Source organism: Paenibacillus sp. FSL R7-0128 (genome assembly GCF_038002245.1).
Lineage (GTDB): Bacteria > Bacillota > Bacilli > Paenibacillales > Paenibacillaceae > Paenibacillus_AQ > Paenibacillus_AQ silagei.
Map to the genome: position 1 here is coordinate 115344 of NZ_JBBOCD010000001.1, position 57671 is coordinate 173014.

General features: G+C 53.1%; 46 protein-coding genes and 1 tRNA gene (2 of these 47 cut by a window edge). 20 read left to right on the forward strand and 27 right to left on the reverse strand.

Annotated features, from left to right (window positions below; genetic code table 11):
* Positions 1 to 493, forward strand: partial view of a glycoside hydrolase family 18 protein gene (locus tag NST26_RS00535; RefSeq protein WP_036726365.1) — the 3' end only. 794 nt of this gene lie to the left of the window's left edge; the window shows 493 of its 1287 coding nt (coding positions 795-1287); its start codon lies beyond the left edge, outside the window; its stop codon occupies positions 491 to 493.
* 102 nt (positions 494 to 595) lie between these two features.
* Here NST26_RS00535 and NST26_RS00540 read toward each other — a convergent pair whose 3' ends face one another.
* On the reverse strand, positions 596 to 991 hold the full coding sequence (locus NST26_RS00540; protein ID WP_036726335.1) for a hypothetical protein: 396 nt from the start codon (positions 989 to 991) through the stop codon (positions 596 to 598).
* Between the two features lie 291 nt (positions 992 to 1282).
* Between NST26_RS00540 and NST26_RS00545 the strand changes: the two genes are divergently transcribed.
* Together NST26_RS00545 and NST26_RS00550 are read left to right on the forward strand one after the other, a co-directional pair.
* On the forward strand, positions 1283 to 4345 hold the full coding sequence (locus NST26_RS00545) for an S-layer homology domain-containing protein (protein WP_155991487.1): 3063 nt from the start codon (positions 1283 to 1285) through the stop codon (positions 4343 to 4345).
* Between the two features lie 135 nt (positions 4346 to 4480).
* On the forward strand, positions 4481 to 5386 hold the full coding sequence (locus NST26_RS00550; RefSeq protein WP_036726336.1) for an AraC family transcriptional regulator: 906 nt from the start codon (positions 4481 to 4483) through the stop codon (positions 5384 to 5386).
* A gap of 118 nt (positions 5387 to 5504) precedes the next feature.
* On the opposite strand, the gene NST26_RS00555 is transcribed toward NST26_RS00550, so the two are convergent.
* Together NST26_RS00555 and NST26_RS00560 are read right to left on the reverse strand one after the other, a co-directional pair.
* Complete coding sequence (locus tag NST26_RS00555) at positions 5505 to 6491, reverse strand: hypothetical protein (RefSeq protein WP_340956759.1); 987 nt, start codon at positions 6489 to 6491, stop codon at positions 5505 to 5507.
* On the reverse strand, positions 6488 to 6862 hold the full coding sequence (locus NST26_RS00560) for a helix-turn-helix domain-containing protein (RefSeq protein ID WP_051478092.1): 375 nt from the start codon (positions 6860 to 6862) through the stop codon (positions 6488 to 6490). Before NST26_RS00560 ends, NST26_RS00555 begins: the two co-directional genes overlap by 4 nt.
* A 254-nt stretch (positions 6863 to 7116) precedes the next feature.
* Between NST26_RS00560 and NST26_RS00565 the strand changes: the two genes are divergently transcribed.
* A tRNA-Leu gene (locus tag NST26_RS00565) sits at positions 7117 to 7200 on the forward strand.
* Between the two features lie 256 nt (positions 7201 to 7456).
* Here the strand turns inward: NST26_RS00565 and NST26_RS00570 are convergent.
* On the reverse strand, positions 7457 to 8743 hold the full coding sequence (locus NST26_RS00570) for a Gfo/Idh/MocA family protein (protein WP_340956756.1): 1287 nt from the start codon (positions 8741 to 8743) through the stop codon (positions 7457 to 7459).
* Positions 8744 to 8870: 127 nt separating this feature from the next.
* Here NST26_RS00570 and NST26_RS00575 point away from each other — a divergent pair, with 127 nt between their 5' ends.
* Together NST26_RS00575 and NST26_RS00580 are read left to right on the forward strand one after the other, a co-directional pair.
* Positions 8871 to 9686 (forward strand): AraC family transcriptional regulator, encoded by an 816-nt coding sequence (locus NST26_RS00575; protein ID WP_340956755.1) that lies wholly within the window; start codon positions 8871 to 8873, stop codon positions 9684 to 9686.
* A gap of 126 nt (positions 9687 to 9812) precedes the next feature.
* The gene (locus NST26_RS00580; protein WP_340956753.1) at positions 9813 to 10532 is read left to right on the forward strand and encodes a bZIP transcription factor; all 720 of its coding nucleotides are present in this window, start codon (positions 9813 to 9815) and stop codon (positions 10530 to 10532) included.
* A gap of 66 nt (positions 10533 to 10598) precedes the next feature.
* Here the strand turns inward: NST26_RS00580 and NST26_RS00585 are convergent, their stop codons facing one another.
* The 7 genes from NST26_RS00585 to udk all read right to left on the reverse strand — a co-directional run bounded on the left by NST26_RS00585 (position 10599) and on the right by udk (position 18441).
* Positions 10599 to 11912 (reverse strand): 6-phospho-beta-glucosidase, encoded by a 1314-nt coding sequence (locus NST26_RS00585; protein WP_340956751.1) that lies wholly within the window; start codon positions 11910 to 11912, stop codon positions 10599 to 10601.
* A 6-nt stretch (positions 11913 to 11918) separates the two neighbouring features.
* Positions 11919 to 12914, reverse strand: a complete 996-nt coding sequence (locus NST26_RS00590) for an N-acetylglucosamine kinase (RefSeq protein ID WP_340956749.1) — start codon at positions 12912 to 12914, stop codon at positions 11919 to 11921.
* A 12-nt stretch (positions 12915 to 12926) separates the two neighbouring features.
* On the reverse strand, positions 12927 to 13919 hold the full coding sequence (locus tag NST26_RS00595) for a LacI family DNA-binding transcriptional regulator (RefSeq protein ID WP_340956748.1): 993 nt from the start codon (positions 13917 to 13919) through the stop codon (positions 12927 to 12929).
* Positions 13920 to 14117: 198 nt separating this feature from the next.
* Positions 14118 to 15506, reverse strand: coding sequence for an ABC transporter substrate-binding protein (locus tag NST26_RS00600; RefSeq protein ID WP_340978233.1), 1389 nt, complete (start codon positions 15504 to 15506; stop codon positions 14118 to 14120).
* A gap of 56 nt (positions 15507 to 15562) precedes the next feature.
* The gene (locus NST26_RS00605) at positions 15563 to 16441 is read right to left on the reverse strand and encodes a carbohydrate ABC transporter permease (protein ID WP_036726374.1); all 879 of its coding nucleotides are present in this window, start codon (positions 16439 to 16441) and stop codon (positions 15563 to 15565) included.
* A complete protein-coding gene (locus tag NST26_RS00610; RefSeq protein ID WP_340827743.1) occupies positions 16438 to 17331 on the reverse strand; it encodes a carbohydrate ABC transporter permease in 894 nt (297 codons plus the stop codon). The genes NST26_RS00605 and NST26_RS00610 overlap by 4 nt, the downstream gene beginning before the upstream one ends.
* A gap of 480 nt (positions 17332 to 17811) precedes the next feature.
* A complete protein-coding gene (gene udk / locus NST26_RS00615; RefSeq protein WP_036726376.1) occupies positions 17812 to 18441 on the reverse strand; it encodes a uridine kinase in 630 nt (209 codons plus the stop codon).
* 194 nt (positions 18442 to 18635) lie between these two features.
* On the opposite strand from udk, the gene NST26_RS00620 reads away from it, so the two are divergent.
* Positions 18636 to 19727, forward strand: coding sequence for a threonine aldolase family protein (locus tag NST26_RS00620; protein WP_340978235.1), 1092 nt, complete (start codon positions 18636 to 18638; stop codon positions 19725 to 19727).
* 128 nt (positions 19728 to 19855) lie between these two features.
* Here the strand turns inward: NST26_RS00620 and NST26_RS00625 are convergent, their stop codons facing one another.
* From NST26_RS00625 to NST26_RS00640, 4 genes are all read right to left on the reverse strand, one after another.
* On the reverse strand, positions 19856 to 21370 hold the full coding sequence (locus NST26_RS00625; protein WP_340978236.1) for an oligosaccharide flippase family protein: 1515 nt from the start codon (positions 21368 to 21370) through the stop codon (positions 19856 to 19858).
* Positions 21371 to 21414: 44 nt separating this feature from the next.
* Positions 21415 to 22521 carry a polysaccharide pyruvyl transferase family protein gene (locus tag NST26_RS00630; RefSeq protein ID WP_051478096.1) on the reverse strand — a complete coding sequence of 369 codons (1107 nt, stop codon included), beginning with the start codon at positions 22519 to 22521 and terminating at the stop codon, positions 21415 to 21417.
* Positions 22518 to 23507 (reverse strand): glycosyltransferase family 2 protein, encoded by a 990-nt coding sequence (locus NST26_RS00635; RefSeq protein WP_209879324.1) that lies wholly within the window; start codon positions 23505 to 23507, stop codon positions 22518 to 22520. The genes NST26_RS00630 and NST26_RS00635 overlap by 4 nt, the downstream gene beginning before the upstream one ends.
* A 210-nt stretch (positions 23508 to 23717) precedes the next feature.
* Positions 23718 to 24593, reverse strand: a complete 876-nt coding sequence (locus NST26_RS00640; protein ID WP_340978237.1) for an aldose 1-epimerase family protein — start codon at positions 24591 to 24593, stop codon at positions 23718 to 23720.
* 195 nt (positions 24594 to 24788) lie between these two features.
* On the opposite strand from NST26_RS00640, the gene NST26_RS00645 reads away from it, so the two are divergent.
* Entirely contained in the window at positions 24789 to 26018 is a 1230-nt protein-coding gene (locus NST26_RS00645) for a Zn-dependent hydrolase (protein ID WP_340978239.1), read from the forward strand.
* A 362-nt stretch (positions 26019 to 26380) separates the two neighbouring features.
* Positions 26381 to 27112 (forward strand): class I SAM-dependent methyltransferase, encoded by a 732-nt coding sequence (locus NST26_RS00650; protein ID WP_340956730.1) that lies wholly within the window; start codon positions 26381 to 26383, stop codon positions 27110 to 27112.
* 581 nt (positions 27113 to 27693) lie between these two features.
* On the opposite strand, the gene NST26_RS00655 is transcribed toward NST26_RS00650, so the two are convergent.
* From NST26_RS00655 to NST26_RS00675, 5 genes are all read right to left on the reverse strand, one after another.
* Positions 27694 to 28521, reverse strand: a complete 828-nt coding sequence (locus NST26_RS00655) for a carbohydrate ABC transporter permease (RefSeq protein ID WP_209876112.1) — start codon at positions 28519 to 28521, stop codon at positions 27694 to 27696.
* Positions 28522 to 28533: 12 nt separating this feature from the next.
* Complete coding sequence (locus tag NST26_RS00660) at positions 28534 to 29415, reverse strand: carbohydrate ABC transporter permease (RefSeq protein ID WP_340978240.1); 882 nt, start codon at positions 29413 to 29415, stop codon at positions 28534 to 28536.
* A gap of 234 nt (positions 29416 to 29649) precedes the next feature.
* Complete coding sequence (locus tag NST26_RS00665) at positions 29650 to 30441, reverse strand: response regulator (protein WP_340978241.1); 792 nt, start codon at positions 30439 to 30441, stop codon at positions 29650 to 29652.
* Between the two features lie 27 nt (positions 30442 to 30468).
* A complete protein-coding gene (locus tag NST26_RS00670) occupies positions 30469 to 32241 on the reverse strand; it encodes a sensor histidine kinase (RefSeq protein WP_340978242.1) in 1773 nt (590 codons plus the stop codon).
* Positions 32242 to 33075: 834 nt separating this feature from the next.
* Positions 33076 to 34395, reverse strand: coding sequence for an ABC transporter substrate-binding protein (locus tag NST26_RS00675; RefSeq protein WP_340956720.1), 1320 nt, complete (start codon positions 34393 to 34395; stop codon positions 33076 to 33078).
* A 312-nt stretch (positions 34396 to 34707) separates the two neighbouring features.
* Here NST26_RS00675 and ald point away from each other — a divergent pair, with 312 nt between their 5' ends.
* Both ald and NST26_RS00685 read left to right on the forward strand, forming a co-directional pair.
* Entirely contained in the window at positions 34708 to 35841 is a 1134-nt protein-coding gene (gene ald / locus NST26_RS00680; RefSeq protein ID WP_340956718.1) for an alanine dehydrogenase, read from the forward strand.
* A gap of 519 nt (positions 35842 to 36360) precedes the next feature.
* The gene (locus NST26_RS00685) at positions 36361 to 37629 is read left to right on the forward strand and encodes a PucR family transcriptional regulator (protein WP_340956715.1); all 1269 of its coding nucleotides are present in this window, start codon (positions 36361 to 36363) and stop codon (positions 37627 to 37629) included.
* On the opposite strand, the gene NST26_RS00690 is transcribed toward NST26_RS00685, so the two are convergent.
* Positions 37630 to 37938 (reverse strand): GNAT family N-acetyltransferase, encoded by a 309-nt coding sequence (locus NST26_RS00690; protein ID WP_081751072.1) that lies wholly within the window; start codon positions 37936 to 37938, stop codon positions 37630 to 37632.
* Positions 37939 to 38085: 147 nt separating this feature from the next.
* Between NST26_RS00690 and NST26_RS00695 the strand changes: the two genes are divergently transcribed.
* Both NST26_RS00695 and NST26_RS00700 read left to right on the forward strand, forming a co-directional pair.
* Positions 38086 to 39789: a DUF4127 family protein gene (locus tag NST26_RS00695; protein ID WP_340978244.1), complete on the forward strand. Its 1704-nt coding sequence runs from the start codon at positions 38086 to 38088 to the stop codon at positions 39787 to 39789.
* Between the two features lie 332 nt (positions 39790 to 40121).
* Entirely contained in the window at positions 40122 to 40862 is a 741-nt protein-coding gene (locus NST26_RS00700; protein ID WP_340978245.1) for a hypothetical protein, read from the forward strand.
* A gap of 43 nt (positions 40863 to 40905) precedes the next feature.
* On the opposite strand, the gene NST26_RS00705 is transcribed toward NST26_RS00700, so the two are convergent.
* The 4 genes from NST26_RS00705 to NST26_RS00720 all read right to left on the reverse strand — a co-directional run bounded on the left by NST26_RS00705 (position 40906) and on the right by NST26_RS00720 (position 42245).
* Positions 40906 to 41397: a cell wall hydrolase gene (locus NST26_RS00705; protein ID WP_209876125.1), complete on the reverse strand. Its 492-nt coding sequence runs from the start codon at positions 41395 to 41397 to the stop codon at positions 40906 to 40908.
* A gap of 94 nt (positions 41398 to 41491) precedes the next feature.
* Complete coding sequence (locus NST26_RS00710; RefSeq protein ID WP_340978246.1) at positions 41492 to 41689, reverse strand: hypothetical protein; 198 nt, start codon at positions 41687 to 41689, stop codon at positions 41492 to 41494.
* Positions 41690 to 41693: 4 nt separating this feature from the next.
* Positions 41694 to 41852: a YvrJ family protein gene (locus NST26_RS00715; RefSeq protein ID WP_445323306.1), complete on the reverse strand. Its 159-nt coding sequence runs from the start codon at positions 41850 to 41852 to the stop codon at positions 41694 to 41696.
* Positions 41853 to 42245: a sigma-70 family RNA polymerase sigma factor gene (locus tag NST26_RS00720; RefSeq protein WP_340978247.1), complete on the reverse strand. Its 393-nt coding sequence runs from the start codon at positions 42243 to 42245 to the stop codon at positions 41853 to 41855.
* A 379-nt stretch (positions 42246 to 42624) separates the two neighbouring features.
* On the opposite strand from NST26_RS00720, the gene NST26_RS00725 reads away from it, so the two are divergent.
* Positions 42625 to 43353, forward strand: coding sequence for a protein-glutamine gamma-glutamyltransferase (locus tag NST26_RS00725; RefSeq protein WP_340978248.1), 729 nt, complete (start codon positions 42625 to 42627; stop codon positions 43351 to 43353).
* A 12-nt stretch (positions 43354 to 43365) separates the two neighbouring features.
* Here NST26_RS00725 and NST26_RS00730 read toward each other — a convergent pair whose 3' ends face one another.
* Both NST26_RS00730 and NST26_RS00735 read right to left on the reverse strand, forming a co-directional pair.
* Entirely contained in the window at positions 43366 to 44982 is a 1617-nt protein-coding gene (locus tag NST26_RS00730; RefSeq protein ID WP_340978250.1) for a response regulator, read from the reverse strand.
* Positions 44957 to 46849 (reverse strand): cache domain-containing sensor histidine kinase, encoded by a 1893-nt coding sequence (locus NST26_RS00735; protein WP_340978251.1) that lies wholly within the window; start codon positions 46847 to 46849, stop codon positions 44957 to 44959. The genes NST26_RS00730 and NST26_RS00735 overlap by 26 nt, the downstream gene beginning before the upstream one ends.
* 81 nt (positions 46850 to 46930) lie before the next feature.
* Between NST26_RS00735 and NST26_RS00740 the strand changes: the two genes are divergently transcribed.
* The 6 genes from NST26_RS00740 to NST26_RS00765 form a co-directional block, all read left to right on the forward strand.
* Entirely contained in the window at positions 46931 to 48406 is a 1476-nt protein-coding gene (locus NST26_RS00740; protein WP_340978253.1) for an ABC transporter substrate-binding protein, read from the forward strand.
* 250 nt (positions 48407 to 48656) lie between these two features.
* Positions 48657 to 50549 (forward strand): collagen-like triple helix repeat-containing protein, encoded by a 1893-nt coding sequence (locus tag NST26_RS00745; RefSeq protein ID WP_340978254.1) that lies wholly within the window; start codon positions 48657 to 48659, stop codon positions 50547 to 50549.
* A gap of 446 nt (positions 50550 to 50995) precedes the next feature.
* A complete protein-coding gene (locus NST26_RS00750) occupies positions 50996 to 51931 on the forward strand; it encodes an ABC transporter permease (protein ID WP_445323307.1) in 936 nt (311 codons plus the stop codon).
* 46 nt (positions 51932 to 51977) lie between these two features.
* Positions 51978 to 52871 (forward strand): carbohydrate ABC transporter permease, encoded by an 894-nt coding sequence (locus NST26_RS00755; RefSeq protein WP_340978255.1) that lies wholly within the window; start codon positions 51978 to 51980, stop codon positions 52869 to 52871.
* A 54-nt stretch (positions 52872 to 52925) separates the two neighbouring features.
* Positions 52926 to 54479 (forward strand): ABC transporter substrate-binding protein, encoded by a 1554-nt coding sequence (locus tag NST26_RS00760; protein ID WP_051477893.1) that lies wholly within the window; start codon positions 52926 to 52928, stop codon positions 54477 to 54479.
* A 133-nt stretch (positions 54480 to 54612) separates the two neighbouring features.
* A protein-coding gene (locus NST26_RS00765; RefSeq protein WP_340978256.1) for a carbohydrate-binding domain-containing protein crosses the window boundary here: on the forward strand, positions 54613 to 57671 show its 5' portion. The gene runs 472 nt beyond the window's last position; the window shows 3059 of its 3531 coding nt (coding positions 1-3059); the start codon lies at positions 54613 to 54615; its stop codon lies off the right edge, out of view.

Consider the following 57671-nt stretch of genomic DNA (forward strand, 5'->3'; position numbering starts at 1 on the left):
TGACTATAAGGTCCACGGAGAGGTGGCTGACTTCGTCATTATTATGACGTATGAATGGGGCTATAGCGGGGGGCCGGCGATGCCTGTCTCGCCCATCGGGCCTGTCCGTCAGGTGCTGACCTATGCAGCAAGCGAGATGCCTGCCGGTAAAATCATGATGGGCCAGAATCTGTACGGTTATGATTGGACGTTACCTTACGTAGCGGGCGGACAATATGCCAAAGCGCTCAGTCCGCAGGCGGCTATTGATCTGGCAAGGAACAGGAATGCAGCCATTCAATATGACTATAGAGCCCAGGCGCCGCATTTCAATTACACCGATGACGAGGGGCGGCAGCATAAGGTATGGTTTGAGGATGCCCGCTCGATTCAGGCCAAGTTCGATTTGATCAAGGAGCTCAGGCTGCGGGGCATCAGCTACTGGAAGCTGGGCCTGCCTTTTCCGCAGAATTGGCTGCTGCTTACGGATAACTTCAAGGTGGTCAAAAAATAGACCGGAGACCGTGCTGCCAGCGGCGGCGTAAGAAGCTCCACACCAAAACGGATGTGCCCCTGGGAAATGGCGGCACATCCGTTTTTTTTGAAAATATTAGTGTTAGCCCATTAAGCCCTTGAGCCCGCCCAGAAAAGGCCGGATTGACTTGATCATATTGTAGCCCATCTTCATCACCGGCATGGCCTTCTGCACCATTCCGAACATGCCCATGAACCGTCCGAGACCCCCGCCGACGATACCGGCTGCCCCGCCTCCCCCGCCCATCAGCGAGCCGAGTAGAGGCATGAAACCGGATACCTCTGCTTTCCGCGCAGCTGAAGAGGATTTCCGTTTCGGGGATGACCCCTTACGTGTGCCGGGTCTGGACAGAATCACCGCCTCCTGGTTCAGGTCTGTAATCCACCCTACATAGGAACGCCCATTATGCAAAGTGATGCAGACCGGCTGGCCCTTCAGCTGCTGTGCCCGCTTGCGGAGCTTTGTTGAATTTGCCATTCGTCATTCACCTCACTGTTCTATTTACTCTATTTTACTCAGAACCTGAGGGGCGGCTTGTGCGGGTATGGAGTTCTGCGGATTATTTTTGAACAACCCGGGGCTGTCTTTGGGGGCGGGATGATCTAAAAATATACAAATTGTGAATTCAGGTTAATTGTAGTGAAATATTTTACAGTGAAAAAAAGGGAAACGGATATGCTTGTAGAATTACCCAGAAGTACTGGGTTTGGAGTGAGAAAGCATGACTTTAGTCCCGGTTCTAATTCTATTGGGGAGTGACCTAATCTCTTGGCTATCCATCGTTCATTCAGAAATACTTGCTTCATCGTCTTATTATTTATTCTTCTACCATTTGCACGGAGTTACGCCGATGCCGGACAAATGGCAGACATCAAAGGACACTGGGCGGAATCCGATATTCAGCAGTGGCTGGATCAAGGACTTATTACCGGCTATCCCGATCATACCTTCCGGCCGGGGGCTGAAGTATCCAGAGGTGAGTTTGTAGCGCTAGTGAACAGAGCGTATAAGTATTCGGATACGAAGGCTATCAGCTTCAAGGATCTGAAGCCGGAGAATTTTGCGTACATAGAAGTGCAGAAAGCGACCGCTCAAGGATATATCAGCGGATTCAGCGACAATACCTTCCGTCCTGACAAGCCAATCACAAGACAGGAAACTGCAGTTATCCTATCCAGAATATTAGGCTTTGATAGTAAAGGAGCAACGGCCTCCATCTCTGCACAGGACGCGAATCTTATCCCTGCCTGGAGCAGACCCGCCGCTCAGTATCTTCTGGATCAGGGGATCATGAGCAAGAATGCGGCTGGAGCCTTCCAACCGCAGCGCAATATGACCCGTGCCGAGACTGTAGTGGTCATTAAGAAGGCGCTGGCGCTGAGCACAGTGGTCTATGATAAGGCGGGTACTTTTGGCGAGGCTGCAGTTAGCACAGTACAGCATAATGTAAGAATTATAGCTTCCAATGTCACGCTCCGCAATATGCATATCCGGGGTGACCTCGTCATTGCTAAAGAGGTGGCAGATGGGGATGCTTACCTTGAACAGGTTCAAGTAGACGGTGTAACACGTATTGAAGGCGGAGGCAGCAACAGTATTCATATCCGGAACAGCAAACTAAACACAGTATCTGTGAATAGGCTGAATCATGCGGTGAGAGTTGTAGCCGAGGGTACAAGTGTTGTGCAGGACGTACAGATTCTATCCAGCGCGGTTATTGAAGAGAAGGATCTTACCGGCGATGGTTTTGTGAATGTAACCGTGCTTCCTCCTGCCCAGACATCTTCATCAGAGCGCACAGTGGTGCTTGCCGGAGTCTTTAAGAAGGTTTCTGTAGGCGGCAGCCTCAAAGAGTTCAATGTTCGCTCAGGCAGCATAGCTAATTTGCTTATCCAAGAAAACCTGGTAATCCCTACTCTGAATTTCAGCAAGAATGTTGTCATTGATCAGCTGGAAATGAAGAGTAAGCTGAAGATTTCCGGCGAAGGCCAAGTCAAAAGTGTTGTATTGTCGGAAGGTGTACCGGACCCTAAGCTGCCAAAAGAACAACAACCTGCTGCACCTGTAACTGGCAGCGGGGGTGGAGGCTCCTCTAACCCTGGCCCAGGCGGCGGTAGTGGCGGTGGTTCTCCTGATCCGGGTACTGGTGGTGGGAACGGGTCAACTCCTGTACCGGCGCTATCTGTAACCGGAATTACCGCGGCCAATGGTATGGTTGAAGTTCAATTCAACCGGAACCTGGACAGCATACCAGATGCTGCTGATTTCGCAGTTCTCGAACAGGTCAATCATGGCGAGTTTCATAAGGTAGAGGTTACTCTGGTTACGCTGCTTGATAATAAAGCAACAGTACAACTTACAATCCCTTCGATAGCAATTAGCGAGGCTGAGCAATTGGCGGTATACTCCTTGTCATATAAGGGTGGAAGCCCTGTACTATCTGGAGCGATTACTGTGCCTAAGGCTAATGTAAGTGTAACAGGGCGCGTATTTATTCAGCCTTATACAGGGACCAAGCCGTTTCCTGCCTTCAACAAACATTTCTACTTAAGGGGAGCTAAGGATACAAAGGGAACTTATTCGGCTACCACTGTAAAGGACGGAGAGTTTTCTTTTGACAACGTGGTACCGGGAACTTACTTTGTATATATCCCTTTCTCTCCATACAACTATTATTCAGAGGAATTTACAGTGGAAGCAGGGAAGGACTTAGTTCTGCCTGATATCATCATCGTTCAGAAAACACCTGAACCAAAGGTTGAACCAGTCGTGTACACAGATGTTTCTTATCTGAGCGGTAGCATTATGTATCTAGCGCAGCCTTTTAAAGTTAAGGTTGAGCTTGAGGATGGGAAAGAACTGAATATTCACTCTGGAGAATTTTACTCTTTCTTCAGCTTCAGGCTATATGACTATAATCCTAACCTGCTTTTGAAGGACAAAGACAAATTATTTGTGACTCTTTATGATGACAACGGATGGACCTCTGAGCGTTTTGAGGTTACTGCAGTTGAGCGGCCACTGACGAAGATGCCTGTTGTGACTAGCGTGGTATATAATGATACCAGAATCATCAGAGGTACAACGGAAGATTCGTCGAGTGAAATTACGATAACCCGCGAAGATGGCAAACTTGTTCATAATTCCAGCAGTTATGGAGGCGTTTATCAATTATACCTATGGGGCGACACGCCATTTACTGTTGGTGAGAAGCTAATGGTCTATGCGCAAACTTTAGGAAAAAGAAAAAGTGAGCCTACCATTATCACTGTCGTAGCTGCTACTGCTGTAACGGCACGACCGGTTGTAACGGAAACAGTATACGAGGACGATTGGGCAATCTTCGGCACGGCTGAGGGAGAATCTATCGTTGTTGTCAAACGTGCGGACGGAACCATCGTTGGAGAGGAAAAGAGCAGCGGTCAGGAATACGGCGGGAAATATTCGGTTCCATTAAATCCGCGTCCTATTGTAGGGGAGACTCTATATGTAACCGCCAAGGGATACGAAAAACTCCCTAGCAAGCCTGTTGAGGTTGTAGTAGCCAGCAAACCAGTTACTCCGACACCTACGGTGGTTGGTGTGGTTTATAGTGATAGTGCGGTGATAGTAGCCTATGTTCCTCGTATTTCCGGCATCTCAGGTTTCTATCTTAAGACTAAGGATGGTGTTGTAATTGAAGAAGCTTTTACGCTCGGTGAGCAAGGTCACTTCTTGAATGTCAAGCTTGCTCCAAATACACAATATCAAGTGACAGCAGTCGGCCCATTAATGAAAGAGAGTGAACCTTTCTTCTTCACAGTGATAGACCGAGCCAAAGAGACCGAATAATGAAGCGAATATAGTAAAATATCAAAAGGACACCTGCGGGTGTCCTTTTTGATCGACCTTTAATACTGTGCAACTCAAGTCATATCTACACACTAGGCCTCTGCTAAAATCAGCAGTGAAAGGAGGAGGACATCAATGTACGAATGGAATGAGATGGTCCAGCGCATGATTGACTGGGTGGAGGAGGATCTGGCGGTTTCGCCTACGCTGCTGGAGATGTCGAGACATTTAGGCTATTCGCCGTATTACTGCACCCGGCAATTTCATGCGCTGACTGGAATAACGCTGCGGGATTATGTCTGGCAACGCCGGATTGGCCGGGCGGCACTGGAGCTTAGGGACACGGATGCACGCATTCTGGATATTGCCGTGAAGTTCGGCTTTTCCTCTCAGGAGGCGTTCACGCGGGCCTTTCTCAGAGCCTTCAAGCTCACTCCCCATGCTTACCGCAAGGCTCCACAGCCGATTCCGCTGGCCATTCGTGCCGAGGTGTTCTCTCCTTATCATTATCTGATCAGGGAGCGGGATAGAATGAGACAGGTGCATTTACAGGAAGCGGAGATTAAGCTTGAGTTCTTACCGGCGCATAAGTTTATCGGCATCCGCGATATCGGATCTAACAATTACGGAGGATTCTGGAAGAATGGGCATGACTGCGATGAGGTCTCTGGAACCCTGGAGAGTATGTCGCACCATACGCTGCCCGGGCAGCTCGGCCAGACGGCAGGCTGGTTCTATCAGGAGGGGCGCAAAGGCTATCTGTATGGTATCCTTGTCGCGGCTGACTACGACGGGGCGGTTCCGGAGGGCATGGAATGCCGGGATATCCCGGAATCGGAGTACCTGGTCTTTTTTCATCCGCCATTTGATTACTTGCAGGATAATGGGCAGGTGATGCGTATTGTTGAGGAAGTTGCTTGGAACTATGATCCTGCGGTTATGGGCTATGTGTGGGACGAAGAGGAAAAACAGGATTATCAGCGGCATTTCCCCGAGGGTTACGGGTATGCGGTGCTGCGGCCGGTCCGTAAATTAGACTAACTTCAGACAGCAGCTTAAGCAAAAGCATCCGGCGCTTCTGCTTAAGCTGCTGTCTGTTGCACAAAAATTCTACGTCAGGCCAAACCTGGCACTAGAGCCGTTATACATCAATACACTATTAAGTTAGGCCCAGCACCACTTCAGCCAGAGTATCTCCCTGATGCTCCAGCGAAGCAACCTTCGCCAGCAGCTCTGCCTGCTGCTCACGCTGCCGGCCCGTCCAACTGGCTCTGGGGGCAGCGCCGGCTGTTCGAAGTATGGCCGGGTCGGACATCTCCTTATAGTATTTATCCAGCAGGGCAGCCAATTCCCCATAGATTTCCGTCATCGCCGCCAAGGCAGCCTGTTGTTGCGGGTCATGCACCAGCGGCAGAGAGTCGCGTAAGTAGGCGGCGGCGCAGCGGTGGGCATCTGCCAGGGCCATCATGCAGAAGTGATTGACGGATAACCTGCGGCTGAAGGCTTCTTCGTCCGCTGCGGCATACCAAGGGTGATCCTGCAGTCCCTCTCTCCATAGCTCCAGCGCCTTGTATCCTATAGCATAAGAGCTGCTGTTGGACAGGCTCTCAGCCTGCATAGACTCCAGCTTAACGCGCAGCGATGCATATAGATTCTCAAGTGCAGACGGGGCCTCCATCTGATCTCCCAGCCTGATAATCCGGTAAGGCCATTGATCCACATGGAGATACCCTTGGCTTATCCTCGTATGAGCCTGGAACTTAGGATCAGCTTCAAGCTCACTGAAGGTCTCATCGTCAAAATAACTGCGGCACAGCAGCACATCCCCCTCGGCCAGATATCCTGTAATGACTCCCCACTCCGGCGCTACCCTGAGGTTAATCGCAAGTGGCAGTCTGCCTTGGCGGATATCTTCCAGAATCGCCAGCTTCTCGGCTGTGCGCTGCTGCGGCTCCAACCGGTTGGCCCGGCGGGCACTTAGTCCATAAGCCTTGCAGGCGGGAATGGAGTAGTCATAGACGACAAGGGCATCCGCAGCACTGTAGTCCCATACCGGTTCAAAAGCCATTCTCCAGCAGGCTCCCGAATAGCCCATCACCTGCTCGTAGGTGGTCTCTACGCCTCTGGCGGTAAGAGCGAGCGTCATGGCTCCTGCCCAGGAGCAATCCCGACCCCATCCCATGAGTGGGGAAAGAGGTGCTCCCCGGGGATTAAGCTTAAGCGGTCTGAAGCTACGAACTGGTTCACAAGCTGGGTAACATCCAGCTCCTGCTGTCCATCTGTATAGATTGCAGAGAGCACCACAAGCTCCTGGGGCAGCAGAATGCTGTCAATCGAGTGGTTCAATGCGGCGGATAGCAGGGGAAGGGTGGCTGTCTCCGGCAGAGACTTGCCAGTCTCCCATTTGGATACCGCCTGTGCACTGACATGGAGCAGTTCCGCTAATTGTTCCTGGGATAAGCCTTTTATTTTGCGGAGGGTAGCAATTCGTTTGCCAACTTTGTCACTTACGATCATACTCAGTACAACTCCTATAATGGATTCCGACGTCGTAAGTCTATTATAATCTCCGTTCTCGAAATAACCCATATACTGGAGTAGGGCACGCGGTATAACGTAATCAACTGTAAGTTGAGGCTAGCTATGACGCACCAGCTAGACCCCTTCTCAAAGTGGCTGTGTCCCGCTTTAACCATGATTAATAAAAAAGACTTGTTCTTTTGAAGAATTCATGATATATTACTTCTTGCGTTGCATTGAATGTTTTCTTTGCGGTCATGGCGGAATTGGCAGACGCGCTGGCTTCAGGTGCCAGTGGTAGCAATATCGTGGAGGTTCGAGTCCTCTTGACCGCATAATGGTTTTAACCGTGATGCAAGCGAAGGCCCTTCTTAAATGAAGGGTCTTTTTTTTGTTGAGAAATGAATGTAGGTGAAAAACCGAACACAATGTGCCGGTGCGTGGTGAGTGGGCGAAATGTAGGTGAAAAACCGAATACAATGGCGCCGAGTAGAGAGCTAGACAGCCCCCTTTCACCACGTACCCGTGATCAAAGGGGGGGCTTCTGCATTATCGTGCGAGTTCATCGCTGCTGCGACGCCACGCGCCAGATCACGCCTTCCAGATGTCGTCTATTCTCACCGGCTGGCCGGTCTTCATGGAGCGGTTGGCGGCAATGCCGGTCATAATGGACATCGCGCCGTCCTTGTGCGAAGCTGCGCGGTTGAAGCGGTCTTCCTGCTTTTTGTCAAAAATATCGCTCAACAGCACCGGATCACCGCCGCCGTGTCCGCCGCTGCTGCTCTCGAACTCTACGCGGTAAGGCTCCTTGAAGTGCGGATAGATCATAATGCTGACGCCTTCCAGCGCGCCTTCGTTTTCTTTTTTGCCGCCGGAATTGACGTAGGACTGCTCGGTAATCCGCACCTCCATCCGCCCCTGAGTCCCGTTGAACACGATGATGAAGCCCTCCCACGGCATATATGCGTTAAGCGAATAGTTCATGACGGTCTTGTTCTTGTATTTGACCATAACATTCATGGTGTCCTCGATGCTGATATTATCCCCGAAGACGCTCTGGTCGCGCTGGTACCCGTCCTCGTGTTCGGCGTCCAGGTACATGCTCTTCAGGTGTTCGTTACGGTCCAGGTGTAGCGCAAACGGGTCGTTCTCGGCAGCCTTGCTGCCGTAGGCACGCTGATAGAACTCGGTGATGCCCCGTTTCTCGGCATTCTCTCTCCCGTAAAAGCGCAGATCGCCCATGGCGAAAACCGTGTCCGGCTGCGACCCCAGCCAGAAGTTCATCAGGTCGAAGTGATGCGTCGATTTATGCACCAGCAGGCCGCCGCTGTTCCGCTTGTCGCGGTGCCATCTGCGGAAATAGTCTGCTCCATGCTGGGTATTGAGCAGCCATTCGAAGTTCACGGACAGGATTTCGCCCAGTACGCCGTCCATAATGACCTCACGGATCTTCGTGTTATGCGGCGCATAGCGGTAGTTGAAGGTGACCCGCAGATTCTTGCCGGTGCGCTCAATCGCATCGAAGATCTCCCGGCATTTCTCCTCGTCAATCGTCATCGGCTTCTCGGAAATGACATCACAGCCCAACTCCATCGCGCGGATAATATACTTGTGATGCGTCCGGTCAATCGTAGTCACCAGCACGAAGTCGGGCCGGGTCTCGGTGATCATCCGGTCGAAGTCTTCGGCCTTGTACGTAGGAACCTCATGGTAATCGTATTTATCCGTAAGCATATGATTGGCGAAATTCATCCGCGTCTGATTGACATCGCAGAAGGCCACAAGCTCGGAGGTTTCGTTGTAAGCGGTAACAAGAGCGCCATAGAAAAATTCAGCCCGGCCGCCAGTGCCGACAAGTGCATATTTCTTTTTGGACAAGGGGATCACTCCATTTACTTGGATTTGATTCTATTTTATAGTATAGAAAATGCAGAAAGTGAACGGTATTTAGTCATTTTTGCTCAAAAGTGTGCTTATCTTATCCTTTCAGGGGGCTTGGTGCAGGGTGGAATCTATTTTTCAGATTGAGCAGCTGAGGCGCATCGGGCATTTCAATATGGACACCGACCATTTCCATGATTTCTACGAAATATATTATCTGCTATCCGGGGAGCGGCACTATTATATCCGTAACGGAAGGTATGCGCTGGAAGCCGGAGACCTTGTGTTTATTAACAAAAATCACCTGCACCGCACAACCGGCGGAAGTCATCTTCCGCATGAGCGGGTGCTGATCAGCTTTGACGATGCCTATCTGGAGCCGGTGGCACCCGGGGCAGACTGGATGAATGTGTTCGAAGGGGAGAGCTTCCTGCTGCGGCCTACGGCGCATGAACAGGGACTCATCACAGACCTGCTCCAGGCGATGCAGGAGGAACAGAAGGAGGGGCTGCGCTGGAGCACTGAATATACAAGGATGCTGCTGCTGCAACTGCTGATTACGCTGGAGCGGATAAGGAGGGCGAAGCCCGCCCTGGTCTCACCGGAGCAGAGCGAGGGGCAACGCCGGGTATACAGCATCATCGAATACCTGGACAACCATTACAGCGAGCGGCTGAGCCTTGGGGGGATTGCCGAGCGGTTCTTCATCAGCGCTACGTATCTGTGCCGGATTTTCAAGCAGACGACAGGCTTCACCATCACTGAGTACCTGAACTATGTCCGCATCCGTGAGGCGAAGGTACTGCTCACGCAGACGAAGTGGCCGGTCACCCGGGTGGCGGCGGAGACGGGATTTGAGAGCATTGCGCATTTCGGGCGGGTGTTCAAGGCCATTACAGGACGTTCACCCTTGCAGTACCGCAAGCAACACCGGGGGTGACGATTACGGCTCGCATCGGCTGTTTCTTTCGGCAACCGCTGCGAAAATGTTACATATTTTTCTATCTTTTGACACAGGGTTGGTCTTATAATGGTGAAGAATTAAATACAAGTATTGGGGTGTGTTATGAAAATGAAATCAGGGGGCCTTTGGCTTGCTGCTGCTATGCTGGCGGTAACCGTAACCGGGTGTTCCTCGGACAATGCAGGCGCTGGCAGAGAGAGCATGGAGAAGCTGAAGACAGAGATTAGTGAGCTGCAAAAGGAGAACAAATTCCTAAAAGAACAGAATGATAGGTTAAAGGAGAGCCTGGTAAAGCCCGTGACAGCGGAAGAAGAGGGCGGTACGGCTGAACTTCTAAATAACGGGGGCAGCCCGGCAGCAGCTGAACCCGGGGAGGACCACAAGCTGATCGTAAAAGGCACGCCGCTTGTTATCGACGGGACGGGTGAGTATACCATCACCAAGACCTCTTATAGCAAGAAGGTTACTCCGTCCAATCCCGGATCATTCTATACCTACTATGAAGCCAAGGAACCGGGCACAACCTATCTGGCGATCACGCTGAAAGTGAAGAACCTGGCAGGTGAGGCTATGGAGGCAGACGAAGTAGCGGATGTGGAGGTCAAATACGACAATAAATACGAGTATAGTACCTTCGATACCATGGAAAAGAACGGCGGGGAAGATTTCACCTATACCAATATCTCGAGGATTGAACCGCTGAAGAACGGCACGCTGGTGTTCCTGGCCGAGGTCCCCGACGAAGTGAAGTCCAGCGGCAAGCCGCTGTATGCCGACTTCAAGATCGAGGGAGAGACCTACCGCTATACCATTGTGAAATAAAAGAAGAGCCTGTGCGGCCGCAGAGTGATCTGTGGTTAGCATAGGCTCTTTGTTGGTGTTAAGGGATTAGTCCTGACCGAAAAAGGACGGCAGATACTCCCTGTTCGCTTCCAGCATCTCATCCAGCATCGCGATAGCAACCTCCACTGAAGGGACAAGGGGGTGATGCGCTAGGGCTTGAATCGCCAGGCTGCGGTCTCCAGTGACGGCGGCGTCGATGGCTAGCTGCTCATAGGTCTTCACAGCATGAATCAGTCCCTTGGCCATCGGCGGAATCTGGGTCAGCGGCAGCGGGAGGGGGCCGGTCTTCGTGACGACACAGTTGACCTCGATGCTGGCATCGTCCGGGAGGAAGTCTAAGATGCCCCGGTTCGCCACATTCAGTGTCTGGATGTCATTGGTGCCGCTATAGAGCGAGCGCATCAGGTTCACGGCCGCTTCGGAATAAAAGGCTCCGCCGCGCTGCTCCAGCTGCTTCGGCTTCTCATTCAGCGCAAGGTCGCTGTAGATGGCGAACAGCTCCTCCTCCACGCGCTTGACGACTTCAGCACGGTTCCCGCCTTGTGCGGCGGCTTCCTGCTGCTCCGCGAGCATCGCATCGGTCATGTAGAAGTACTTCAGATAATACGAAGGTAAGGCATGCAGCGATTGCAGGAACTCGGGGTTCCATTCGCGTGCCGGAACATTCTTTGCACTGTAGCCTGCAGTATCCTCCAGCATCTCCTGCAGCTTGTCTTCACCCTCCACGTCAATACGGGTAATCCAGTGCAGGTGGTTCAGGCCGACGAACTCGGCGTAGATCCGGTCCGGGGCAGTGTCATATTTGGCCGATACCTGCTTGATCAGGCCGATCGGGGCATTACAGAGACCGATGCTCTTCACCTTGGAGTACCGCAGGACCGCCTCGGTGACCATACCTGCGGGATTGGTGAAGTTGAGCAGCCAGGCGTCCGGTGCCAGCTCCTCGATATCCCGGCAGATGCCGAGAATGACCGGGATCGTGCGCAGCGCCTTCAGCATGCCGCCGGGGCCGGTCGTCTCTTGGCCGATCACGCCGTATTTCAGCGGAATCGCCTCGTCACGGGCACGGGCATCCAGCATACCGACACGGATCTGCGTGCTGACGAAGTCCGCACCGGCAATGGCCTCGCGGCGGTCGGTGGTGAGATGGACCTCGATCGGCAGACCGGACTTCTCCACCATACGCTTCGCCAGAGCGCCCACGATGTTCAGCTTATGCAGGCCAGCCTCAATGTCTACAAGCCACAGCTCCCGGACCGGAAGCTCCTTATGATGCAGGATGAAGCCTTCTACCAGTTCGGGGGTATAGGAAGACCCTCCGCCGATGACGGCAATCTTAAGACCTTGGTTCGCTGTCACAATGAATCACTCCTGTCTGGTGGTAGTGGGAATAAGCTCGAACTCCCTGTAAGCACGCATCGTCTCATACATACCCTGGCTGACGGTGATCCCGTCGCTCTCCAGCGCCGACCAGAGAGCGCCGACCACAGGCTCGGTGGAGAGGGTGACCACTGCCGCGCCTGGTGCCGCTTCATGCACAGCCTGCTCAATCGGCCCGCGAATCCAGCCCCGGTCGCCTCGGGTCAGCACGCTTCCGGCCAGGACCACATCAAATTCATCGTTCTCCATACCGAGCCGATGAATGACGGCCGCCGCAGCCTTGCCCAGTTCCACGCCTTGGCGGTTCAGGATCGCCAGAGCGGCGGCATCGCCCTCAGCCGTTGCCGGGAAAAGCAGGCGTGCCGCATCCAGCGGCACCTGCTTCCCGTGATCCAGGAAGTCATCGTACATGTCTTCGACCCGTTCATAGCCGAGCAGCTTCAGGAGCGGCTCCGTCAGCAGCGTGGGCGCTTCGCGACCGTCCCAGGCCCGGATCACTGTGCGGAACACCTCGATATTCAGCGCGCCGCCGCCGCCGAAATCGCCGTACATATAATCGAACCCGCCGCACTGGAAATGGCGGCCCTGCGGATTACGGCCTGCCGCATTGGTGCCGGTGCCGCAGATCAGGGCTACGCCGTAGGGGCGGTCCGTCCCCGCCCGCAGGCCGATCATCGTATCGCCGCTGATCGTATAATTCGTGAAGCCGATCCGGCGGATCATCGGATGCAGAATGTTATAATCCGTCTGGCGGTCAGCACCGGCAAGCCCCAGATAGGCTTGCCGAAGCTGATCCAGCCGGAGCCCGGCTTCCGCCAGCGCCATGGAAGCCGCTTCGCGGATGTTATTCTCCGCCTGCGTCACGCTGGTCTGGTGATTGCCGTTGCCGCTCCGGCCTTTGCCTAGAATACGGCCCTGTTCATCGCTGATGAGGGCGTAGGTCTTGCTGCCTCCCCCATCGATCCCCAAGTAGTAAGCCAATGTTTGTACCTCCTAAAGTGTAATCTTCGTCGATTCCCGCACAATCAGCTCCGGATCGATCTTAATATTGGAGCCGCGCTTCATCTCCCCGCTGATCCGGCGCAGCAGCATGTCGGCGGCGGCGACTCCGATCTTATCCGCCGGCTGGCGCATAGTGGTCAGATGCGGGTGGAGCTGGGAGGCGATATAGTGGTCGTCGTAGCCGACTACAGCAACCTCCTCCGGCACCTTTACGCCTGCCTCCATCAGGGCATTGATCACCCCGAGGGCGATATTGTCATCTCCGGCGAATACCGCCCCCGGCAGCTTACCCTCTGCGAGCCAGCGCTGCGCCGTGTCGTAGCCCATGGTGATCTCAAATTCACCGTGTACGATCTCGAACGGGGCGAGGCCCTGCTCCTGCAGCGCTTGCAGGAAGCCCGCGCGCCGCTCCCGCGTACTGCGGAACATCTCCTGCCCGCAGAGATGGGCGATGGAGGTATGCCCCAGCTCCAGCAGGTGGCTGGCTGCGGCATACCCGCCTTTGAAGTTGTCGATGGTGATCGAGTAGCTGTCATTCTCCGGCAGCTGGTTGTCGATCAGCACATAGGGAATGCCCCGCCGCTTCAGCTCGACAATATAATTGTCCTCTTTGATCGGGGAGAGCAGGATAAGTCCGTCCACCCGGTCTTCCTGGATCAGGTAGTGGCTCTCGCCGGAGCCAATGCCGTCATACACGGAGATGGCCAGATAATATCCGTGCAGGGCCAGCGTCTCATTCAGCTCCTTGACTACGGCATCGAAGAAGGAATCCTGCAGAGTCGTTACGATCAGGCCGATGATGCCGGTCTTGCCGCTGGCCAGACTGCGGGCTGCCGCATTCGGGCGGTAATCCAGCTCCTTGATCGCGTCGAGCACCTTCTGGCGGTTGTTCTCCCGCACAGACGTTGCTCCGTTTAATACCCGCGATACGGTGACCACGGACAGCCCTGATTTTTTGGCTACATCAAAAATACTTACTTTCATTTCAAGCGCTCCTTGCGGCAGATTGTCCGGTGCTTTTAAAATATAGAATTTATATGTTTCACACGATAAATTATCCTTCTATTTCTCGCTGAAACGGTACCGTCCTTTAAAAGGACGGCAAAGCCGTTTCCACTTATTCTATCTCCAGTATACAGGCCGCACCGGGGTTTCGCTAAACATATAACCATCGCCGGGCCGCTACCTCTTGATGATCTCCGTAACCTTCTTCTGAATCACCGGCATAACCTCTTCCAGGGTCTTGTGACCCGTCTCGACCGGCTGCAGCTCATTGATGAACATGTCGTTGATCTGCGAGTAGTTGGTGATCAGATGGTTGTAGGATTCATAACCGTATTTGACTGCGCCTTCGTAGACCTTCTTCACATCCTCCGGATCAATGCCGTCAAAATGCTTGTAATACACCTCAGCCGCTTCCGTATTGACTGGCGGATTGCCGCCGCTCAGCTCGATGGACTTCTCCTGGATTTCAGTGGTCATCAGGTATTTGATCCATTCAAAAGCCTCCTTCGGATGCTTCGAGTCCTTCAGAATCAGCAGCGGATCAACGAACAGCGTGCTGCGCACCTTGTCGTTGCCTCCCCATGGCACAGCAGCTACGCCAATTTTGAACGGGAAGTCGTTAGCTCCGGCGAGGTTCCAGGAGCCGCCGATCGACATGCCAATCTTGCCTGCGACGAACGGGTCGCCGTTTTGTCCGGCTACGCTTTTACTCCACTCGGAAGTCGGGGACACCTTCTCCTTGAACACAAGGTCGAACAGCTTCTGGTAAGCGGCAATGACCTCGGGTGAATCGAAATGCGCCTCGGAAGGAACGCCGCCGTTGGTCCAGGTATCTTCAGAGTAAGGCTCTGCCCCGAAGTATAGCGGCCGCATATCCCGCTCCGCCCAGGTGAAATCTACACCGTATTGTGTTTTGGCGATATCGTCCGATACGAGCGTCATCTTCTTGGCATCCTCCACCATGCGGTCAAACGTCCAGCTCTTATCCTCATAATCACTTGGCGGGTAGGAGACGCCCGCAGCATTGAACATATCCTTGTTGTAGAGCATCAGGGTGACGTACATATTGACCGGTATGCCGTAGGTATGACCGTTTACAGTGTATATTTTCATCAGATTCTCTGGGATGTTGTAGTCCTCCGCCTTGAAGCCGTCTTCCTTAATAAGATCCGTCAGATCCAGCAGCATATCCTTATTGTAATATTCGGCAAAACCGCCGTAGCCGTAGTGGCTCGTCACATCCGGGGAATTACCGCCGGCAATCAGTGTCTGCAGCTTGCTGTCGAACTGCTCATACGGTGCCTTCTCCACCTTGACCTTGATGTTCGGATGCGCCTTCTCGAAATCCGGGATCAGCTTCTCGATAAAAGTCCGGTCCTCGGAATCAATGGTATAGTGGGATATCGTCACTTGCTCCCCCGAACCGCCGGTATTCCCGGCTCCGCTGCCTCCAGCCGCCACATTGCCTGCCGATTTGCCGCCGCTGCAGCCCGCCAGGACTGTGGATACTGTCAGGGCTGATGCTAGCAGCAGCGCATATCTCTTGCTCTTCATTTTATTCTTCATTGTCCAATCCCTCCTGAATTTTTCAAGTATTGTAAACCAGGGATAGCTTTGCTGCCTTACTTGATGCCCGTCAGTACGATGCCTTCGACGAACTGCTTCTGGGCGATGGCAAACAGGGTGACGATTGGAACCATAGCCAGGACGGAGGCGACCATCAGCAGATGCCACGGCGGAATGCGGAAGCGCGATGAGGTGAGGGAGGCCATCCCCACGGGAAGCGTGAATTTGTCCGACGAGCTTAGATAGAGCACAGGGGTCAAGAGATCATTCCAGCTGTAGATAAAAGCAAAGATCGCAACCGTCGCCAGCGCCGGCGCAGACAGCGGCAGCGCGATGGTCCGCCACATCCTCAGCTCGCCGCATCCGTCAATGCGTCCGGCATCGAACAATTCCTCAGGCAGCGTGGAGAAGAATTGCCGCAGCAGGAAGATGTTATACGCCGAGCCGAAGAAGGCAGGCACAATCAGCGGGAGGAAGGTGTCGATCCACTGCATTTTGGAGAACAATACGAACTGCGGAATCATAATGGCCGGATAAGGCAGCATCATCGTGCTCAGCAGCAGGATGAACCAGAAGTTGTTGCCGCGCCCCCGGTACCTGGCGAACCCGTAAGCAACCAGCGCCGAAGAGAGCAGGGTGCCGAATACGGAGAAGCCGGCGATAATCAGGCTGTTCTTGTACAATGTGCCAAACTGGAGAGTCTCAAAAATATCGACATAATTGCGTAAGGCCCAGCTCTCCGGCAGAAACGTCGGCGGGAACTTCAGCATCTCCCGTTTGGACTTCAGCGAGGTGGAGACCATGAAGAACAGCGGCAGCAGCATGAGAAACGTTGTGACTAGGAGCGCGGTGAAGCTGGCAATCTTAACGGGCTTGATTCTCCGGCGGAGCCGGGGGGACGGGTCAAGCGGGCGGGTGGCCTTAACGGTGCTCATCGGCTGCTGCCTCCTTCATAATGGACATAACGGCGCGACAGCCTCATAATGACCGCCGTGAACAGCATGACGACAATCAGCAGGACCCAGGCAAGCGCGGAGGAGTATCCGGCGCGGTATTCCTTGAAGGCACTGGTATACAGATTGTAGACGTAGAACCAGGTAGAGTAATTGGGTCCGCCCTGCGTCATGACGAAGGCTTGCGTGAACACCTGGAAGGAGTCGATCAGCCCCATAATCAGTTGGAACAGCAGGACAGGCGAGATCATCGGCAGCGTAATATTCAGGAAAATGCGGAAGCGCCCTGCCCCATCCAGATTGGCAGCTTCGATCAGGCTGGCTGGGACTCCTTGCAGACCAGCGAGGAAGAGGATCATGCCAGAGCCCGCTGTCCAAAGGGACATGATAATTAGGGCATACAGCGCTGTATCGGGATTCATCAGCCAGGCCGGGCCGTGAATGCCGAACCAGGAGAGCATATAATTGAAGAGGCCGATCTGAGGATTGAAGATCCAGTACCAGAGGAGCGACATGGCCACACCGGAGACCATACTCGGGAAATACATCGCTGTGCGGAAGAAGCCGCGCCAGGGGATGGTCTGATGCAGCAGCAGGGCGAACCCCAGGCCCAGCAGCAATTGTACCGGCACGCTGATGAAGGTATATCTTAGGGTGACCTTCACGGAACGCCAGAACAGTTCATTGTGGAACATCTCCGTGTAGTTGGCGAGGCCGATGAATCTGGGCGGATGAATGATGTCATAGTCGGTGAAGCTGTAATACAGCGATGACAGGATCGGGTACAGGGCGAAGATCAGGAAGCCGACCAGCCACGGGGAAATGAACAGATACATGTAGAACGTCTGCCGCCGGCTCTCACTCTTAATCACGGACACACCAGCCTTTCATTGTTAAAAGTATAAGCGCTTTAACTTTAATGGTAAATAAAAATTTAGTTTGCCAATTTTATTATAGTGGACAAATTATAAGTTAAATCGCTTTAACTTTAATGCCGTCCGTTGACCTAATCATAGTGGATGATCACCAAATAATCAACCCTTTATTTCGGTAATAAAGCGTTACCAGTCAATAAATATAACAAATAAATGGATGATAATGCTGAAAACGGTGAAAATTCCGGTGTGAACAGGGGTTTTATGTAAGATAACCTGACTTTTGAGGCGTGATTTCATGAAAAGCTCACCTGCGGGCGACCGGTTGTTTGCCGGTTTTCGCCTACAATGGGCCCTGCTGCCTTCGAGCCGAGAAATGTGTTCGGTTTTTCGCATATGTTATATCTCCCGGAACAGAAAAAATCCGTCCGGCATTGCCGGACGGTCCTTGCACCCTATCAGCCGGTGCGGCTTAATTCAGTTCCATTGGTGATCGCCGGACAGATACTTCTCGGTCAGTACCGACAGCAGTTCGATTCCGACTTGATTCTGTCCGCCTTCCGGGATGATCAGGTCCGCGTATTTCTTGGAGGGCTCGATGAAGGCCTCGTGCATCGGCTTCACCGTGGTCAGGTATTGCGTATGGATCGAACGGATGGTCCGCCCGCGTTCCTCGATATCCCGCAGCACCCGGCGCAGGATACGCACATCGGGATCGGTGTCCACGAACACCTTGATGTTGAGCTGCTCGCGCAGCTTCTCATCGGACAGCACATGCAGTCCTTCCAGAATGACGATATTATTCGGGGCAAGCTCCACAGTCTTCTCGGTTGAACGGGCATGAACCGTGAAGTCATACACGGGAGCGAAGGCGGCTTGTCCCGCTTTGAGACAATCCAGATGCTCGATCAGCAGTTCCGTGTCAAAGGCCAGCGGGTGGTCATAGTTAATGGCACCGCGTTCAGCCATGCTGAGGTAAGAATGGTCTTTATAGTAGTTATCCTGGGATATGAATGTTACTTTGTCAGAGCCAAGACGGTCAATCACGGAGCGCGCTACCGTTGTCTTGCCGGAGCCGGTCCCGCCGGCGATACCAATAATAAGCATGGTGAATTTATAAACCTCCCTAAGCAATTGCCTTTGCAATTCCAATATTGTAGCACAGCGGTCAACTTATTTCACCTTGCTGGAGAGGAATATCATGTGAACATTCTAATAATTCGGTTATTTTGTAGAGGAATGATATAATTTCAAGGATTCATACAGATCGGGTGCTACGAAGAAGGGGCTAGGATAATAAAATGAACGAGGAGAATGCTTTAATGGAGGCGTTCGGCAGGACGCAGGTGCAGCTTGCTGGCCATGGCGGACGGGACGCAGCTGTACTCAAGAAGGCGCTGGCCAGTGTAGAGGACAGCCTTGCTGCGGACATGTACGGAACAGGGACGGTGATTGAGGAGTTCCAGGCAGAGATGGCGGAGGCGCTGGGCAAAGAATGCAGCGTGTTCTTCCCCAGCGGCACGATGGCCCAGCAGATTGCCCTGCGGATCTGGAGTGACCGGGAGGGCAGCCCAAAGGTCGCTTATCATCCGCTATGCCACCTGGAGATTCATGAGCAGGACGGCCTGAAGGAGCTGCATCATCTGGAGCCGCTGCTGCTGGGCAGTGCAGACCGTCTGATTACCCTGGAGGATGTGAAGGGGATGGGACCGGGGGTTGCCTGTCTGCTGCTGGAGCTGCCGCAGCGGGAGATCGGCGGACAGCTGCCGGAGTATGCCGAACTGGAAGCGATATCGGGGTATTGCCGGGAGCAGGGAATCAGGCTCCATCTGGACGGTGCAAGGCTGTTCGAAGTGCTGCCTTACTATGGGAAGACCGCAGCGGAAGTCAGTGCGCTGTTCGATAGCGTGTATGTCTCCTTGTACAAGGGCATCGGCGGGATTGCCGGAGCGATCTTAGCCGGCAGCCGGGAGTTCACGGAGACCTCGAAGATCTGGAAGCGCCGCCACGGGGGCGACCTGATCAGTCTCTATCCCTATATTGTCCCGGCCCGGTATTATTACCGGCAGAGAATCGGCAGGATGTCAGAATACTATAAGCAGGCCAAGGAGCTGGCATCCTTATTCAACAGCTGCGATAAGGTATCCACGCTGCCGGAGGTTCCTGTCTCGAATATGTTCCACATCCACTTTGCGCTGCCTCTGGAGCAGCTTGCCCCTGTATTGATTGGGATCTATAACGAGACCGGCATTGGCCTGACACCACGGCTCAAGCCAACCGGCGAGGCTTCCTGCTATTATGAGATTAATATCGGCGATCATTATGGCAAAGCGGACCAGACGGCCCTTAGAAGCATGTTCCGGCTGCTGGATGAGCGGTTGAAGCAGCTCTGATCAGCAAGCTTGCCAAGTTAAGCGAAGAAGCCTCTGCGGGTAAGTTCCGCAGAGGCTTCTTCGCTTAGGCACAGCATGGAGCAGCGCCTAAGCGCGGCATGCCAATCAGCCCCGCCTCACCTAGAGTCCTAGGCCTGACTCCGCAGAGCCATTTTTCTAACCGGTCCGGCGACCATCTGCTTCTCAGCCCCGTTCAGTCCGAACAGCCACATGGTAAGCACATAGATGAGGGAGTACAGGATGACATACATGCCCAGATACACGTAAGAAGTGATGCTCACGAAACTAAGCAGGAACCCGCACACCCCGGACAGCAGCACCACCGGAATGAAGACGCGGATGATCTGCAGCCAGAAGTGAAGAATATCGAACTTCAATTTATATTTGTAGTAAACATTATTCAGGCATACATTGATGATCATCCCGATGGCCGTAGCAATGGCGCAGCCTGTAATCCCCCAGATCCGGATGAACCAGAAGGTTAAGGCCACCTTCAGAATAGCAACAGAGAAATAGATGAAGGCCTTCACCCTATGCATATTCATCGCTTCCAGCATGGTGGCGAACAGCGATTGCACAATCGACGTAATCTGGGGAATGATGATGATCAGCGCAACTGTGTACGCATATTTGTAATCCTGGCCGAGCCAGATCAGAATGAAGCTCTGTCCGAATAACACGAAGCCCGAGACGATGTAGCCTACGATCAGCGCCTGGATTCTGCCTATTTTGACCAGCTCCAGCATTAGGGCCGCCTGATCTGCACCCTTGACGATCATCTTGGTGAGCTTCGGCAGATAGAAGCTGGCCAGCACATTGGAGAAGTTGAGAACATACGTGTTGAGCTGGGCGGCGATGGCGAAGATGGCGATGGGCGTAGCCCCGAGGAACATCCCGATGATCAGCGGATCAGCATTTGTATAGATCTGGAAGGCGATGGACGACAGCAGAATATACGACGAATAGCTGAAGATTTCCTTGAACAGCTTGGTGTCGAAGCCGTGGAATCGGACCCTCAGATTCAGCTTGGTGCGGCAAAAGACCACGTTAATCACGCCGATCGCCAGGTTCAGCACAAGCGCAACGGTGACCATACCTGTCGATCTGAAATCGAACAGCAGGACCAGCACCATCATGGCCGGAGACAGGACCACGCGGATCAGATTGATGATTTTGAGATAGACGAACCGCTCATAGGCCGTAATGATCGAGCTGAAGATATTCAGCGGGAACGATACAGCCACATTGATGGCGGCAATGATAAATATCGTCTTCAGAATGCCCAGCTCAGCTTCATCGAGGCTGCTGAAGATCGCATCGAAATTAAACACCAGAATCACACTGGCAAGTAAGGAGAGGAGTCCGATGGCTGAGAACAGCAGCAGGAACATTCCGTTGATATTGCGCTGGCCTGCGGAGTCATTCTCAGAGATGTATTTCGCATTGAAGCGGATGACCGCGCTGCCGAAGCCCAGATCCAGCAGGACGATATAGGCGATGATGGAGTTCACCAGCGCGAATAATCCATATTCGGATTTCCCCAGGGTCGACACAATGAACGGCGTCGAGCCCAGGGAGATAATCACGCCTAGGAATACCGAAGCATAGGTTATGATTGCAGCAAGTTTTATATTTGTTTTCAAGGGTGGGATCGCTTCCTCGCTACAGAGAGTGTCTTGTGCTTATCTTAAGCGGTAACGATAGACGAAGCAGGTTCTCTAGCGCTGCTGCTTGCCATGGATTCAATGATCTGGCTGTAATGCTGGACCGAGAACTCATTATTGTACCGTGGGCGCTGGATCGTCTTCAGTTCTTCCAGCAAAGCCGGGATTTGCTTCACATCGTTCGTGAATTTCACATAGCCCAGATGCTTGATCCATTCGTAGCTGCCTACGACCTTATAATTGTAGTTCCCCAGTGCAATACAAGGTGTGGACGTAATCGCCGCAAAAATCATCCCGTGCAGCCGGTCCGTAATCACAACTTCGGCCTCCTTGAACTGATTCCATAAGGTGTTCAGCTCGTGATCCCGGTCTTCCAGGGAGACAGGGCGGAGAATGCAGGTATCCGTGAAGGTGGTGGTGCTGTAGTGCTTGGAGGTGTACTCCTGGATGACCTTTTTATCCTGCTCGCTGAAAATGCTCTCCTTATCGGCTCTAATGCACAGAAGGGCACCGTGGCGCTCCTTGGGAGGGTCAGTGATATCCAGGGACATGACAATGTCCGGCGTTAACAGCACTGCGTTGTTTCTGAAACCTGCTTTCATAATTTCGTACGACGTTGCCTCTCTGGCGACCAGCGTGAGGTCTTTGTGGGAGCCATAGAGGTCCTGTGTCTTCTTGAACTCCGCGCGGCCCAGCTCGGTATCACCGAAGTAGATGGTCTGCGGGAAGACGATGATTTTGTTATTTGGGAATTCGGAGATAATCTTGCGGCGCACCTCTTCCTCGCGGAAATACTCGATTCCGAAGTTGCCCCCGCCCTGAAGCACGAAGATATCCTCCGGCGAACAGAATTCCTCCAGGCACTTCATGTTATGCATCAGCCGGTTGGCGACAATCTCAATCAGGGTATAGTCGGGAAAAGCTTTCCGCAAAAAATTCATCTGCGCATAAGTGATGGCGTGATCGCCCAGATTGTCATGCTCGGGGGAGCCTACGACGTAAATGGCTTTCGTCTTGTCTTTATATGCATTCCGGTAGCTCAGATAGCCCTTATAATATTGATAGACGGGAATATTGCTTACATAATTGCGGAAAGACAGCGGCAGGATCTTCTCAAGGGCTTGGCTCATATCATATTACTTCCCTTCAAACGGAGTTTGGAATAATACAGCATTTTGTATACCGTGGAGCTGGTCAGAATAAGCAGGGCTGCGGTCTTCATCTCCCGGCGGATAATACGGTTGCGCAGGATCGCGGAGGTATGCTTGCTCAGGAACCCGCCCAGCTCGGCCAGATATTCCTTGTTAACTGCAGTCTCGCCGGTAATCAGCTGGAAGTTGCACAGCTCAATGCCCTCGGTTACGGTCCGGGATAACGAGATTTCTTTGGCGATCGGATAGTTTTTATCCTGAATGGTCTCGTAGATCTCCAGCGCCGCACAGAAGCGGTCGTAATATTTCCGGTTGTTCATCGCTCCGGTAATGCTGTCGCTTCGCTTCAGATACAGGTATTTGGGGGAGTCCAGCGAGACGGTCTTGTTCGCCTGGAGGAATAATTTATAGGTGGTAAAAATGTCTTCGAAATATCGGCCGACCGGATATCTCACCTGGCTGAACAGCTCGGCCTTATACAGCTTATCCCAGGCAAGGTTCTGGATCTCGGTATCCTCCAGCAGCTTGTCAAAGGCATGCGCATTATCGTATACACGCACCTGGTGCGTGAAGGACTTTTCCAGCTTGACATCATCCTGTACCTCGCAATGACCGCATACAGCGATATCTGCATTGTGGGCGGTGATGAGTCCGTGCAGGGCTTCATACATGTCCGGTTCTATCCAGTCATCGCTGTCAACGAACCCGATATACCGGCCCTTTGCCACATCAATACCATAGTTCCGGGCATCGGACAATCCGCCGTTCTGCTTGTGAATGACTACGACACGGGGGTCCAGCTCCTTGTAATACTCGCATATCTCGCCGCACTTATCGGGTGATCCGTCATTGACCAGAATCAATTCAAAGCTGCGGAAGGTCTGCGCCAATATCGAATCCACACACTTCCTCAGGTACAATTCCACGTTGTAGATAGGCACAATAATACTTATCTCTGGCTTCACTCGAGCAGTCACTTCCTTTCCCGGTTCTGATTCGGGTCTACGCGTCATTTGATTTGTGAATATCTTACTATCCGGGTCAAAAGGTTGTATATACTACTAAAGTGTACTTATCGCTTGAGGAGGGGGGTGAACTGCCTGACGAGAAGCCGCTGTTCCACAGCAAAAAGACCGCAGCACCACGGGGTGACTGCGGCCTTCGCCTGCTGAAATTTAGTTAAATGTAATCGCCAGCGCGCTGGTAAACTGGCTGCCCGGCGGCAGGGAGATGACATTTTGCTTCTCCCGGATATCGCCGGTGAAGCCTTCGATATCGGCCACACCATGCCAAGGCTCGATACACACGAACGGTGCATTCTTCGGCTGCCAGATGCCGAGATCAGGGAAATTGGTGAAGGCGACTGTTACGCTCTTGTCAGACTGTCTGCTTTTGAGGGCAACCGATTTGGACCGGACATTGCGGAAGACGAGGGCGTCATGCGCGAACATCTCGTGGTTCAGCGGCAGCTTGTTGTCCACGCCGAGCATGGCCTCGCTCTGACCCGGAGTGATCAAGCCATTCTCATTCAGGAACAAGCGCTCCAGGCGCTCCGGCTGTTCGAATTCAAGGTAATAGTCGGTGAAGCTGCCTTCTCCGCCAATCGGGCAGTTGAACGCCGGATGGGTGCCGAGCTGGAAGAACATCTCCTCTTCTCCGGGATTCTCCACCCGGTAGCCGATGTCCAGCGTGCTGCCGTTCAGCGTATAGGTGAGATACAGATGGAACGGATACGGGTAGCTGGCCAGCGTGTCCGCGCTGTGGGAGAGCCGGTAGATCGCCTGCGTCTCGCTTGCCTCCACCAGCGTGAATTCGCTTCGTCTGGCGAAGCCGTGCCGGGCCAGCGGATACGCCTGCCCGTCTACCCGGACCGCTTCGCCTGCGGCTCCTCCGATCATCGGGAACAGCACCGGGGAACGGCCTGTCCAATAGGCGGCGTCTCCGTTCCACATATATTCAGTGTCTGTATCCGTTCTTTTGAAGCTGACCAGCTCAGCACCGAGTGAACTGATCTCGGCCACGGCCAGGCCGCTGCGTAAAATAGTGTTCATGCCTTTACCCCTCTCGCCCTGCAATATGTAATCCTGATGTCTCATATTCTAACAGACTTCCCCGCAGGTGCCAGCATATAACGGAAATTCTCCAGCCTATAATTTTTACAGTATGTACAATGACAAACATGTGGAATTCGTTAACATATAAGGATAGCAATCATTCCATATCAGCGGAAACGGGGGAATAAGCCGATGCAGGTTAAGCAACTATTGGTGAACGGTGGGCGGCTGAAGAATACGATTGAGGCTTTTGCCGATTTCGGGCGGACAGATCATAACGGAGTTACCCGGCTGTCGCTGTCGGAGCAGGATGTGCGGGTGCGCGGCTATTTCACCGGCTGCTGCGAAGAGCTGGGCATGAATGTGAAGGTGGATGATATGGGCAATATGTATGCCACTCTGGCTGGCAGTGAAGAGGGGCCGCCCATGGTGATCGGCTCACATCTGGATACTGTGAAGAAGGGCGGCAGATTCGACGGTGTGCTGGGAGTGATTGCCGGCCTTGAGGTGGTGAGAACCCTGGTAGATCACGGGATTAAGCCCCGGCTGCCTGTCACGGTGATGAATTTCACCAATGAGGAGGGGGCGCGCTTCGAGCCGTCCATGATGGCTTCTGGGGTCTTGTCCGGCAAGTTCGATAAGGCGGCTATGCTGGAGAAGAAGGACCCGGAGGGGATCACCTTCGGAGATGCGCTCCAGGCCAGTGGCTATGCCGGGGAGGCGGAGAACCGGATCAGGGAAGCGGCGGCTTATCTGGAGCTGCATATTGAGCAAGGCCCTGTGCTGGAGAAGGAGAACGTTAAGATCGGTCTGGTTGACTGTGTTGTGGGCATGGTTTGCTATGAGATTGAAGTGACCGGGGAATCGGATCATGCCGGGACTACGCCGATGGATATGCGCCGGGACGCGCTGTTTGCCGCTACAGATATTATTACGGAGCTGCGCCGCAAGCTGGCCGTGCTGGACCCTGAGCTGGTCTATACGATGGGGCGGATGAATGTGCTGCCGAATATCCATACGGTCATTCCGAACAAGGTGATCTTCACCGTGGAAGCGAGACATAAGGACATGGATGTGGTCCGTGAAGTTGAGGCGATTATTCACAGTCTGCCGGAGGAGCTGCTGGAATGCAGCGTATCGAAGACGAAGCTGTGGGGCCGCGACACGGTATGGTTCGATCCGGGGATCTGTACGCTGGTGGAGCAGGCCGCGCAGAAGCTCGGTTACAGCAGCCGGAAGCTGGCGAGCGGCGCGGGCCATGATGCCCAGTTCGTGGCCGGATTTCTGCCGTCGGCGATGATTTTCGTCCCAAGTGTGAACGGGAAAAGCCATTGCGAGGAAGAGCTCACCTCCTACGAGGATTGTGAAATGGGCGTGAATGTGGTGCTGGAGACGGTGCTGTCGGTGCTGTCCCGTGAGTGAGCGGCGGATTGGTTAAGGTAGGCTGGGTAGAAGAATTGTATAGGATTGCCCCAAAAGACACTTAACCGGTGTCTTTTTTTCGTATCGGTGAAAGGGCACGGACGGAATCGGAATGTACGTGAAAAACCGAACACATTGGGCACGCGGGCCGGAGATTCGCCGGATGATTACACGATCTGGGGCGATTATTATTATCTGGAGGCACTGATGCGGCTGGAACGGGGAATTCCGGGGTATTGGTACGAGCGGCCTGTGCTATAGATCCCAGCTATGTGGGATGGCGGTTTCCGCGTCCGTCCCTGATAATCGGTACATGACCTGTTGTGGTTATGTACCGATTATTACTTTCGGAGGGGATATAATTGAAGGACAGCATGAGCGGGGCAGGCAGCCCATGGGAGCAGGCAGACGGGGATCAGTATGTACAGAACATCAGCCGCAAAATCCCCGGGTACGCGCTGCAATATGACTTGATGGATACGCTGCTGACAGCGCGGCTGGGCAAGAAGGAAAAGCCGGAGTTGCTAGTCGTGGGAGCAGGCGGAGGCCAGGAGATTCTGAAGCTGGGCCTAAGCCACCCGGACTGGAGGTTCAGCGGCCTGGACACCTCGCAGAGTATGCTCCAGGCTGCCAAGCAGCGGCTGGAGGCTGCGGGTCAACCGGGTCTGCTGGATAGAGTGCGGCTGCATCGTACGGAAATTAGTGACTGGAGCTGTGCTAGAGCGTACGATGCCGCAACCTGTATGCTGGTGCTTCATTTCGTGCAGGGGAGGGAGAGTAAGCTGGCGCTCCTTCGCAGCATTGCCGCGCGGCTTCAGCCGGGTGCGCCGCTCTGCCTGTCCGCCATCTGCGGGGTGCCGGGTACTCCTGCATGGGAGCTTCAGATGGCAGGCTGGCGGCTGCATATGCTTGGTAACGGGATCGCAGAGGAACAGTGGCAGACCTTCGAGCAATCATTCGGCGTAATCTCTCATCCGCTCCATGCTGAAGAGATAGAGGAGTTGCTGGAGGAGGCCGGGTTCACTGCCGTATCCCGATTCTTCGGCGCATATCTGATTGACGGCTGGGTGGCGGTGAAGGCGGAGGAACAATAGCAACTGCACATTGTACAACGGAATGCTGTAGAAGAGGCTTCGAAATAGATTCTATTGTATTCCGTACAATCGAATATTGAAAAAAGGCCTTTTTTCAGCCAAATCACAACATTCCAATGTATGAAATACAATAGAATCTCATTTTACGGTCAGCAATACGTTTTCTATTGCAGGAAATACAATCAGCTACTTGAATTAAAGAGTTGAAGCCAGCAACGGGCGCAGGTTCAGCCTAATATCAGCTCGATGTTCATACTCAGACTTTAATCAGAGATAAGTGTATTCTGTGCAACTAAAAACAGTGCGCCCGAAGGTATTCTTCGTCTAACTGTATTCTGTACAACTATATTTGCCCGAATGGGCGAAAATCCAGATATAGAGGTATTTTAATTGTACGAAATACATCTAAACAGAGATTTGGCGGCACATCCGGCGATTTAGTTGTACAGACTGCACTTAAGCCTACCCTCGCACCTTAATCAGGCACGATCAGGCATGGCAACCCTAAGCAAGCGATGAGTTAAAAGTAATTTTCACATGTTTTAAGCTGATGCGGCACTACTACCTAGTTCCCCGCACTGTCACCCCTTCACCGCCGAGCTGGCCACTCCTTCAATGATGTATTTCTGGCCGAGCAGGAAGACGAGAATCATCGGGATGATACCGGCCGTTGCGGCGGCCATCATGCCGTTGTAATCGACATTGTTCTCCAGGATGAAATTCTGCAGCCCGAGCGGAACGGTGAACAGGTCCTGGTCGATCAGGAAGACGAGCGCGTTCTCATAATCATTCCAGTGCCAGGAGAAATCGATAATCGCCAGTGTCGCCAGCGAAGGCTTGGCCATCGGCAGGATGATCCGCGAGAAGATGCGGAAATGGCCGGCACCGTCGATGAAGGCGGCCTCCGAGATTTCGTAAGGCACGGAGAGGAAGAACTGCCGCATCATGAATACGCCGAAGATGGTGAACATGCCGGGCAGGATCAGCGCCCAGTGGGTGTTATAGATGCCGGCCCAGTCGAACATGATGAACTTGGGCACGAACAGCACCTGCGGAGGAACCATCATCATCGACAGATAGACCAGGAACATAGTGTTGCGTCCCTTGAATTCAATCCGGGCAAAGCCGTAAGCCGCCAAGGCGGACAGGGAGACCGCGCCGATGGTACTGAGCACAGCGACTTTAAGGGAATTCAGATAATAAGGCACGAAGCTGCCCTGGCCGGACCAGACCTTAATATGATGACTCCAGTTGAAGTGGTCCGGAATCCACTGGATCGGATAGCGGAATACTTCCGCAGGGGTTTTGAAGGAGGTGCTGATCATCCAGAGGAAGGGTACAATCATGACGATGCTGAAGAACAGCATGATTAATGTGGCGATGATTTTGGTAACGGCGGCTTTATTCATATTCTCAGCTCCTTAGTAGTGAACCCAGCGTTTCTGGCCCAGCCATTGAACCACGGTGAAGATCAGAATGATCAGGAACAGGGCCCAGGAGACCGCTGACGCATAGCCCATCTCGTAATAGCGGAAGGCATTCTGATAGATGAACAGTGACAATACGGTGGTGCTGTTCCCGGGCCCGCCCTGCGTAATCGCCTGGATGATGCCGAACTGCTTGATCGACATGATCAGACCGGTAATCAGCAGGAGAAAAGTGGTGGGACTCACCAGCGGCCACAGGATGCTGCGGACCGTCTGCCAGGTGCGGGCACCGTCGATGGTAGCTGCCTCCAGCAGCTCGCCGGACACCTCCTGCAAGGCTGCGAGGTAGATAATCATGTTATAGCCGAGCATGAACCAGATCCAGATGATATCAATCGCATACATGGACGTATCCATCGTGGACAGCCAGCCGGGAGGGTTCTCGATGCCCATAGAGCGGAGAATGCCGTTAATCGGCCCGTTATTCGGGTGGAACAGCAGCATCCAGACGAAGGCTACGGCTACGCCGCTGGTAATGTAGGGCATGAAGTACAGGGCGCGCAGCAGCTTTTTGAGATAGACAGAACGGTTCAGAATGACAGCCACCAGGAACGCCAGCCCAATGGATAGAGGAACAGAGAGCAGGAACAGCAGCGTGTTCTTAATGGCAATATAGAAGACCTCATCCCCCAGCATCCGCCGGATATTGGCCAGCCCGATGAACTTGGTATGGGGACTCATAAACTTGTAGTCTGTAAACATGAGATAGAACGAATACATAGCCGGTATGATAAAAAATAGTATCACGCCAATCATATTGGGCCCGATAAACAGATAGCCCAGCAACTGCTGACGTCGCATCCAGGTTGCTTTCACAATAGCGCCACTCCTTTAGGTCTTAATAAGTACATTACAAGCATAGCAAGCGTTCCCGTGAGGGTTAAGGAACAAAACCACCCACTTCATGGCACAGAAATATACAATTACGCAGGCGGCGGCAGGCGCTTCGGTCTTAGATATGTTCTATCCATGTTCCGGCCAGCAAGAATAGCGGCATTCCCGGAAGGAATGCCGCTGGAGCAATACTATGATCGTTGTCTGAAAAGCAGGCTATAAGCTCAACGTATCCGGCTTCTCCCGCTGCTGATGCCGGTATTGGCTAGGCGTCTGCGCTGTCAGGCGCTTGAAAATCTTGATGAAGTAGTTGTCGCTCACGAAGCCGACCCGGTTGCCGATCTCATAGACCGGCAGGTCGGAATCGGTCAGTAGCCGGATCGCCTGGTCTACCCGTACACGGTGCAGATAGTGGATCAGGGTGTGGCCGGTTTTCTTTTTGAACAGGGTGCTGACATAATTCTCGGCCATCATGACATACTGCGACATCGACTTCACCGTAATATCCTCAGCGTAGTGTTCGTGCAGATAGTGCAGGATCTTCTGAATCTCCGGGTGGCTCGTAATCTCCTCATGGGCTGGCGGGGGCGGGGGAGGCTCCTTAGGCATATCCGGATCTGCCTTGCGGTTCTTCTCCAGCTCGCCGCTGATCTTGCGCAGTGTGTCCCGGAGTGAATTCACGCTCATCGACAGCTTCAGAATATAATTGGACGCCCCGTATTCCATGGCCTGCCGCACATTCTCGAAATCATTCATGCAGGTTAGCATGACGAAGCGGGAATCAAATCCTTCCTCACGGGTTCTGCGCAGCAGCTCGACGCCATCCATCTCCGGCATGACGATATCCGAAATCACCAGATCGGGCGTATCCTCGCGGATGATCTCCAGCGCCTCAGCCCCGTTGCCCGCTTCTCCGCTGACCGTGAAGCCAAGCTCCTCCCAGGCGATAATCTCGCGCACACTTTCCCGTACGAATACCTCATCCTCCACAAGCAGTACCTTCCACATGTGTAATCCCTCCCGTAGTTATGCGCCTCAAGCCGGATGTTCGTTGCCGTAAGGTGTGGACATTAGCAGCGGCAGCGTCAAGCGGACCGTAACGCCTTCGCTGGTTGAGAGCACCTCAAGCTGTCCCTCTTCCCGGAACAACAGCCGCAGCCGCTCCTGAATATTACTCAGTCCGATGCCCGGACGCTTGCGCGGAGCCTTGGGGCCGCCGCCCTGCTCCATGCCTACGCCGTTGTCCCGGATCTCTACGACCAGCCGGTTCTCTTCGCGGTGGACGTTCAGCTCAATAAGGCCGTGGCCGGGCAGTCTGCTGATTCCGTGAATGATGGCGTTCTCCACCAGCGGCTGAAGGCTGAGCTTCGGCACCAGAGCATACAGAATGTCCTCGTCATACGTGAACGTACAGTCGAATTTGTGCGCGTACCGGACCTGCTGAATATGGACATAGGCCTCAACCAGCTCGATTTCATCTTTTAGATGGATCAGATCCTTATCGGTGTTCAGACTGGCCTCCAGCAGCTTGCCGAGCGACAGGGTCATGTTCGTAATATCCTCGTTCTGCTCACGGATGGCGATCCATTTGATCGTATTCAGCGTGTTGAGCAGGAAGTGGGGATTCGTCTGGGCCAGCAGCATCTGAAAATGCACCGCCTCCTTCTGCCGCTCCTCCGCCTTCAGCTTCTGGATCAGCAGGTGGGTGTCGTCCAGCATCGTATTGAAGGTCCGGGTCAGCTCCAGGATCTCGCCGCTGAATTTGTGCTCCGGCAGGCGGATTTTCAGGCTTTTCTGCACGGCAGCCTTCATCTTGTTCTGCAGATGGGACAAGGGCCGCGTAATGGTCGTAGCAATCACGAAGGTCATCATCAGGAAGATGCTCGTCAGCACCAGGAACGTAATGAAGTATTGCTGCTTCAGCCCCTCGATTTCCACGAACAGCACAGACAGCGGAATCCGGTTGACGATATACCAGTCCAGCGACTCCACATAGATATAGTTAATCAAGGCGTTCGAGTCTTTATCTATAAAATACTGCTGTCCCGGCTGCCCGGCAAAGCCCGCTTTCACCTTCTCAGATAACTGGCTGCCCGGAACCGACTGGGAGATATCCTCGCCCGAGCGGGTAATCAGGAAATACTGCTGCTCCAGATCGGACTGCTTGTGGATGGAGCGCAGCCAGTACGTATAATCTATGCTGATCCGGGCCATGCCATACGGCTGGTTCCGGGCATCCTCCAGATACGCGTATAAGGATAGAAGATAGGCGCTGGTAGAGACATCACGCAGCACGTAGTTAGTATCATTAGGCACCCAGTGATAAGAGCTGTTGTTCATCTGCCCCCGGTCGAACCCGGGATTTGCCCGCAGATCCGAATAGACCAGAGAATCCTTAGGCGGATAAGAGGTGTATGCGCTTTCAGATAAGTCCAGAATCATGAAGTAGACCGAAGGATTGTACAGGAAGAAGCTGTTGTTCAGATTCTTGAAAATATTCTCCATCAGCCGTTTATTCTCCAGCTCATTACGCTGTCCGGGATGGAGCAGCACGGACTTCACGGTATCATCCTGCTTCAGGAACAGCAGCGTCTTGAAGGCGATGCTGATCTGGTCCTCCAGCGTGCGGTACATCTGCTCCAGCTGATAGTGGCTCTGCTGGCTGATTTTCTTCTGGACCAGCGTCTCAATACGCTGATAGTTATAGATATTCAATGCGCCGAACGGCAGCAGAATCAGACAGACAAAGGCGGTGAACAGGCGGTATTTCAACTTCTGGGGAATCAGCACACGCAGCAGCTGTGACACAGGGAAGCACCTCCAAGCCTGACTGAACCTGCCCGCTTAGGGACGGTTGATATGCTAGATTATAGCATAATCCCTCCGCCGGATTGGCGATATTTCAAATTGCATGGTTTTGTTCCAGCGGACAGGGGAGGATGGCGGAAATGCATAGTTTTGTTCTATCCGGGCTGCTTGACGGCGGGACAAGAAAGACGGAGCGGAGGGTTATCCGCCCCGCCTTGTCAAGGGACCTCCTGGAGTATGGAGGGGTATAAGATGTCAGTTTAAACGTATGATGTTGTACTTCAGCGCAAGCAGAAGAAACACGCCAGCCAGGAGAATGACCCCCGCCGAGACTAATCCGCCTATAATGATTGTCCTGTCAAAGGGTTTGAAGCTTTTGAGCATTTCATCACTCCTTTGTAAAGATAGTCCCTCCTCCTTAATTATATACTTTCCGCCAGTGTGGGCGGTAATGAGGGATCCTGGACGCATGTGCCGCCAATGTGTCCCGCCAATATGTGTGGACCGACGGACTCACAGGCTCTTATTTGGCGAAAAAATCACCTTTATGCTGGCAGGCGGACTCAGAGGCCGTTATATCACTCCAGGTAACCGGAAATGAAGCGAAAAATGGTAGTTAAGCGCATCTGAGTCCGCGTAGCCTCCAGAATAGCCAAATTTGCCAAAATAAGCGCATCCCAGTCCGCAAGAACCCGCGTTCATTCAAGGCTTAGCCTGTTCCTGATAGGGTAAGACAAAAAAAAGAGAGGCGCCATGATTTCCATGGCAAGCCTCCTGTATGATGCACGATACTTCTCTATTTCTTCGCTATCTCCGCTGTCTCCACCCAAGCCGCTACTTCTTCTGCTTCAAATACTCGTTATGCCGGGCTGCCATGGCCTGTACGGTCTGGTCAAGCGACTGCGAGCCGAGGAAGTACTTCTCGTACTCCTGTGAGCGCAGGTCCATTACCTCTTGCGGCAGGCTGCGGACATAGGTTGGCGTCTTATTGTCGAACATGACGTACATCAGGGAGTCCAGATCGTAGGAGTCACTTTTGTCGCCGATGAGGCTCTTGAGCGCATCCTCCTGCTTGGCATCCTTGGAGGCCGGGAGTCTTCCACCCGCTGCCATCGGGGACATGCCGCCATCGGAATACCACTTCAGGAACTCCCAGGCCGCTTCCTGCTTCTTGGACTTGGCGTTAATGGAGATGTAATCGCCGAGGCCCCCGCGGGTCACGTAATCACTGGCGGATTCAGCAAGCCGGGGTACCGGAGCGAAGGCGATTTTGAAATCACGCGGGAAGTCGGTGAAGTTATTCGAGCTGCGCAGCAGCCACGCCCCGATATTGAGCATCGGCACCTCTCCGCTGAGGAAGACCTGCTCCACCGGCATTTTGGAAGTCAATTGCTCGCCGAGCGGCGGCGTGGTCTTATCGTCCTGCATCATCCCGTTCAGCGTCTCCAGCCATTGTCTGACCAGCGGGTGATCGAGATTGGAGGTGCCGTCCGGCTTAGTGTAGCCCTCCTGGGACAGCACGGAGTCGATGGGGTCCACGAAGGGCTCCATATTTTGAATAAAACCGTACGAATCCCCGTTCTTCAGCTTCTTCGCATACTCGCGCAGCTCATTCCAGGTCCATTCCTTCGGAACCGGCAGGCCTGCCTTATCGAGGGCGTCTTTGTTCAGGGCGATGAAGAACGGGCTCTTGGTTGTCGGAACGCCGTAGAACTTGCCGTCAATCTTCCAGCTCGCAGTGTCCGCGCCCATCTTCTCTTCAATGTTGTAATCGGTGAAGCCGCTGAGGTCCAGGGCCAGTCCCGATTCCATCCGCTTGGCGGCATGGGAGATTGTATAGTTCACGAACAAATCCACATCCTGGCCGGTAATCATCGCCGTATCCAGCTTCAGATTGCCGTCGTCGTCATTGACATAGCGTACATATTCCACCTGAATATCGGGGTGCTCCTTGTTCCAGTTGTCCACCACCTGCTGCGGACCGGATTCCGGGGGGACACCGCCCCACATTTTGAGCGTTACCGGTGTATTCTTACCTGTGACAGAGCTTCCATTGTCCGCTGAAGATGAATTGCTGCTGTTCCCGCAGCCTGCGGCCAGACCCATGATCAGAACGAGCGAAGTGATTCCGGCAATAACACGGCTCTTGTTCAAAAGCGACAACCTCCCTGTGTGTACTGTATAAGCTTGCAATTCAAGAATAGCAGATGGCCGGAAGCGTCAGAAGGAACAAAAAACAGGAGAATATGGAACATAACTTTATAATATCTCACCGGATTAGAGCTAGGGCGGCAATAGTGCAGGGAAACGTTCTATTCCGGGAGCAGCTGGTGCGGCGTTTCAAGTCCATTGTGTAAAAACACAATCATGTCAGATCATGTTTTTCTTTTTACCCAAAATGCAGCTCCGGCCTGTATGTTATGATTCTTCACATAAGAGAACCCTAACTGACAGGAGCGATGAAAGATGATTATTGGCGTACCGAAAGAGATCAAAAACAACGAAAACCGGGTAGCGATCACCCCGGCGGGTGTTGTCAGCCTGACCGCAGAGGGCCACAAGGTGCTGGTGGAAGCAGGAGCGGGTGTAGGCAGCGGATTCCATAATGAAGAGTATGCCGCAGCTGGTGCTGAATTGGTGGCAGAAGCCGCCGCAGTGTGGGCCGCCGCTGAAATGGTAATGAAGGTAAAAGAGCCGCTGGCCAGCGAATACGGTTACTTCCGTCCAGGGCTTATCCTCTTCACTTATCTGCATCTGGCTCCAGAGCCAGCTCTGGCTGCCGCCCTTAAGGACAAAGGCGTATTCGCCATCGGCTACGAGACGGTAGTGGATGGACGTACCTTGCCGCTGCTCACCCCGATGAGCGAGGTAGCCGGACGGATGGCTGTACAACTGGGCGCACAATTCCTGCAAAAGAACTACGGCGGACAGGGCATCCTGCTCTCCGGGGTTCCCGGCGTAAGCCGCGGCAAGGTCAGCATCATCGGCGGAGGTGTCGTCGGCACCAATGCAGCTAAGATGGCCATCGGCCTTGGCGCTGAGGTAACTATTATTGACCTGAGCGCAGACCGGCTCCGTCAGCTCGACGATATTTTCGGTGCCCAGATCAGCACCCTGATCTCCAATCCGTACAACATCGCCAAGGCCGTTGCTGAAGCGGATCTGCTGGTAGGGGCTGTGCTAATTCCAGGCGCGAAGGCGCCTAAGCTGGTAACGGAAGCGATGGTGCAGACAATGAAGCCAGGTTCCGTCATTGTAGATGTGGCGATTGACCAGGGCGGGATTGTGGAGACGATTGACCGGGTGACCACGCATGATAACCCTGTCTTTGAGAAGCATGGGGTTCTGCACTATTCCGTAGCCAATATGCCGGGCGCAGTGGCCAAAACCTCGACCATCGCTCTAACCAACGTCACCGTTCCGTACGCCCTGCAAATTGCCAACAAAGGCGTATTCCAGGCCATTGAAGATAATGCAGGTCTGAAGAGCGGCGTCAACGTAGCCAACGGCAAAATCACCTGCCAGGCCGTAGCCGAGGCGCTTGGAGAAGAGTACTTCACGGTTGAAGCTGCTGTAGAGCAGGAGTTCACGCTGATCTGATGTGTGGTGGGAGAGTAAACAGAAGAATGTGTGTCAGAGTCCGGTGAGCAATCACCGGGCTTTTTTTTGGCGAGTGGACCAGGCGGATGTAGGCGAAAAACCGAACATAATGGGCTGGCGCGAGGCGTGTGGGCCAAATGTAGACGAAAAACCGAACACAATGGGCTGGCGTGAGGTGAGTGAGGCGGATGTAGGCGAAAAAACCGAACACAATGGGCCAGCGTGAGGTGAGTGAGGCGGATGTAGACGAAAAACCGAACACAATGGGCTGGCGCGAGGAGAGAGAGCTAAATGTAGGCGAAAAACCGAACACATTGGGCCAGCGGGGGTCGAGCGCGTCTGACACCCGCCCCATGTAAGCTATCGCTCCACGTTATTTTGCTTTTGACGCAAATTCTTCATGATATGTCAGGTTTTCTACTGAAATCTGTTTTATTCCTATAGGCAACTGCCAGACGCTGTAATATAATGTAATCACTTATATAAGCTTCGGCTATTCTTGGGGTTGGGGTGGGAACATTGACAGAAGCAGAGCCATCATTTGACCGTTTTTTTGACAGTATGGAATCCCTGGCGGATACGCTCAGCGAATCGCTCCAGTCCCAGGTTACGATTGAGGACAGCAATCATCATGTGATCGGGTACAGCTCCCATCAGACGGAGAGTGATCCGGCGCGGATCTCGACCATCATTGGCAAAAAGGTGCCCAGCACGGTCATTATCGGTCTACGCAAAAAGGGAGTTATGCATGAGCTGGAGAGCAGCATTCATCCGATCCGCATCCCTGCGGTAATGGAGGTCGGGCTTGGCCCGCGGCTGGCCATGTGCATCAAGCACCAGCAGGAGATTCTGGGCTATATCTGGGTGGTAGACCGGGGGAATCTTACCGAAGGGCATGCGGAGCGTATCGTGGAGAAGGCTGCCGGGATTGCCGGACGTCATCTGCTGAAGCAGCGCGGCTGGAAGACGAAGCAGGAGAAGACGTTCGAGGACTTCTTTTGGAAGCTGCTGACCTCGCATTATGAGAGTGAGCCGCGAATCCGCCAGGAGGCAGAGGCCGGGGCGATTCTGCTGCCGGAGCGTTATTATATCGGGGTGCTGGAGAGCAGCAGGCCGGTTGATGAGCATTTTTTGCAGAAATTCCGCAGGGTGATGGCTACCTATACCGGGCAGCGGCTGCTTTTTCAGACCGCCGAGCAGAACCGGCTAATTATTCTTTTCTCCTTTATATTTCCGGTGGAAGGGACCGGACGTCTGTCTTCGTTCCTGCACAAGCTGCTCGGGGAGCTGGGCCAGAGCGAAGGCGGCAGGCTTACGGCAGGGTGCAGCCCTGAATACCGCGAATATACCTCCGCCGCTGAAGCGTACCGCGAAGCGCTGCAGATTCTGGAGTTGAAGAAGCTGCTGCCTTATCATACCCGTGAGCTGCTGCTCTATGAAGAGATCGGGTTCTGGGCGTACCTTCCGGCGATTCTGGAACAGAAACGGAGCCGCCCCCGCCGGAGCTTGCTGCTCTATCCGCTGAAGGAGCATGACCGTGAGCATAAAAGCGATCTCCTGAAAACCCTCGCCGTATATTTGTCGCTGGACGGGAATTTGAAGGAATCGGCCGCTTTTCTGCATATTCATACCAATACCTTAATGTACCGCCTGAACCGGATCACCGAGATTACAGGCAGGAGCCTCAAGGAGACCGACTACCGTACCTCCATCTACCTGGATCTTCTGACCGAGGAGACCGCGCAGGTAAATCTATGGTTCCAGGAGGCTGCCGGGTCCAAAGAGTAGCTAATGTTTTCGGGCGATCCGAAACGCATTGGTAGCCGCTTCAAAGCCGATTTGAGGATAGAACGTTAAAGCTTCCTCAGAAGACAAGAGTACGATGGCTACTTGATCTCCCAAGGTCTGCTGAAGGAGTTCTACCAGGTCTTTGCCTATATTTTGCTTCTGATACTCTTTGATGACAGCCAAGTCTGAGAGGTAACAGCAGTAACAATAGTCTGTGATGGCCCGTGCTAAGCCTACTACACGCTCACCGTCCCAGCAGCTGATAATGCCTCCGTGTATATTAATTTTTCTGAATAATACTGAATTAATATAGAGAGTCTGCCTTTCAACTGGGTAGGCTTTTTATATTTTTTATTATTTTTTAAGTTCTGGTTGTAATCCATCTGTGTAAATTACCTTATATAGTGAGGGCATCTGTTCTGAGCCTATCTGCTAACTAGAGGGAGCGTGACATCAATGAAGAAAGTGCTATATGTACCATTGGATGATCGGCCTGTTAATCTGGATGATGTGATTGTGCAGGGGAGATCGGCGGGTATTGATGTGATCACACCGGATGTAACGGATCTTAAGAATCGCCTGGATTCGCAAAAGACAGCATCGGGCACAACCCTGCTGACCACCTCCTCACCGGCCTATGGAGATACCGCCAAGATCCGGCAATGGATTCTGGATCATGCGGAGTCGTCCGTGGACGGTTTTATTCTCTCGGCGGACATGCTGGCCTATGGGGGGCTAATTGGCAGCCGCCGTCTCAGGGCGCATGCGGGTGGTGTCTACCCGGCGTATGACGCTGCAATTACAGACTTGCTGGATGTCATCCGTGAAGTGAAGCAAGCTTACCCGGACAAGCCGGTGTATGTAATGGATACGATTATGAGGCTGGCCACCACCTCTTTTGCGGAAGGGCTGGACCTCGCGGCCTATACGGAGTCCCGCAACTTCATGCTTCAGCCGCGCAGGAGCTTCACACAGTTCGAAGATATTCTCAGTGGGTATAACCTGTCACCGACTGGCGACTATGGCAGTACGGCTACTTTTGATAAAGAGCAGTATTACAATACCAGAGCGCATAAGTTCAAGACGAACCGCTATATTCTGGAGGTGCTGGCGCAGGAAGGCTCGATTGATTTCCTTGCAGTCGGTGTGGATGATGCCAATACCCAGGGCGTGCAGATTAACGAGATTCACTATATGGAAGCAGGCATTAATGAATGGCTGGGCGGGACCCAGGGGAAAAATCCGGACCGGGCCGTCATTCTCCCGGATGCAGACGGACTGGGGCAGTCCTTACTGGCGCGGATGGCGAATCAGCTCTACCGGAACGGGGCCACAACCAGGTATACCGTTGAATATTTCGGACCGCATGGCTCTACCCTTACGAGTCCGTATGAATATATGGATGTGCATCAGAACATCCTGCGCCATCTGGATATTGTAGGGGGTGAGGCGGTAGGCGATGCCCGTCAGGTGGAGATTATCGCGATTACTGCTGCGGATCAGGTGCTGGCTGCGGTTAACCGTATCGAAGATAACGATTCCCGCTTCGTTCCTTCGGTAGTGATTGACTGTGTCGGCGCAGGTGCAGCAGATGCAAGTATAACTGAGGCTCTACTGGGCAGCAGGCATACTGGCACGCTATTAGGATATAGCGGCTGGAATACGCCGGGGAACAAAATCGGCCTCGCACTGGGCATGGGCCAGGCCCGGTATGCTTATATCGTTACAGAGACCGATGCGGCGGCGCTGGATCTTGCGGTTAACGCTCACGGCTCGCTGCTGTTCAAGCGCTTCCTGAAGGATTACTTCTACAAAAGGCTGGCGATTGGCGAGATCCGGACATATTCCAGAGCCCATTCGCTCTATGAGAATGTTGCAACGTTTACAGATCAGAATATGTTGTTGTTCAATAGCCCGGAGGATTACGCTCATCTCGAGGCCTTGCTGAGAGAGCGGATGCAGACACACACGGCCACGCTTGCCGGGACGGGGGCCTTCCTGATCGGCAGTGCTGAACCGGCGTGCAGTATCCGGCAAATTAACGGGGGCAGTTGGGTCTTCTCCGAATACGCCAGTGCAGTACTTCCATACGATGATCCCGATTATATTTGGGGCCGTGCCTTTGAGATTACTTTGAATCCTAACCTGATTTTGCAATAATAGACTATTCTTCATGGGTTGAATTTTAAATATTTTGAGGGGGGGGCTAAGCTCCCCCTATTTAGGTTTGTGGAAAGAAAAATAGATAAACCTAATAAGGGGAAAATATATATGGTATAATAAGTAAAAAAAGGAAAGGAGTAGCTGTGAGGGGAAAGATAATAACATAATGGTATGTGAGATGGATAAAATTAGGTGTATGGTACTTCGTATGGAATTGATTGGATGACAAAAATTTAACTTAAATATTAAATAATGTTAATTATATGTTATTCATGGATTAATTTTCTCTGATATAATTTCAGATAATTAGACGAAAGGAGTTTTCAGGGTTGAAAAAAGAGCTTGGTGTATTGATTGTGTTGAGTGTCGTTTTGCTTTCAGGATGTGGATCAGATAAACCTGCAACGGTTAATAATGGTTCGGGTGAGTCTCCTAGTAAACAAGTTATGACACAGCCGGTGCAAGATAAGGATGTGAAGTTGCTGGGGTCTTCAGAAGATGAAAAAGTAAAGTTTTATACAAAAACTGATGGGATAACACTGGATATTAACGGTAATAAGAAAGACTATCCTTGGAATATTCCTATGGATACTGGAACTGCCCCGCAGGTATTTCACACGGATGTTACAGGCGATGGGAAAGAAGAAGCCGTAATTATCATCCAGACTGGGCGAGGAACAGAATTAAACAATTATGATATTCATGTCGTTAATGCCGAGGATCTATCCGAAATTAAAGTCCAAGGTTATGAAGAGATTGTTGCGAATCAGCTTGAAACGCATGTTGCTAAAAACGGTGATGGTACACTAGCGATTTCCGTTAAATCACAAGGAAAAGAATATGATTTCAACTATGGATTTGATCCAGCACCGGATTACAAGCAAGATAGCCTTGCTTTTGGAGGAGTATATATTTATTCATTGGAGAATCAAAAAATAAAATTGAACCTTGGAGGATCTGTAGGTGTGTCTCCCACATATGTATGTGATTTCAATATCACATACAAATTCGATAGTGCCAAGAATGAATTTCTTGCTGATCAAATTGAAGTTAAACCAATTGAAAAATAAAAAAAAGCTGACCAACTGTGGTCAGCTTTTTTTGTTGATTAAATTAAACGACATAATCAAAGAATGTGTGTTTACCGACTACGACTTTGGAACTAACTTGAACCGTGCCTCCTCCTGGGAAACTATAATAGAGTTTTCCACCAGAAGTATAGCTTAGTTCAGCAAACCTGGTGTTAGTAGAATAGAAACACTTGCTACCGATTTCATTCGTATAGTTACCTAGGTTTGAGGCTAAATTAACAATATTAGTCCAGACCGCACTACTTCTATTAGGAGCAAGACATTCTGGCAAGTTAGGATTGCCCTCGTTAAAGCAACTGAATGCAAATGGTTTGAGCACTACTGCTTCAATCGTGTTAAGATTTTTAAATTCACCGTATGTGGTATTGTTTTTACGGTTATTTATGACATAAGCAACACTTACACGAGAATCTGAATCGCCTCGGGTTTCTCCCCAAAGAGTTCGGGCCAACAAATCCACACTGTCACGTCCGTAAAGCTGAGATTTAGAAGTTAATGGATCACCAATTGCCATGAATATTACCTCCAATATGTTTTTTTTGTAGATCACCGGCGTCTCATTATATAAAGAGAAATGAGTCTCATTTTCTACAACCACTCTCCAAATTTTATTTCAATTCACTAATATCAAAGGTCTGTTTAACCTCAATCATTTTGACATAGAGTTCCTGTTTCAAATCTTCCCGGTGATCGGCGGGGACTTGTCGCAAGGAGGCTTTGATCTTTGGTGTGAAAGATTCTAGGATATGCAGTGTTGCCCCCTGATCATGGTGTTGCTGTGCTTGTACTAAAAGTTCGGCCAACATAAAATCACCGCTTTACATTTTTTTGTATTTCATTCTTTAAAGCATTGATAGCCTCGCTTAAATCAGATATTTTCTTTTCAAAACGAATAAGCAGATACAAAGTAATTGCAATCGGGAAGCCTAAATTAGCAATGAAAGTAGCGATGTCACCCTCCATCATCATTCATCCCCCTTCCGTTATTAAGCTGCGCAATTTAGTTAGGGCTTTTAAGCGGTGTTTCGAAACATTTTGTTGGGATACTCCCAATATTCTGGCTATTTCCTTGTCATTTAGTGCTTGTACATAAGCAAAAGATAGAATCCTTTGTTGCTGCACTGATAAGGATTCATAAGCTTGATAAAGGGAGTGATCCGTAATGTGATCTTTTAAATTTGGGGGTACAGATTCAGCATCATAAGTGGTAAGTAAGATGGACTCCAGGTTTTCACCGTTGTCTAAAGTCAGAGGAAATCGGCTGTCCTTCATTCGTCTTTTTTTGTCATAATTGATAGAGTTGTAGTATATGAGATTGGCCATATACGTGATAAAACGACGATTCAAGTCATCATCTGTCAATATAAGCCCCCCGTCCTTTTAAAAAGAGAGTACTCCTACCCTATAAAGAGAAATGAAATGTATTTTTTACAACCATTTTCCAAAAATAAAGAACGTATGTTCCTATATTTTAACATTGATAATATTTCAGTCAATGAAACTAAATCTATGGTGCTGAGGATCGGGGGGCAAGGGCATTATCCAGCGTGAAAAAGGCGCTCCGATTGCCGGGAAGCGCCTTTTATTCGTTCTTCCATAGGACCGGGCAGCGGCCAGGAAGGAGAGCACCGGCAAAAGCCGGTTCTTTTGGCGCAGTAAGCAAACTCCTCCGCACCAATAGGAGGCCCGACACGTACAATAACCTATATTTCATGGCAAGAAGACGAAAGGGGGAAGCAGAATGGGGTATGGATACGCGGCTCCGGCAGATCCGGCATTTGAGAGCAGGATGCGGGGGGAGATTATTGCGGCAGCCCGGGCAATGAATGTAGGGGGGACAGATTTCTCGACCTTCGAGAATTCCCGCTGCAATCCGAGGTATTGGACCCGTACAGGGGGCGGTGGATTTGAGCTGAATTCAAATGTCACTCCTTCGGCGGCGATTAATGATATTTTTGTGAATGGACAGCTGTATGCCTTTGAATGTGCTATGGCGATGGTGATGATTCTCTATAAAGCGACCATCAACATGATCGGAGAGGCGGCCTTCAACCGTAATTTCACCGGCCTGTACCTGTGGGACTGGAACTATGACAGCAATCTGAAGCTGATTACCACGTTCAACCGCAATGAGCTGCAGCCGGGCGATGTGGTCTATTTCAAGAATCCCGACCATGATCCGGCTAAGCCGGAATGGCAGGGGGAGAACGCGATTATGTTGTCCAGGGACAGTTACTACGGACACGGGCTCGGGATTAAGAATGCCACTCAGATGATAACCTCGCTCAACAGGGAGCGGGTGCCGGGCAGCCGGACGTCTGCCTATCTGGCGGATGAGGGGCTTCACCCGGATTTTGCCTATATTGCTTCTCTCGGCAACTCACGACTGAGCCCGCCGGTCTCCGCCAAAGTGAATGTAAGAACGGCCATCTTCTCCAGAATAGGTACGAAATCCTATATTGTCCGCTAGAGCGGCAGCGGTCTAATCCTTGGCCGAACGGAACTTGAGCGGGTGCAGGCCGGTGGTTTTTTTGAAAACAGTACTGAAATAATGGGGATTCTCATAGCCGACCCGCTCTGAGATCTCCATGACCTTCAGGTCCGTGGTCAGCAGCAGCTCCTTCGCCTTGCCTATGCGGATCTGGGTGATATAGTCGGTAATGGTTCTGCCGGTCTCCTTCTTGAACAGCAGGCTGATGTAGTTAGGTGTCAGAAACACCTCCTCGGCAATCCTGGACACGGACAGCTCCGAGGCGTATCCCTCCTGAACGATGGTGCAGATGCTGCTGACGATCCGGCTGTTCCTGGAGGTGTTCTTGCCTGCTACATAAGCGCTTAAGTCATGCAGGAGCGACAGCATATACGCCTTAAGGCCGGTGATCGTGGTCTGCTGGTACAGCTTATCCATAATGCTAATCCGGTCGCTTAGCACCTGCCCGATATCCTCATCTATCTCATACAGGGCTCTGGCGGAGGTGAAAATCATCTCTGCGCAGATACTCTGCACGTATTCAATTCTATGCTTGGGACCGGCCAGTCCATTGAACAGCTGCTCCAGCAGCCGGGTGACGGTGTCTGTATGTCCTGCCTTCAATTCATTCATCAGCCGGGCCTGGAGTTTATAGATAAAGGTGCTCTGCAGCTTCTCCGTGTCGGGCTGGATATCATTAATGTAGAGGACGGAGGCAGGCCCGGTATAGAATTTGTACACCAGCGCAGCCAGCGCATCCTTATAGGAATCCTCAAGCTGGCCCGCCAGCGGACAAGCCCGCCCGATGCCGACGGAGGCATCCAGCCGCAGATACCTCTGAATATTAGCGATGATTTGTTCGCAGGTCTCGGAGATGGAGTGGGACGGAGGTGTCTGCGGGGTGCAGATCACCATAATGAATTCGTTCTCGCTGGCTACGAAGCTGATGGCGCAGGGGTGGCTGTCCAGGCTCTCCTGAATGATATTCTGGATGGAAAAGTAGAGCAGCTGCTTATGCTCCTCCGAGTATTTATCCACCGCGCTCCGGTATTCATCCAGCTGGAGTACACAGACGCTGAGAAGCGTCCCCTGCTGGAAGGGCAGGGCGAAATACTGTATCTTCTGCCAGATCTCCTCCTCCCTGCGGTAGAGGCCGGCAATCAGATTCTGGAGGAATTTCTCCCGCAGCAGCGGCATACTGTCTTGAAGCTGCTGCTTAAGCTGCTCCAGATCCAGCTGCTGCTCGCGTTCCTCTGTCAGCTTGGCCACCGCTTGGCTGAAGACACTGCGGATCTCGGGCAGCTTGACAGGCTTCAGAATATATCCCTCGGCGTTCACCTTCAGCGCCTCCCGGGCGTAGGAGAAGTCCTGGGCGCCGCTGATAATAATAATCCGGGCTCTGCAGCCTGCCTCCCGCAGCTTCTCTGCTACCTCCAGCCCCCCCATTAGCGGCATCATAATGTCGGTGAACAGGATGTCCGGCTGGAGCTTCAGGCATAACTCGTAGGCTTCCAGCCCGTCCGAGGCTTCCCCGATAATCTCAATCCCGAACTCTTCCTGCCAATCGAACACACGGATCAGACTGCTGCGGATAAACGGCTCGTCATCCGCTATGATCATCGTTAACATCTTCATTCACCTCATTCCAAGTAGTGACCACCGGAAACCGGATGACAGCCAGCAGACCGCAGCCGTCTTCGGTATTGTCGTAATAACGGATGCCGTAGGACTCTCCAAAAAACTGCCGGATCCGCATATGCACATTGCGGATGCCGTAAGACTGGCTGCCCGGCTGCGGGTCTGCCAGCAGCTGGTTCAGCCGTGCGGGATCGGCGCCTATTCCATCGTCGAACACGGAGATACTAAGCAGCTCCTGCGTCTGCTCTACCCGGATGCGGATCGTGCCTGTTCCCCGCCGCCGCTGGATGCCGTGAATCAGGGCATTCTCCACCAGCGGCTGGAGACTAAGCTTCACCACCAGACATTCCTCTGCGAGCGCCCGGTCCGTCTCCTCCAGCTCATAGTGAAGCCGGTCCTGGAAGCGGAACTGCTGAATCTGCAGATAGCTCTCGACCTGCCGCAGCTCATCGCGGAGCGGGATAATATTGCGGCCCTTGCTCAGGCTGTACCGGAAGAAATCCGAGAGCGAGGTGACCATGCTGCTGATCTCGGGAATATCGTGGTTAATGGCAATCCAGTTAATGGAGTCCAGGGTATTGTAGAGAAAATGCGGATTGATCTGGGCCTGGAGCATTTGCAGCTCGGCTTCCTTTTTGCGCAGCTCGGTGACGTAGAGCTTGTCGATCAGCGCCTTAATCTGCTGGAGCAGCTTGTTGTAGCGGTTGAATAAATAGGAGAATTCGTCCTTGCGCCGGTAACGGATGGGGATATTGAAGTTCCCGCTCTCGGCATGCGACATTGACTGGATGAACTTGCGGATCGGAGCGGAGATATTCTCGGACAGCAGCAGTGCCATCAGGAAGGAGACGAGCATGCAGATGACTATTACGATATACATCACCCGGCGGAAGGAGATCAGCTCCCCATTCAGCTCACGGACAGGTGAGAAGGACAGGATGGTCCAGCCGGTATTCTCCAGTGTCTTGTACGAGACGAGCATCTCCTCGCTGCCGATGGAGTGGCGGAAGGAATGCAGAGCGGATGAGTGGTCTGGAGAGAGAGGGTTGCTGGTACTGTCAGCAGGGCCTATAGTCAAGCTAAGCTTGCTGTAATAATCCTGAGCGGCGATATTCTGGCCGATGAGTGACGGCTCGGGGCTGATGGCGATCGTTCCGGCTCTGTCTGCGATATAGACCTTGCTGCCGGGGGTAGGCTTATAATGCTCCAGCAGCGTGCCGAATTCGGCTACCGGGATATCAAGGGTGAGCAGTCCGACATAGGGCAGCTGTGCATGCCGGATACCGAACAGGCGCTTCGCGAATTTGAGGGTGAATCTGGAATCCAGCGAGCTAAGGCCCACCACGGCAAAATCGGCTTTGGCCGGAATGCTTAAATACCAGGGCTTCAAGGTAATAAGATCGATATTGAATACACGCCGTGAGAAATTATATTGGGTATATTCCGGCCGGTTCAGCATATAGAGCATAGGGACGAAGCTGTTGCCGGAGGTCCCGTTCGCGGGGAAATCCTCAAGGATTTTGCTAAGGGCGGCCAGCTCATTAATGATTCCGGTGCTGTCTGCGGGCCGGTTGGAGGAGATGAGGTCAGCGAATTCAGAATTCAGGTACAACGCGGTCATGGATTGATTGGCGGCTTCGAACCGCCGGGCCAGATTATCCTGAACCAGATTGAAGTTATTCTCAATCGATGTATTCATATTCCGGGTAATGATCCCGGCGGATTTGTTATAGATGGTGACCGAGATGATCGTGGTCGGGAGAAGAACGAGGAAGAGAAAGTAGAGGATCAGCCGGCTGCGGATGCTGAAGTTATACAGGAAGAGTGCCTTCGACAACGAATCGTAATATTTCTTCATCGGAGTCCTCCTTCAGCAAGTCAATAACTGGTATACATTGTAAAACGCGTGAAGTCAGGATGTCAACGCAGGAGGTGCGGTGTGAAAAGGTTACTGTTCTATCTTATTGCCATCTTAGGGTGCGGGCTGGCTATCTACACTTTTGTCTATGACCGCCCGCTGCTGCCGGACCTCACTCAAGGCGAGAAGGCCCTGCCGGCGGTGCAGACCACCCGGGTGAGGGTCGCCCTGTCTGACTGGACGGAGAACCTGGAAGTGAAGAATGCCATCAGCCATTATAATAAAACGAATCCCGATCAGATTGAGATCGTAGTGATGAACCTTGCTACAGACGCCTACGACGATACCTTAAATATGCTGATGACCTCCGGGCAGGGGCCGGATGTATTCAGTGTCGATAACGCCTGGCTGGCCACTTACGTCAACAAGGGGTATCTTGCTAATCTGTCTGCTGATCTGGATGCCGGATGGCTGTTGCGTTTTCCGGTATGGGCCAGGAAGTACGCGTCCGGCCCGTTGTTCAAGGGCGGAATCTACTTCATGCCCTCCAGTATTGATACCGTGCGTCTGATCTACAATAAACAATTGTTCCGGACCGCCGGACTTGACCCGGAGCAGCCTCCGCTTACCTTCGCCGCACTGGAGCAGGGAGCCCTGCAGATCAGCCGGGCCGGAGCACTGGTCAATAAATACGGCTTCGCGTTGCCCGCCGGGGATAGCCGGGCCAGTCTCCAGGCCGGACTGGAGCTATCGAATACCTACAGCGGTTATTATCTGTATGATTACCGGTCGGGCCGTTATGACCTGAGTGTGTATGCCCCCTGGCTGCAAATGGTACGGGAGATGAAGCAGCAGGGCAGCCTCTACCCGGGGGAGACGCTGCTGAAGCTGAGCAGTGCGCTCCGGCAGTTCGCGGACGGCAATATCGGCATGATGTATGTTACCAGCAAAGATTATGTCAAGCTGCAGGAGTATATGCCTAAGGATGACTGGGGAGTGGCGCTCCCTCCGGCAGCGGAGCTGTCACGGCGCGGTGCCGGGGCCCTGATGATGGTCCCCCAAGCTCCGCTGGTGGTGAACAGTGCGGCGCAGAGCCGGGAGGCTGCGGTGAAGGTCTGGCGTTTTCTTCAATCGAAGGAGTTCCTGGGCATGCTGTATCAGCAGGCGCTCGCCCTCCCGGTGACAGACGGGATTATGGATAAGCCGGGCGCTTCACGCGGGCTACGCCACTTCAGAGAATTCTATCCAACCGCAGCAGAATCGATCTATCCGCTATCCCCGCAGATCATGGACCAGTATGATCCGAATACGGTATCCATGGAGCCGCGTTATTCAGGCGACCGTCCAAGAATGCAGCTGTATCTGCGGATCATCGCGGGGGACATTCCGCTGGACCAGGGACTGGGCAGCGAGAGTGAGCGGCTGAATCAGATGCTGGATATTGCAGCTACCGGGTATTCTTTTCGGCGTGAGGAATATATCTATCCGCAGTTCGATCCCCGCGCCCCGTTATTGGGGGAGAGCCTGCAAAACCGTTCAAGCAGCGGACGGGAATAGAATAGGCTTATATTCAGGGACCTTTCCCGGCCATTGCGGCTGAGGAGAGGGCCCTTTTGTGTTGTCTCCTATTTATATGGGATGCCTGCCGGAATCTAGCTCTACTGCACACACCGTGCCGGAATCGCAGAATATTACTATATTGATCCATCTTTCTGCTGCTAGCTTCTATGTAGTCAAAAGATAGATTAAGCGAGGAAAGGAGAATCTATCAGGACAATACAAATCTGTCGTTAAAGGAGACTGGGAAATGACTCTACTATCCACAGGACCACTGGAAAACAATGCAGTTGGAGGAGTAAGACCCACTACACAGGTTACGGTCAGACTTGATAACCGCAGTAGTGTTGCAGCTTCTACAGTATCTTTACAAGGCTATTACATGCAGGGAGGCATGCGGGTACTGTATGTCAGTCAATCACTTAATTTAGCAGCCAATGAATCTATTACTTCTACTTATTATGCAGATCTGGATGCTTTTGAATTTATTTTCTCCACTTCGGCTACGGTAGATGATCCGGTTCAGATCTCCGTATGGGGCAAGAGCAGCACCGGCCAACTCGTTACTGCCCACCGGCTGGTCTCGGCTGAACTGCTGGGCGATACTGGTGTAACGGGGGCCACTGGAGCGACCGGCGTGACGGGCCCGACAGGCGCAACGGGCGCGACTGGAGCAGGGGTGACCGGAGCGACCGGGGCGGTGGGCGTAGGCGTGACAGGCCCAACTGGAGCAACCGGATTGACGGGCCCGACTGGTGCGACTGGAGCAGGGGTGACCGGTGCGACCGGCGTGACAGGTCCGACAGGTGCAACTGGCGCAGGGGTGACGGGGGCGACTGGAGCGACCGGGGCAGGGGTGACCGGTGCGACCGGCGTGATAGGTCCGACCGGGGCAACTGGTGTAGGAGTGACTGGAGCGACCGGGGCAGGGGTGACCGGTGCGACCGGCGTGACAGGTCCGACAGGGGCAACTGGCGCAGGAGTGACGGGGGCGACTGGAGCAGGGGTGACCGGAGCGACCGGCGTGACGGGCCCGACAGGTGCAACGGGAGTAGGAGCAACTGGAGCGACCGGGGCAACGGGAGTAGGAGTGACCGGAGCGACCGGTGCAACGGGAGTAGGAGTGACCGGGGCGACCGGGGCAACGGGCGTGGGAGTGACCGGGGCGACCGGGGAGACAGGTGCAACGGGCGTGGGAGTGACCGGAGCGACCGGGGCAACGGGCGTGGGAGTGACCGGAGCGACCGGGGCAACGGGAGTAGGAGTGACCGGAGCGACCGGGGCAACGGGAGTAGGAGTGACCGGGGCGACCGGGGCAACGGGAGTAGGAGTGACTGGAGCGACCGGAGCAACGGGCGTAGGAGTGACTGGAGCGACCGGGGCAACGGGAGCAGGCGTGACCGGAGCGACCGGTGCAACGGGAGTAGGCGTGACCGGGGCGACCGGAGCAACGGGCGTGGGCGTGACCGGAGCGACTGGAGCAGGGGTGACCGGAGCGACCGGCGTGACGGGCCCGACAGGTGCAACGGGAGTAGGAGCAACTGGTGCGACCGGAGCAACGGGAGTAGGAGTGACCGGAGCGACAGGTGCAACGGGCGTGGGAGTGACCGGAGCGACCGGGGCAACGGGCGTAGGAGTGACCGGAGCGACCGGCCCGAATTTGGCAACGGAAGGGTTCTCCGCATTCCTGCCGACGTTCTCGGTCTCGACCAGTACTCAGCTTACCGGCTGGACTGTGACTACGCCTTACTATGACAGTGCGACATTTAATGAGACTACAGGCAACTACACGATTCCGGTATCCGGCAGATATTCGTTTGAGGCAACCATTAACTACAGCACTACCGCTGCCATCTCCGTTGCATTGGGAGCGGGAATTGATCCGGCTTTTGTAGTGCGGAGAACCTCCCCGACAGTAACGGATCTGGTAACCGGATTGTTCCCGCTGCTGAATGTTAACATTGCGCTTCTGCTGTCTCTGCGGACGATCCTGGGTAATGGTACGGTAACATTGACAGGTGAAGTTGAACTGACGGCAGGCGATGTGATCGGACTCTTCTATGCAGCAGATGGATTAACCTTGCCATTAGATCTTGGAGGTGCCTCTTCGGGTGTTGTATGGTCTGTGCACAGACTCACTTAACCGCTGCAGACTAGTTTAGACCCACAAGCTTCAGCTAAAAGAGCGTTCCACAGCGGTCATCGTGGAGCGCCTTTTTGCATTTTGTCCATTAGGCTTAACTGCCTTCCGGCAAATGGGTTCTGGTACGGAAAGCAGTTGGATTTTCGCCACTTACTCATGAACAGAAGTCTTAATCTACGGAAACAGTTGGAGAATCAGCACTTAAAATTCGGCAAATATAGCAGAGTAGGGGAAATACGCGAAATTAAATGACGTTTATCCAACTAAAACCCGACGGTGATCCAAAACATCCAAATTAAGATGCGTTTATCCAACTAATTTACTCCAAACTCCGTAGGATTTTGAACTTTTATTATAGATGGCCTTATTTAGCATGGAGCCGCCTGCGGGTACACTTAAGTCAGGGAAGAGAGGGACTGCTGAAGGAACACAGGAGGCGGAAGACAATGGTTATGAAGACGAAAAAGAGACACGGGCTGAAGCATCTGCTGAAGCATAAGGTGCTGCTGCTGATGCTGCTGCCGGGCGTAGTATTTTTGCTGATCAACAACTATCTGCCGATGTTCGGAATTGTGATTGCGTTCAAAAATATCAACTATGTGGATGGGATTCTAGGCAGTCCGTGGGTGGGGCTGGATAACTTCAAATTCCTGTTCGCCACCTCGGATGCCTGGATTATCACGCGCAATACGGTGCTCTACAACTTTGTGTTCATTGTGCTTAATCTGGTCTTCGCCGTATCCATCGCGGTTGCCCTGAATGAGCTGAGGAACAAGCTGGCCGCCAAATTCTATCAGAGCATCATGTTCTTCCCCTACTTCCTGTCGATGGTGGTGGTGAGCTATCTGGTGTTCGCTTTTCTGAATGTTGAATACGGTTTCATCAATAAAGGGATCTTCGCCCTGTTCGGGCTGGATGAGCTGAACTGGTATTCGGAGCCGAAGTACTGGCCGTTCATTCTGCCGCTGATCAATCTCTGGAAAGGGGTGGGCTATGGCTGTGTCATCTATCTGGCGGCGATTATCGGCATTGACAACGAGTACTATGAAGCGGCCCTGATCGACGGCGCCAGCAAGTGGAAGCAGATCCTGCATATCACGATTCCGCTCATCCGGCCGGTCATTATTATTACAACGATTCTGGCGATCGGGGGCATCTTCCGCTCCGACTTCGGGCTGTTCTACCAGACCACACTGAACTCCGGGGCGCTGTACCCGACTACCCTGGTCATCGACACCTACGTCTATAACGCGCTGATTAATATGGGCAATCTGGGGATGTCGGCAGCGGCCGGATTATACCAATCGGTGGTCGGCTTTTTCCTGGTCCTCGGCTCGAACTGGATCGTGCGTAAGGTTGACAAGGATCAGGCGGTTTTCTAGCTAAAAGTCTGGCAGCGCACGTACCCTGTAGAAGGAGTGGAAATCCGTGGCTAATAACGAAATATCCCGCTTCACTAATGTTCTCCTCCATATTATTTTTATCATCCTGTCCCTGGCCTGCCTGCTGCCGATTGTACTGGTCTTCATGATCTCTATTACCGATTACGATTTCATCGTCCGTAATGGCTATCAATTCATTCCGGAGAAGCTTAGCCTGGAGGCTTACGCGTATATTTTCAAGGATTATAGTGTGGTGTTGCGGGCCTATGGCGTGTCCTTCTTCGTCACCATCACCGGAACGCTGGTCAGCGTGTTCCTCTCTTCCCTGTATGCGTATCCGATATCGCGGGCGGATTTCCGGTACAGGGGGGTGTTCGCTTTCCTGATCTTTTTCACCATGCTGTTCGGCGGCGGGCTGGTACCGTGGTATATGGTCTACACCCAGGTGCTGGACCTCAAGAATTCGATCTGGGCACTGGTCGTGCCGATGCTGCTGTCCCCGTTCAATGTGCTGATTATGAAGACGTACTTCCAGATGAGCGTGCCGCCCGCGCTGATTGAAGCCTCTACGATTGACGGAGCGGGGGAGCTAAGGACGTTCTTCCGGATTGTTTTCCCGCTGTCTTTGCCGGTCTTCGCGACCATTGGGCTGTTCAATACGCTGCATTACTGGAATGACTGGTTTAACAGCATGATTTTCATTACCGACACAGACCTCTATTCCCTCCAATATCTCATGTACAAAATGATCTCCCAGGCAGACTACCTGAGCCGCAACGGGGCACTTATTCAAGGCTCGGCCACCGAGCTGGCCAAATTGCCGGGGGAAACGATCCGTATGGCGATGGCGCTGATCGGCATCGGGCCGATTGTGCTTGCCTATCCGTTCTTCCAGCGGTATTTCATCAAAGGACTGACGCTCGGCTCTATCAAAGGCTAACCTCGGAACCTACCGATTAGCATATATCTGTTCCATCAAGGGGAGGAAAAAAGTATGGCAGGTAAAAAAGTCACAGGTCTGCTGCTGTCGCTTGTGCTGATAGCCGGATTCACCCTGGCCGGATGTGCGGGGAACAATGGCAATACAGCGGCGCCTACAGAGAAAACGGGGGAAAGCACCACAGCTCCGGCGGCAACGAAGGAAGCGACAGGAACCGAAGCGGCTGGAACGGAAGCGCCGGGTGCGCTTGCGCCGGTGGAGCTGTCTCTGTATCTGCCCGGCGGGCCGGATAAGGATGTGGCGTCCGTAGAGCAGGAGATCAACGCCTACCTGAAGGATAAAATCAACGCCACCCTCAAGATCAACCAGCTAAGCTGGGATAAACCGGCCGACAAGGTCAATCTGATGATCCAGTCCGGCGAGGTGTTCGATATGGTCTATACCTGGAACTTCATGACCAACGCCGCGAAGGGGGCGTATCTGCCGCTGGAGGAGTTGCTGGACACCTATGCCAAGGAGACGAAGGCACAGATTAATCCCGCTTACCTGCAGGCAGCCACCGTCAACGGACATTTGTATGCGGTTCCAACCGAGAAGGAGCTGGGGCAGTCGGTCGGGTTCGCTTTTGACAAGGCGATTGTGGATAAATACGGCTTCGATGTGAACAGCCTCCAGAAGCTGGAGGATATTGAACCGATGCTGAAGACGATTAAGGAGAAGGAGCCCGCCCTCTCTCCGCTGTTCATGAACCATACCGACAGCCTGCACTGGTTCACTGCGTATCCTGACAGCGAGGACTTAGACGGCAGCAATGATATCCCGACCCTGCTTGATTACAAGACCATGAAGGTGTTCAACGAATACGACACACCGGCAATGACGGAGCGGCTGAAGCTGATCCGCAGCTGGTATGAAGCGGGCTATATCAACAAGAACGGCGCCACAGACAAGACCGAGCTGAAGGATGCGGTCAAAAGCGGCAAAGCCTGGTTCGTCTACGGCAACATGAATCCGACCTCCACCAATGACTGGACCCGGCTCGCCGAGAAGCCGATGATCATCAAGACGCTGCTGCCTGTTCAGGTCAGCACCAAGAGTCTGCAGGGTTCCATGCTCGCCATCTCCAGAACCTCGAAGAACCCCGAGCGGGCCATGATGTTCATGAACCTGATCCACACCGATCCGGTGCTCTACAACCTGCTAACCTTCGGCATTGAAGGCAAGCACTATAAGAAGCTGGAGAACAACACCGTGGAGTTCATTGCGGACAGCGGCTACAACTCCGTATCCTCCTGGATGATCGGCAATGTGCTGCTGAACTACCTGAATAAGGATGAAGATCCGAAGCGCGTGCAGCTCTATACGGACTGGAATAAGAACGCCACCGTGTCGCCGGTGATCGGATTTGTCTTCGATTCGACCAAGGTGCAGTCACAGATTGGTGCCCTGATCAATATCACGAAGCAGTATAAGAACACCCTGTTCTCCGGGGAAAAGGACCCTGAGCCGGTCCTGAAGGAGATGAACAGCAAGCTGAAGGCCGCAGGCCTGGACGCTGTGATTACGGAAATTCAGAGTCAGCTCGACGCTTTTCTGGCCGCCAAATAAGCAGTAGAGGCCATAGCACGCCCGGTACCCGGCAGCAAGCAGTCATAGCGGCCGCCTGCGGCAGGTACCGGGTATTCTCTTTCGCTAATCCAGCCTTTGGGGAGCCCCTATCTGATCAAGAGAGGGTGTTACTATGCGAATTCAGAGAATCACAGGCAAATTGCTCATTGCAGCTCTGGTATGGATGTCCGCCTCATTGCCCGGAGTACAGATCAGCTCCGCCGAAATGCCGCCTGCACAGGCGGTTATTGAAGACAGCGAATCCGCTGCGGTGTTCCCGCCTCCGGGGTCTGCGGCTGAACCGTTACCTGAGAGTACACTCATTGCAGCCAGTACAGTCACAGAGGATACCTACCAGCCGTCTCCGCTGCTCTGGCAGGTGGGCGAGCAGGATAACAGCTCCGCAGAATTTACAGTGTACCAGGATGTGTACAGTGAGAATATCACCCTCCCCGTCAATCCCCTGAACTGGAATACGATCTCCCGCGGCATGAAGCTGGACCGCAATGCGGCGATGGAGCTAAGCTTCAATCTTACGGAAGTCCCCCTCTATGGTGTGGAGTTCAGCTTCAAGGTACTGGATGCAAGCACCGCAATTCCGCAGCTGGCCGTATTCACCAATGGCAGCTTCAGCGGGCTGATTCAGATTACCGGGCTGAACGACGGAGAGACCCCCCTTACGAATACATGGAAAGAAACCTATAGACTCTATATTCCCTCAGAACAGCTGAAGACCGGCAGCAATAAGCTGAAGCTGACCGTGGACCGCGGGCTATACGCTGATCCGCAGTCGCCAGGATATGACGGTGACAAGTATCTGTGGTTCGAATGGGATTATCTCAGGCTGGCGGCGCTGGAAGAGCGGGCCACAGAGCCTATCCACGGCAGGTATGTCCATCTGGGCAGTACGATTGCCGCCTCGACTTTCCGCTACGACGAGCATGCGATCCGCCATCTGGCCCCGATGGCCAAGTGGCTGGGCATTGCCTACAGCGGCAACTGGATGCGCACCTCCTTCTGGTCCGATACCAGCGCAGGCTGGGACCCGCAGGGCCGCAAGTACCTGGAGACGCTGCGCGACCTCAATCTTGCGCCAATGGTTAATATCATCGGCGGCAACTGGAAGACTAACAGCGAGTTGGCGGCAGGGACGATCAGCTCTGCGCTGAGGAGCTATTACAGCGGCTTTGTCAGCAAATTCGGTGATCTGTACCAGTATGTCGAGACGGGAAATGAGCCGGGATTGTTCGGCTGGGCACAGAAGGCGGTGCTGGCGCTTCATGAAATGATGGACGAGGAGAGGCAGACGAACAGCCAGCCTTACCTGAAAATTGTTGCTCCCGGCTGGGCCTACTGGCCGTATAACGGCACCCCTGACGGCTGGGAACGGGATGCTGCCCAGCGTGCGCCGATTGAAGCGCTGTCGGATGTGACCAACGGACACAGCTATGGCGGGACCGGCGTCCAGCCTTTGCCGGGCGGAAGCCTGTATGAGAATCTGCGGGTGTACAGTGATTCAGAGGAAGGCTTCGGCAAAGAGATGGCCATGAGCGAGACCGGAAGCAATGACAATCATTCCGACAATACGAAATACGGGACGTATGCTTACAGGTTCGCTTCTGCTTTTGACCGGGAGCTGCGGGGAAATATCGGTTATGCCGACCATATTATGCAGCACGCGGCCTTCTTCAATGACGGGACGGAGTTTGGCCTGTTCAATTCAGCGATCAACTGGAACACACACCGTTATGAGGATACAGCAGCGGTACCGGCTAATATCAATGAATCCGGGGAGACCCGGCTGAAGACGTTCCGCAGATTGGCCGCCGCTTACGCCACCCATGGAAGCCCGCTGGGCTACGAGGTACTGAATGCAGCTGAACTGACCGGGCTGAAGGCGTATTTCCGCGCAGTGGATACCTCGGCGCTGGGCACTTCGGCCATCGGAGCTTCGTCCGATAAAATCCTGCTGAACTTCGTCAACTTTGAGACGTCGCCGGTGACGATGCAGGTGAAGGTTAAGATGCCGTCCAGCGGAGCGTATGCCGGGGAACGGTTCGGTCCAGGGGAGACGTACGCCGCCGCCTACTCCAGGGTGGAGCTTACGGCAGATCCGTACATTACACTTACAGTTGCGCTGGACGCGGGAGAGACGATCCAGTACATCCTGGATGAGCAGGACAACGCGCTGCCCACTGCTCCGGGCAGTCCTGCCGCAGCGGCCGTAAGCCATGAGCAAATCCGGCTGACCTGGACGGCTTCCACAGACAACGCTGCTGTCGTCAGCTATAACGTCTACCGTGACGGCGGAGCGGCTCCGGTGATGAATATTCCGGGACGGCTGACCTTCTGGAGTGACTATACCGTAGCGCCGCAGACCACTTACAGCTACACAGTGCAGGCCGTGGATGACTCCGGCAATGCATCGCCTCTTAGCACAGCCGTATCAGCGACTACACCGGTCATGCCGATTACACCGCATGCCGCAGGAGATCCGGCCAAGTTCGAGGCCGAAGCTACTGCATTTGCCTTGCCACTGAAGACCGGCAATAACAGCAGCGCCTCGGGCGGCAAGGTCGTGGAGCAGACGCATAGCGGAGGCTTAACGATCCAAGGCTTCCATTCCGAGAATGGTGGCAGCTACACCTTAACAATTGTATACGCTTCCAATGAGGAATCGAAGAAAAATATTCTCGTGAACGGCGTGAAGCAGTCCACAGTAACCCTGCCTTCAACGGGCAGCTGGACCGCGAATCTGACCGCACGGCAGTATGGGATTACCCTCCAGCCGGGCTATAACATGATCAGCTTCACCTCCGCCGGGAAGGGGGCAAATCTCGATTATTTCAAGCTGGAGGAAGGGCTGTATGTTCCGCTCTCCCACTGGTATCCGGCCGCACATGATCATCCTTACATTGACTATGCCGGATTCACCCCTGCGCCCAATGGAGTCTCCCATGTGACCTATGATGAGGATGCCACGGCTGCCTTCAGCTTCAATGGCATCGGTGTCCGCTGGAGATCGGACATCAAGAGCGATATGGGCAGTGCAGATGTCTATGTCGATGGTGAGTATAAGGAGACTATAGTCATTCCGCAGGCAGGGCTGGAGGGTGATCATAAGATTGTCTACGAACTGACGGGTCTGGAATACGGGCTGCACCGGATAGAGATTGCAGGCAACGGCGGAAA

Coding starts and splice junctions, on each gene's coding strand:
- NST26_RS00550 (WP_036726336.1), top strand. CDS start 4,481: ATGTACGAATGGAATGAGATGGTCCAGCGCATGATTGACTGGGTGGAG.
- NST26_RS00540 (WP_036726335.1), bottom strand. CDS start 991: ATGGCAAATTCAACAAAGCTCCGCAAGCGGGCACAGCAGCTGAAGGGC.
- NST26_RS00630 (WP_051478096.1), bottom strand. CDS start 22,521: ATGAGCCAAGCCCTTGAGAAGATCCTGCCGCTGTCTTTCCGCAATTAT.
- NST26_RS00645 (WP_340978239.1), top strand. CDS start 24,789: ATGCAGGTTAAGCAACTATTGGTGAACGGTGGGCGGCTGAAGAATACG.
- NST26_RS00745 (WP_340978254.1), top strand. CDS start 48,657: ATGACTCTACTATCCACAGGACCACTGGAAAACAATGCAGTTGGAGGA.
- NST26_RS00715 (WP_445323306.1), bottom strand. CDS start 41,852: ATGATGATGGAGGGTGACATCGCTACTTTCATTGCTAATTTAGGCTTC.
- NST26_RS00750 (WP_445323307.1), top strand. CDS start 50,996: ATGGTTATGAAGACGAAAAAGAGACACGGGCTGAAGCATCTGCTGAAG.
- NST26_RS00560 (WP_051478092.1), bottom strand. CDS start 6,862: ATGATCGTAAGTGACAAAGTTGGCAAACGAATTGCTACCCTCCGCAAA.
- NST26_RS00705 (WP_209876125.1), bottom strand. CDS start 41,397: ATGGCAATTGGTGATCCATTAACTTCTAAATCTCAGCTTTACGGACGT.
- NST26_RS00605 (WP_036726374.1), bottom strand. CDS start 16,441: ATGAGCACCGTTAAGGCCACCCGCCCGCTTGACCCGTCCCCCCGGCTC.
- NST26_RS00710 (WP_340978246.1), bottom strand. CDS start 41,689: ATGTTGGCCGAACTTTTAGTACAAGCACAGCAACACCATGATCAGGGG.
- NST26_RS00600 (WP_340978233.1), bottom strand. CDS start 15,506: ATGAAGAATAAAATGAAGAGCAAGAGATATGCGCTGCTGCTAGCATCA.
- NST26_RS00665 (WP_340978241.1), bottom strand. CDS start 30,441: ATGTGGAAGGTACTGCTTGTGGAGGATGAGGTATTCGTACGGGAAAGT.
- NST26_RS00760 (WP_051477893.1), top strand. CDS start 52,926: ATGGCAGGTAAAAAAGTCACAGGTCTGCTGCTGTCGCTTGTGCTGATA.
- NST26_RS00730 (WP_340978250.1), bottom strand. CDS start 44,982: ATGTTAACGATGATCATAGCGGATGACGAGCCGTTTATCCGCAGCAGT.
- NST26_RS00655 (WP_209876112.1), bottom strand. CDS start 28,521: ATGAATAAAGCCGCCGTTACCAAAATCATCGCCACATTAATCATGCTG.
- NST26_RS00620 (WP_340978235.1), top strand. CDS start 18,636: ATGAACGAGGAGAATGCTTTAATGGAGGCGTTCGGCAGGACGCAGGTG.
- udk (WP_036726376.1), bottom strand. CDS start 18,441: ATGCTTATTATTGGTATCGCCGGCGGGACCGGCTCCGGCAAGACAACG.
- NST26_RS00580 (WP_340956753.1), top strand. CDS start 9,813: ATGAAAATGAAATCAGGGGGCCTTTGGCTTGCTGCTGCTATGCTGGCG.
- ald (WP_340956718.1), top strand. CDS start 34,708: ATGATTATTGGCGTACCGAAAGAGATCAAAAACAACGAAAACCGGGTA.
- NST26_RS00735 (WP_340978251.1), bottom strand. CDS start 46,849: ATGAAGAAATATTACGATTCGTTGTCGAAGGCACTCTTCCTGTATAAC.
- NST26_RS00595 (WP_340956748.1), bottom strand. CDS start 13,919: ATGAAAGTAAGTATTTTTGATGTAGCCAAAAAATCAGGGCTGTCCGTG.
- NST26_RS00555 (WP_340956759.1), bottom strand. CDS start 6,491: ATGACGCTCGCTCTTACCGCCAGAGGCGTAGAGACCACCTACGAGCAG.
- NST26_RS00725 (WP_340978248.1), top strand. CDS start 42,625: ATGGGGTATGGATACGCGGCTCCGGCAGATCCGGCATTTGAGAGCAGG.
- NST26_RS00640 (WP_340978237.1), bottom strand. CDS start 24,593: ATGAACACTATTTTACGCAGCGGCCTGGCCGTGGCCGAGATCAGTTCA.
- NST26_RS00695 (WP_340978244.1), top strand. CDS start 38,086: ATGAAGAAAGTGCTATATGTACCATTGGATGATCGGCCTGTTAATCTG.